At 62.9% G+C, this 55,643-nt stretch carries 54 protein-coding genes and 3 pseudogenes (1 of these 57 running past the window's edge); 28 read left to right on the forward strand and 29 right to left on the reverse strand.

Translation table 11 applies throughout. The annotated features are described in order from the left end of the window. Positions 1-190 (reverse strand): helix-turn-helix domain-containing protein (locus tag GCT13_RS22805; RefSeq protein ID WP_227746955.1); only part of this gene is annotated, 190 nt, incomplete at its 3' end. Positions 191-463: 273 nt separating this feature from the next. Between GCT13_RS22805 and GCT13_RS22810 the strand changes: the two genes are divergently transcribed. Continuing rightward, positions 464-2,053, forward strand: a complete 1,590-nt coding sequence (locus GCT13_RS22810) for an EAL domain-containing protein (protein WP_321574552.1) — start codon at positions 464-466, stop codon at positions 2,051-2,053. A gap of 36 nt (positions 2,054-2,089) precedes the next feature. Here GCT13_RS22810 and GCT13_RS22815 read toward each other — a convergent pair whose 3' ends face one another. The 3 genes from GCT13_RS22815 to GCT13_RS22825 all read right to left on the reverse strand — a co-directional run bounded on the left by GCT13_RS22815 (position 2,090) and on the right by GCT13_RS22825 (position 6,831). Beyond that, complete coding sequence (locus GCT13_RS22815) at positions 2,090-3,463, reverse strand: sigma-54-dependent transcriptional regulator (protein ID WP_152761882.1); 1,374 nt, start codon at positions 3,461-3,463, stop codon at positions 2,090-2,092. Next, a complete protein-coding gene (locus tag GCT13_RS22820; RefSeq protein WP_152761884.1) occupies positions 3,453-5,360 on the reverse strand; it encodes a sensor histidine kinase in 1,908 nt (635 codons plus the stop codon). The genes GCT13_RS22815 and GCT13_RS22820 overlap by 11 nt, the downstream gene beginning before the upstream one ends. Positions 5,361-5,466: 106 nt before the next feature. After that, a complete protein-coding gene (locus tag GCT13_RS22825) occupies positions 5,467-6,831 on the reverse strand; it encodes a 2-hydroxycarboxylate transporter family protein (protein WP_152761886.1) in 1,365 nt (454 codons plus the stop codon). Positions 6,832-7,097: 266 nt separating this feature from the next. On the opposite strand from GCT13_RS22825, the gene GCT13_RS22830 reads away from it, so the two are divergent. Further along, positions 7,098-7,526: a hypothetical protein gene (locus GCT13_RS22830; protein WP_152761888.1), complete on the forward strand. Its 429-nt coding sequence runs from the start codon at positions 7,098-7,100 to the stop codon at positions 7,524-7,526. A 131-nt stretch (positions 7,527-7,657) separates the two neighbouring features. Here the strand turns inward: GCT13_RS22830 and GCT13_RS22835 are convergent, their stop codons facing one another. The 3 genes from GCT13_RS22835 to GCT13_RS22845 all read right to left on the reverse strand — a co-directional run bounded on the left by GCT13_RS22835 (position 7,658) and on the right by GCT13_RS22845 (position 9,154). Continuing rightward, positions 7,658-8,074 (reverse strand): organic hydroperoxide resistance protein, encoded by a 417-nt coding sequence (locus GCT13_RS22835; protein ID WP_152761890.1) that lies wholly within the window; start codon positions 8,072-8,074, stop codon positions 7,658-7,660. A 28-nt stretch (positions 8,075-8,102) separates the two neighbouring features. Continuing rightward, entirely contained in the window at positions 8,103-8,381 is a 279-nt protein-coding gene (locus tag GCT13_RS22840) for a hypothetical protein (protein WP_227746956.1), read from the reverse strand. A 311-nt stretch (positions 8,382-8,692) separates the two neighbouring features. After that, positions 8,693-9,154, reverse strand: a complete 462-nt coding sequence (locus GCT13_RS22845; RefSeq protein WP_152761893.1) for a MarR family winged helix-turn-helix transcriptional regulator — start codon at positions 9,152-9,154, stop codon at positions 8,693-8,695. Positions 9,155-9,333: 179 nt separating this feature from the next. Here GCT13_RS22845 and GCT13_RS22850 point away from each other — a divergent pair, with 179 nt between their 5' ends. Next, a complete protein-coding gene (locus GCT13_RS22850; RefSeq protein WP_152761895.1) occupies positions 9,334-10,197 on the forward strand; it encodes a GNAT family N-acetyltransferase in 864 nt (287 codons plus the stop codon). Between the two features lie 5 nt (positions 10,198-10,202). Here GCT13_RS22850 and GCT13_RS22855 read toward each other — a convergent pair whose 3' ends face one another. Then, a complete protein-coding gene (locus tag GCT13_RS22855; protein WP_152761897.1) occupies positions 10,203-11,069 on the reverse strand; it encodes a 3-hydroxybutyryl-CoA dehydrogenase in 867 nt (288 codons plus the stop codon). 196 nt (positions 11,070-11,265) lie between these two features. Here GCT13_RS22855 and GCT13_RS22860 point away from each other — a divergent pair, with 196 nt between their 5' ends. Beyond that, the gene (locus GCT13_RS22860; protein ID WP_152761899.1) at positions 11,266-11,691 is read left to right on the forward strand and encodes a hypothetical protein; all 426 of its coding nucleotides are present in this window, start codon (positions 11,266-11,268) and stop codon (positions 11,689-11,691) included. A 309-nt stretch (positions 11,692-12,000) separates the two neighbouring features. On the opposite strand, the gene GCT13_RS22865 is transcribed toward GCT13_RS22860, so the two are convergent. Further along, positions 12,001-12,372, reverse strand: a complete 372-nt coding sequence (locus tag GCT13_RS22865) for a YceI family protein (RefSeq protein ID WP_152761901.1) — start codon at positions 12,370-12,372, stop codon at positions 12,001-12,003. A 74-nt stretch (positions 12,373-12,446) separates the two neighbouring features. Next, entirely contained in the window at positions 12,447-12,704 is a 258-nt protein-coding gene (locus GCT13_RS22870) for a hypothetical protein (RefSeq protein WP_152761903.1), read from the reverse strand. Positions 12,705-12,847: 143 nt separating this feature from the next. Between GCT13_RS22870 and GCT13_RS22875 the strand changes: the two genes are divergently transcribed. The 3 genes from GCT13_RS22875 (at position 12,848) to GCT13_RS22885 (ending at position 14,913) form a co-directional block, all read left to right on the forward strand. Beyond that, positions 12,848-13,399 carry an RNA polymerase sigma factor gene (locus tag GCT13_RS22875; RefSeq protein WP_227746970.1) on the forward strand — a complete coding sequence of 184 codons (552 nt, stop codon included), beginning with the start codon at positions 12,848-12,850 and terminating at the stop codon, positions 13,397-13,399. Beyond that, on the forward strand, positions 13,396-14,211 hold the full coding sequence (locus GCT13_RS22880) for an anti-sigma factor family protein (RefSeq protein ID WP_152761907.1): 816 nt from the start codon (positions 13,396-13,398) through the stop codon (positions 14,209-14,211). Before GCT13_RS22875 ends, GCT13_RS22880 begins: the two co-directional genes overlap by 4 nt. 339 nt (positions 14,212-14,550) lie before the next feature. Next, positions 14,551-14,913, forward strand: coding sequence for a hypothetical protein (locus tag GCT13_RS22885; protein ID WP_227746957.1), 363 nt, complete (start codon positions 14,551-14,553; stop codon positions 14,911-14,913). A gap of 93 nt (positions 14,914-15,006) precedes the next feature. Here the strand turns inward: GCT13_RS22885 and GCT13_RS22890 are convergent, their stop codons facing one another. Continuing rightward, positions 15,007-16,326, reverse strand: coding sequence for a chloride channel protein (locus GCT13_RS22890; protein WP_152761911.1), 1,320 nt, complete (start codon positions 16,324-16,326; stop codon positions 15,007-15,009). 91 nt (positions 16,327-16,417) lie between these two features. Further along, on the reverse strand, positions 16,418-16,837 hold the full coding sequence (locus GCT13_RS22895; protein ID WP_152761913.1) for a MarR family winged helix-turn-helix transcriptional regulator: 420 nt from the start codon (positions 16,835-16,837) through the stop codon (positions 16,418-16,420). Positions 16,838-17,068: 231 nt separating this feature from the next. Between GCT13_RS22895 and GCT13_RS22900 the strand changes: the two genes are divergently transcribed. Further along, a complete protein-coding gene (locus tag GCT13_RS22900) occupies positions 17,069-18,130 on the forward strand; it encodes a class I SAM-dependent methyltransferase (RefSeq protein ID WP_152761915.1) in 1,062 nt (353 codons plus the stop codon). Positions 18,131-18,209: 79 nt separating this feature from the next. Here GCT13_RS22900 and GCT13_RS22905 read toward each other — a convergent pair whose 3' ends face one another. From GCT13_RS22905 to GCT13_RS22915, 3 genes are all read right to left on the reverse strand, one after another. Next, a complete protein-coding gene (locus tag GCT13_RS22905) occupies positions 18,210-18,458 on the reverse strand; it encodes a pentapeptide MXKDX repeat protein (RefSeq protein WP_152761917.1) in 249 nt (82 codons plus the stop codon). Between the two features lie 64 nt (positions 18,459-18,522). After that, positions 18,523-19,299 carry a molybdopterin-dependent oxidoreductase gene (locus GCT13_RS22910; RefSeq protein ID WP_152761919.1) on the reverse strand — a complete coding sequence of 259 codons (777 nt, stop codon included), beginning with the start codon at positions 19,297-19,299 and terminating at the stop codon, positions 18,523-18,525. Between the two features lie 20 nt (positions 19,300-19,319). Next, positions 19,320-19,958 carry a cytochrome b/b6 domain-containing protein gene (locus GCT13_RS22915; RefSeq protein WP_152761921.1) on the reverse strand — a complete coding sequence of 213 codons (639 nt, stop codon included), beginning with the start codon at positions 19,956-19,958 and terminating at the stop codon, positions 19,320-19,322. A gap of 329 nt (positions 19,959-20,287) precedes the next feature. Between GCT13_RS22915 and GCT13_RS22920 the strand changes: the two genes are divergently transcribed. Both GCT13_RS22920 and GCT13_RS22925 read left to right on the forward strand, forming a co-directional pair. Beyond that, complete coding sequence (locus tag GCT13_RS22920) at positions 20,288-20,833, forward strand: sigma-70 family RNA polymerase sigma factor (RefSeq protein WP_152762093.1); 546 nt, start codon at positions 20,288-20,290, stop codon at positions 20,831-20,833. Continuing rightward, positions 20,830-21,471: a DUF1109 domain-containing protein gene (locus GCT13_RS22925; RefSeq protein WP_152761923.1), complete on the forward strand. Its 642-nt coding sequence runs from the start codon at positions 20,830-20,832 to the stop codon at positions 21,469-21,471. The genes GCT13_RS22920 and GCT13_RS22925 overlap by 4 nt, the downstream gene beginning before the upstream one ends. A gap of 67 nt (positions 21,472-21,538) precedes the next feature. On the opposite strand, the gene GCT13_RS22930 is transcribed toward GCT13_RS22925, so the two are convergent. Further along, the gene (locus GCT13_RS22930; RefSeq protein ID WP_152761925.1) at positions 21,539-23,074 is read right to left on the reverse strand and encodes an MFS transporter; all 1,536 of its coding nucleotides are present in this window, start codon (positions 23,072-23,074) and stop codon (positions 21,539-21,541) included. Between the two features lie 111 nt (positions 23,075-23,185). On the opposite strand from GCT13_RS22930, the gene GCT13_RS22935 reads away from it, so the two are divergent. Continuing rightward, entirely contained in the window at positions 23,186-24,091 is a 906-nt protein-coding gene (locus GCT13_RS22935) for a LysR family transcriptional regulator (RefSeq protein ID WP_152761927.1), read from the forward strand. 361 nt (positions 24,092-24,452) lie between these two features. Then, a complete protein-coding gene (gene phoU, locus GCT13_RS22940; protein WP_152761929.1) occupies positions 24,453-25,160 on the forward strand; it encodes a phosphate signaling complex protein PhoU in 708 nt (235 codons plus the stop codon). Between the two features lie 324 nt (positions 25,161-25,484). On the opposite strand, the gene glcC is transcribed toward phoU, so the two are convergent. Beyond that, positions 25,485-26,261: a transcriptional regulator GlcC gene (gene glcC, locus GCT13_RS22945; RefSeq protein WP_321574567.1), complete on the reverse strand. Its 777-nt coding sequence runs from the start codon at positions 26,259-26,261 to the stop codon at positions 25,485-25,487. Positions 26,262-26,485: 224 nt separating this feature from the next. Between glcC and glcD the strand changes: the two genes are divergently transcribed. From glcD to glcF, 3 genes are read left to right on the forward strand one after another with little or no spacing between them, the layout of a single operon-like run. After that, positions 26,486-27,985, forward strand: a complete 1,500-nt coding sequence (glcD, locus tag GCT13_RS22950) for a glycolate oxidase subunit GlcD (protein WP_152761931.1) — start codon at positions 26,486-26,488, stop codon at positions 27,983-27,985. Further along, a complete protein-coding gene (glcE, locus tag GCT13_RS22955) occupies positions 27,985-29,109 on the forward strand; it encodes a glycolate oxidase subunit GlcE (protein WP_152761933.1) in 1,125 nt (374 codons plus the stop codon). Before glcD ends, glcE begins: the two co-directional genes overlap by 1 nt. Positions 29,110-29,122: 13 nt before the next feature. After that, positions 29,123-30,406, forward strand: a complete 1,284-nt coding sequence (gene glcF / locus GCT13_RS22960) for a glycolate oxidase subunit GlcF (protein WP_152761935.1) — start codon at positions 29,123-29,125, stop codon at positions 30,404-30,406. Positions 30,407-30,429: 23 nt separating this feature from the next. On the opposite strand, the gene GCT13_RS22965 is transcribed toward glcF, so the two are convergent. From GCT13_RS22965 to gcvA, 3 genes are all read right to left on the reverse strand, one after another. Next, positions 30,430-31,773: a type II toxin-antitoxin system HipA family toxin gene (locus tag GCT13_RS22965; protein WP_152761937.1), complete on the reverse strand. Its 1,344-nt coding sequence runs from the start codon at positions 31,771-31,773 to the stop codon at positions 30,430-30,432. 2 nt (positions 31,774-31,775) lie between these two features. Then, positions 31,776-32,024 carry a helix-turn-helix domain-containing protein gene (locus tag GCT13_RS22970; protein ID WP_152761939.1) on the reverse strand — a complete coding sequence of 83 codons (249 nt, stop codon included), beginning with the start codon at positions 32,022-32,024 and terminating at the stop codon, positions 31,776-31,778. Positions 32,025-32,302: 278 nt separating this feature from the next. Then, positions 32,303-33,211, reverse strand: coding sequence for a transcriptional regulator GcvA (gene gcvA / locus GCT13_RS22975; RefSeq protein ID WP_152761941.1), 909 nt, complete (start codon positions 33,209-33,211; stop codon positions 32,303-32,305). 250 nt (positions 33,212-33,461) lie between these two features. Here gcvA and GCT13_RS22980 point away from each other — a divergent pair, with 250 nt between their 5' ends. After that, positions 33,462-34,253: a hypothetical protein gene (locus GCT13_RS22980; protein WP_152761943.1), complete on the forward strand. Its 792-nt coding sequence runs from the start codon at positions 33,462-33,464 to the stop codon at positions 34,251-34,253. On the opposite strand, the gene GCT13_RS22985 is transcribed toward GCT13_RS22980, so the two are convergent. Further along, positions 34,236-34,394, reverse strand: a complete 159-nt coding sequence (locus GCT13_RS22985; protein ID WP_227746958.1) for a LysR family transcriptional regulator — start codon at positions 34,392-34,394, stop codon at positions 34,236-34,238. The genes GCT13_RS22980 and GCT13_RS22985 overlap by 18 nt on opposite strands. Positions 34,395-34,458: 64 nt before the next feature. Continuing rightward, positions 34,459-35,055 (reverse strand): DJ-1/PfpI family protein, encoded by a 597-nt coding sequence (locus GCT13_RS22990; RefSeq protein WP_152761945.1) that lies wholly within the window; start codon positions 35,053-35,055, stop codon positions 34,459-34,461. A gap of 90 nt (positions 35,056-35,145) precedes the next feature. Between GCT13_RS22990 and GCT13_RS22995 the strand changes: the two genes are divergently transcribed. Both GCT13_RS22995 and GCT13_RS23000 read left to right on the forward strand, forming a co-directional pair. Further along, positions 35,146-36,477, forward strand: a complete 1,332-nt coding sequence (locus GCT13_RS22995; protein WP_152761947.1) for an aminotransferase-like domain-containing protein — start codon at positions 35,146-35,148, stop codon at positions 36,475-36,477. A 662-nt stretch (positions 36,478-37,139) separates the two neighbouring features. Next, complete coding sequence (locus GCT13_RS23000) at positions 37,140-39,872, forward strand: LuxR C-terminal-related transcriptional regulator (RefSeq protein WP_152761949.1); 2,733 nt, start codon at positions 37,140-37,142, stop codon at positions 39,870-39,872. 174 nt (positions 39,873-40,046) lie between these two features. Here the strand turns inward: GCT13_RS23000 and GCT13_RS23010 are convergent, their stop codons facing one another. Further along, positions 40,047-41,690 carry a fatty acid--CoA ligase gene (locus GCT13_RS23010; RefSeq protein ID WP_152761951.1) on the reverse strand — a complete coding sequence of 548 codons (1,644 nt, stop codon included), beginning with the start codon at positions 41,688-41,690 and terminating at the stop codon, positions 40,047-40,049. Between the two features lie 195 nt (positions 41,691-41,885). Between GCT13_RS23010 and GCT13_RS23015 the strand changes: the two are divergent. Next, positions 41,886-42,515: pseudogene (locus GCT13_RS23015) on the forward strand (ketopantoate reductase C-terminal domain-containing protein); the annotation flags it as partial. Between the two features lie 126 nt (positions 42,516-42,641). After that, positions 42,642-43,226: a Crp/Fnr family transcriptional regulator gene (locus tag GCT13_RS23020; RefSeq protein ID WP_227746959.1), complete on the forward strand. Its 585-nt coding sequence runs from the start codon at positions 42,642-42,644 to the stop codon at positions 43,224-43,226. A gap of 31 nt (positions 43,227-43,257) precedes the next feature. On the opposite strand, the gene GCT13_RS23025 is transcribed toward GCT13_RS23020, so the two are convergent. After that, positions 43,258-44,406: a porin gene (locus GCT13_RS23025; protein WP_152761957.1), complete on the reverse strand. Its 1,149-nt coding sequence runs from the start codon at positions 44,404-44,406 to the stop codon at positions 43,258-43,260. A 278-nt stretch (positions 44,407-44,684) separates the two neighbouring features. On the opposite strand from GCT13_RS23025, the gene GCT13_RS48510 reads away from it, so the two are divergent. The 4 genes from GCT13_RS48510 to GCT13_RS23040 all read left to right on the forward strand — a co-directional run bounded on the left by GCT13_RS48510 (position 44,685) and on the right by GCT13_RS23040 (position 49,091). Beyond that, positions 44,685-44,825, forward strand: a complete 141-nt coding sequence (locus tag GCT13_RS48510; protein ID WP_193727737.1) for a hypothetical protein — start codon at positions 44,685-44,687, stop codon at positions 44,823-44,825. Between the two features lie 170 nt (positions 44,826-44,995). Beyond that, on the forward strand, positions 44,996-46,321 hold the full coding sequence (locus GCT13_RS23030) for a c-type cytochrome (protein ID WP_152761966.1): 1,326 nt from the start codon (positions 44,996-44,998) through the stop codon (positions 46,319-46,321). After that, entirely contained in the window at positions 46,318-46,800 is a 483-nt protein-coding gene (locus GCT13_RS23035; RefSeq protein ID WP_152761968.1) for a (2Fe-2S)-binding protein, read from the forward strand. Before GCT13_RS23030 ends, GCT13_RS23035 begins: the two co-directional genes overlap by 4 nt. Beyond that, complete coding sequence (locus GCT13_RS23040) at positions 46,797-49,091, forward strand: xanthine dehydrogenase family protein molybdopterin-binding subunit (RefSeq protein WP_227746960.1); 2,295 nt, start codon at positions 46,797-46,799, stop codon at positions 49,089-49,091. Before GCT13_RS23035 ends, GCT13_RS23040 begins: the two co-directional genes overlap by 4 nt. 15 nt (positions 49,092-49,106) lie before the next feature. Here GCT13_RS23040 and GCT13_RS23045 read toward each other — a convergent pair whose 3' ends face one another. After that, a complete protein-coding gene (locus tag GCT13_RS23045) occupies positions 49,107-49,382 on the reverse strand; it encodes a DUF6566 family protein (RefSeq protein ID WP_152761970.1) in 276 nt (91 codons plus the stop codon). Between the two features lie 231 nt (positions 49,383-49,613). On the opposite strand from GCT13_RS23045, the gene GCT13_RS23050 reads away from it, so the two are divergent. Then, a complete protein-coding gene (locus GCT13_RS23050) occupies positions 49,614-50,369 on the forward strand; it encodes a COG4705 family protein (protein WP_152761972.1) in 756 nt (251 codons plus the stop codon). An 80-nt stretch (positions 50,370-50,449) separates the two neighbouring features. Here GCT13_RS23050 and hmpA read toward each other — a convergent pair whose 3' ends face one another. Further along, complete coding sequence (hmpA, locus tag GCT13_RS23055) at positions 50,450-51,664, reverse strand: NO-inducible flavohemoprotein (RefSeq protein ID WP_152761974.1); 1,215 nt, start codon at positions 51,662-51,664, stop codon at positions 50,450-50,452. Between the two features lie 250 nt (positions 51,665-51,914). Between hmpA and GCT13_RS23060 the strand changes: the two are divergent. Continuing rightward, a pseudogene (locus GCT13_RS23060) lies at positions 51,915-52,172 on the forward strand (Tar ligand binding domain-containing protein); the annotation flags it as partial. 52 nt (positions 52,173-52,224) lie between these two features. Then, positions 52,225-52,626: pseudogene (locus GCT13_RS23065) on the forward strand (TIGR00366 family protein); the annotation flags it as partial. A gap of 48 nt (positions 52,627-52,674) precedes the next feature. On the opposite strand, the gene GCT13_RS23070 reads toward GCT13_RS23065, so the two are convergent. After that, complete coding sequence (locus GCT13_RS23070; protein WP_152761976.1) at positions 52,675-53,787, reverse strand: porin; 1,113 nt, start codon at positions 53,785-53,787, stop codon at positions 52,675-52,677. A 317-nt stretch (positions 53,788-54,104) separates the two neighbouring features. On the opposite strand from GCT13_RS23070, the gene GCT13_RS23075 reads away from it, so the two are divergent. Further along, positions 54,105-54,851, forward strand: a complete 747-nt coding sequence (locus GCT13_RS23075) for an SDR family NAD(P)-dependent oxidoreductase (protein WP_152761978.1) — start codon at positions 54,105-54,107, stop codon at positions 54,849-54,851. A 116-nt stretch (positions 54,852-54,967) separates the two neighbouring features. Here the strand turns inward: GCT13_RS23075 and GCT13_RS23080 are convergent, their stop codons facing one another. Both GCT13_RS23080 and GCT13_RS23085 read right to left on the reverse strand, forming a co-directional pair. Beyond that, positions 54,968-55,444 carry an SRPBCC family protein gene (locus GCT13_RS23080; RefSeq protein ID WP_152761980.1) on the reverse strand — a complete coding sequence of 159 codons (477 nt, stop codon included), beginning with the start codon at positions 55,442-55,444 and terminating at the stop codon, positions 54,968-54,970. Continuing rightward, positions 55,437-55,643: the 3' portion of an ArsR/SmtB family transcription factor gene (locus GCT13_RS23085; protein WP_087732560.1), read on the reverse strand. 126 nt of this gene lie beyond the right edge of the window; only the last 207 of its 333 coding nucleotides appear in the window; the start codon falls outside the window, past its right edge; its stop codon occupies positions 55,437-55,439. Before GCT13_RS23085 ends, GCT13_RS23080 begins: the two co-directional genes overlap by 8 nt.

Genomic DNA, 55,643 nt, shown 5'->3' on the forward strand with positions numbered 1-55,643 from the left:
CGCAGTGACCGCCTGTCAGGCCGCACACCCCGCTGTCGCGCCACGCGTGGGACCAGTTATAAACCGATTGGCCGCTCACGCCGAGCTGCTCTGCGATGGCCTTTGGCTTGATCTTGCGCCCAAGCATCAGCAGGCCCGCCGCTCGCGTGCGTATATCCCGATGCTTGTGATTGATCGACAGCTGTTGCAATGTAATTTTCTCAGCTTCACTCAGCTCTACGACACACTTCATTCACTATCCCGGCATCACGAAGGCGCCAGGATAGCGAAATTCAAATCAGTTGCCCAGGAACACTTACCGACGTATTGCCCGATTATCGGTGTGCCTGGTACAAAACATGCGAATGGTTCGCGTGCTATATTGACCCGACTATCACAACCGCATACGCAATGCGGTGAGCGAGCCACACATGCCTGCAATTCCGTATTACCGCTGGACCCTGATTTACCGCCGGACCCCGATGTGAGAAAGCTTTTCGCTTTCCGCAAACCCGCTTTTGCGGGACGTGGCGTTACCCCGACGCTTGCGCTCATCGTCGCGGTGGCGTGTGGAATGTGCGTCATAGCAACGGCCGTCATCTGGGGAAAGCAGGCAGGCGACGAATCCGTGCGAGAGCGCGAGAGTCTGATCGCGCGCGATATGGTCGTGTCGATCGATCGCATACTCGACAACGTCGTCACGCGGCGACGCGTAGAACTGCGCAGTCTCCCCGGGCAATCATGCGCGCTCGTCGCGTATCGTCTCGCCGAGTTGAAGACCTATGTTCACTATGTCCGCGCGATCGATCTCGTCGGGCATCGGCGTCTATATTGCTCTTCGGCACTTGGGCCGATCGACGTTCCGCTGTTGGACTATCTGCAACCGGCACCGTCGGGTATCACAATCGGGCTGGCTGCCGGCACGTTCAATCAGCCCGATACGCCCGTGATGCCGTTGTATGTCTCGACGGGACCGGACACGGGTTTGCTCTACGTCGTCGAGGCAGCCTATCTCGCCGATGCGCTCGCGCATGGCGTGCGCTACGAAGCAGACCACGTCGTGCTCGTCGTGTCCAACACAGGCGCGCTGAACAACAGTGGCAACATGATTCCTGCCGACAGCGCAGCCGCGCGGCAAGGCACACGCGCATCGTCGACACGCTGGGCCTTCTCGATCGCCGTCGTCGCCGCGCCGGAATTCGTTTCGCACGCGCACTGGAAGTACGGTTTGCTGGCTGGCGCAGCGGCCCTGCTCGTGAATCTGCTGATCGCCGCCGCCTGGCTGATCGCGTTCGCTCCGCGCCGCCTGATGCTCGCCGCCGTACGACGCGGCCTCAAGCAAGGACAACTTCACCTCGCGTATCAACCCATCGTCGAAATCGCCACGCGCCGCATCGCGGGCGTTGAAGCACTGATTCGCTGGACGCATCCGAAATGGGGCCCCGTCAATCCCGGCGTATTCATGGTGGAAGTCGAGCGCAGCAGCCTGCTGCCTCGCATCACGCGTTTCGCGCTCGAGCGCGCGTCGGATGAAATCGCGCACAAGACGAAGGTCCGTCCCTTGCGCCTTGCAGTCAACATCGCGCCGATGGATCTGGAGCGCGACGGCTTCGTCGCGGACGTGCTGGCCGTGAACCAGAAGCTCCCCGACGACATCACGCTCGTGCTCGAACTGACCGAGCGACTGCTGCTCCAGAAACATCCGCGAACGGAAGCGATCTTCCAGCGCCTGAAGGCGCACGGCGTGAAGTTCGCCATCGACGATTTCGGCACGCAGCACAGCAATCTCGATCTGCTCGGCCGCTTCCCGTTCGATTACGTGAAGATTGACGGGCAGTTCGTGCGGCAGATCGACAAGAAAGGATACGAACTGATCCGCGCGATTGCCGGCGTGGCCAAACACTACGGCATGGAAGTGATTGCCGAAGGCGTTGAAACGGCGGCCCAGCACGAAGCGCTGCGCAGCCTCGGCATTCCGTTCGGTCAAGGTTACTTTTATCAGCGCCCGGTGCCCGTCTCCGCGCTCTTCGTCGATGCCGATACGACGGCGCAAGGCGCAAGCGTCGTTCCTTAGAACGGCATCGCCGCCGCGTCATGCTGTCGGCTCGCTTTACGTGTCGATCTCTTCGCCTTGCGCATCACGCGCCGCAATCTTGAGCTGACGCAGCTTGTGATAAAGCGTCTTCTTCGGCATGCCGAGCGCGTCGCTCGCATCGGCGACGTTGCCGTGATGACGGCGCAGCATATCCTCGATCAGCATGCGCTCGAAGTACGCCATCTGTTCCGCGAGCGTGCCGCCTTTCGCCGCGCCTTTGTTCGGATCGCTGCGTTCCGTCAGCAGACTGTCGCCCGCCAGCCCGAGCACGAAGCGGTCCGCGACGTTCTGCAATTCGCGCACATTGCCCGGCCACTGATGCGTCATCAGCTCCGACACCTGCGCCGCCGACACGATGGGCGCAGGCTGTCCGAACCGGCGCGCGGCCGCGAGCACGAAATGCTCGAACAGCAGCGGCACGTCTTCGCGACGCTCGCGCAAAGGCGGCAGTTCGATCTGCGCGACGTTCAATCGATACAGCAGGTCCGAACGAAAGCGTCCGTCGGCGGATAGCTCCGCGAGATCGGCCTTCGATGCCGCGATCACCCGGCAATCGACGGATATCGATTCGTTCGCGCCCAGCCGCTCCAGCGTGCGTTCCTGCAACACGCGCAGCATCTTGATCTGCAGCGCGACGGGCATCGTTTCGATCTCGTCGAGAAAGAGCGTGCCGCCGTTCGCCCATTCGATCTTGCCGACACGCTTCTTGATCGCGCCCGTGAACGCGCCCGCCTCGTGACCGAACAGCTCGCTTTCGAAAATCTGCTCCGGCAGGCCACCGCAATTGAGCGCGACGAAATGGTTGTCGCGCCGCCCTCCGAAATCGTGCAGGCTGCGCGCGATCAGTTCTTTGCCCGTGCCCGTCTCGCCCGTAATCAGCACCGACACCGACGTATCGGCGAGACGCAATATCTTCTTGCGCACGTCGGCCATCGCGGGCGACTTGCCGAGCACCATCGCCTCGATGCCCTGCCAGTTGTGCAGCGCGGCCCGCAGCCCTTGCACTTCGAGCGTGAGCCGCCGCTTCTCGACGGCGCGCGCCACACGGCCCGCGATATGGTCGGAAGAGAACGGCTTCTCGATGAAGTCGTACGCACCGACCTGCATCGCGCCCACGGCCGTCGATATGTCGGCGTGTCCGCTGATCAGCACGACGGGGATCTGCGAATCGATCGCCATCACCTTGTCGAGCAGTTGCAATCCGTCGATGCCCGGCATCCGCACATCCGATACGATCACGAACGGTGCGCCCGGCGCGACTTCACCGAGCGCCTCTTGCGCCGACGCATACGCGCTGACGGGAAAACCCGCCAGCGCAACCGCCTGCTCGACGCCGAAGCGAACGTTCTCGTCATCCTCGACGACGAGCACGCGAATCTCATCTCCCATGGGCCATCCTCTGCGACGTCGCCGCCGCGAATTCGATAGTGAATTGTGCGCCGCCTTCTGCATCGCTGCGTACGCCGCTGTCTGCGCGATTCGAAGCGGTGATCTTCGCGCCGAAGCCTTCGACGATGCGCGACGTGATCGCGAGCCCCAGGCCGAGTCCATGCCCGCGCGGCTTGGTCGTGACAAACGGCTCGAACAGATGCGCGAGCACTTCGGGCGCGATGCCCGCGCCGCTATCGGCGATCGTGAAGAGCACGCGGTCGCATTCGTCAGGCTCGCCGGCGGCGATGGTGATGACACGCTTCTCCTGGTTGCGCACGGCATCGAGCGCATTGCCGAGCAGATTCACAATGACCTGCTGCAACTGGCTCGACTCCGCCCACACCATCGTCCCCGATGCAATCTTCACGTCGAGTCGTACGTCTTCGTCGCGAATGCGCGCATCGTAGATGAGCCGCGCGTGCGCGACCGCTTCGTTGAGCGATACGGCGACGCGCTCGACCTCCGGCTTGCGCGCGAACGTCTTCAGCTCCGCCGTCAACACGGCCATGCTGTCGACGAGTTTTGCAACGCGTTCGAGATTCGCAACGGCCTGCGCCGGCTGGTTGCGCTCGAAGAAGGTGCGTGCGTTATCGCACAGCGTCCGGATGGCGACGAGCGGCTGATTCAGTTCGTGCGTGAGGCCCGCGGCCATCTGCCCGAGCACGGCCAGCTTGCCCGCGTGCACGACTTCCTGCTGCGTATCGCGCAGACGCTGCTCAGTGCGCTTGCGCTCGACGATTTCCTGCTGCATGCGTTCGTTCGTCGCCGTCAATGCCGCCGTGCGCTGCGCGACGGTGATTTCGAGCTGGTCGTTTGCGCGACGCAACGCATCTTGCGCGTTGAGCTTTTCGGCGATCGTCCGGCGGCGCTGGATCGCGTACAGCGCATAGAGGCCGGCGATCAGGAAAGCGCCCGTCACGAACGCGAGCGCAAGCTGCTGCTGATGCCGCGCGCCCACGACGTCGAGCAGCACCATCATCGAATCGCCCGCTTGCGGCGCGGACCGCGACATCACGAGAAAGCGCGTCGTCTTGCCAGGACGACGCCAGTCGGGAAAGCGGCCGATCCACGCATCGCCGTTCCAGTCGCCGACGCGTTGGTACGGCAGCGCATCGACGTTGCGGCCCGCGTATTGACGCGAAGCCTGAATCTCGCGCTGCTGTTGCGCGGTGATGGGCCGCAGCGCGGTGAACTTCCACGCGGGCACTGTCGAGATGACGACCACACCGTTGCCGTCGATGACCATCGCCGCTTCGCCGGGCGCGCGCCATGCGGATTCGAGCGCATCGACGCTCACCTTCACGGCCGCCGCGCCGATCGGCTTGCCCGCATCGCGCACCGCGCTCGCGAAGTACAGCCCGGGCATGCCCGTGTTCGTGCCGATGCCGAAGAAGCGCCCCGAGCCGCGCGCGAGCGCGTCCTTGAAGTACGGCCGATACGAAACGTTGGTGCCGACGAAGCTGAGCGACTGGTTCCAGTTGCTCGCGGCGATCACGGAGCCTTGCAGGTCGATCACGTCGACGGCGAGGCTGCCCGCATCGTTGTTCACCGCTTCGAGGTAAGTGTCGACGTCGTGCAGCAGCTCGGGCGATGCCCCCGAGCCTGCGGCCAGCAACGCGCGCACGCTGTCCTGCCGTGCGACGATGGCGGGCATCATCTCGAAGCGGCCAAGCTCGCTCTTCAGGCTTGCCGTGTACAGGTCCAGCCGGTGCGCGCCGACTTCAGCGAGCGCGTCGATCGCGCGGTCCCATGCGAACTCGACGGCCGCCGCAGCCACGCCGAAATACAGCGCGGCTGCGGCGGCCCATCCCCACAACGGTATCCCTCTTATTCTCACGCGCACGTTCAGCCTCATCGGTACGCAATGCCTGTTGGCGAAAGGCGCGTGAGCCGCGCTCGACACCCAGCGACGCCCGCGCCGCGCGTTGCAGCATGGTCGGGCCGCGTCGGGCAACGGCGCATCAACCGAAATGCGCAAGCAGGATCAGCGTCAGCGTGACCACGATCGCGCCGCCAATACGCGTGGCGATCTGCGCGAACGGCATCAGCGTCATGCGGTTCGCGGCCGTCAGAATCGCGACGTCGCCCGTGCCGCCCTGGCCGCTGTGGCAGGCGTTCACGATCGCCGTGTCGATAGGGTACATCTTCAACAGACGCGCAACCACAAAGCCCGTGCCCATCAGCGTCGCAACCGTCGCGACGATCGTCACGATGTTGGCGAACGTGAACGCGGCGATCAGCTTGTCCCACGGCGTCATCGCGACGCCGATCGCGAACAGCAGCGGATACGTGACGGCCGTCGAGAAGAACTTGTAGACGACGAACGCGCCTTCTTGCAGTTGCGGCGACACGGCGCGCGCGAGCTTCACGAGCACCGCGAGAAACAGCATCGCGACGGGCGCCGGCAAGCCGAACATATCGCGGCACGCCAGGCCGAGCAGATAGAGCGTGATCGCCGTGATACCCGCCGCCGCGATATGCGTCACGTCGATATGGCCGGTGATTTCTTCTTTCACGGGGTCCATTTCATCCGTCTCGCCGACCTGCAGACGCCCTTCGCCCGTCAGATGCGGAAAGCGCTTGCCGAGCATGTCGAGCGCGCCGGAGAGCACGATCGCCGTCAGGCTGCCGAGCATCACGGGCGGCAGCACTTGCGCGAACAGCTCGCCTTGCGGCAGATGCATGATCTCCGAGTAGCCGACCGACAGCGGAATCGCGCCCTCGCCCACGCCGCCCGCCATGATGGGCACGACGATATACAGCAGCGTGTGACGCACGCCGAGCCCGAACGCCGCGCCGACGGCCGTGCCGACGAGCGCAGCCGCAATCGAACCGGCAGCGAGCGGCACGAAGATCTTCAGGAAGCCCTGAATCAGCACGCGCCGGTCCATGCTCAGAATGCTGCCGACGATGATCGACGCGATGAACAGGTACAGGAAGTTCGTCTGCTTGGTGAACTCGGTGGTGAGGTGGAGGATCGGCTTCGGCAGCAGGTGATAGAAGGTCAGCGCGGAAGGCACGAAGGTCGCGCAGATCGCGGCGGCGCCGATGTTGCGAAGAATCGGCAGACGTTTGCCCAGCTCGGCGCACGTGAAGCCGAAAAACGCGAGCACGGCGATCGCCATCGATATCTCGCCGGGCACCTTGCCCGTCACGGCGAAGCCTGCGATCAGCGCGAGCAGGATGAAATAAACGGGCAGCGGAATGATGCCGATCCGGTATTCCATCAGCTTCCACCAGCCTTCCGGCCAGAAGCGGGTTTTGCTGTCGGATTGCTGCGCGGAAATCGGCTGCGAGTGGCTCGGGGCGTGGGAACTCGTTTGCAAAGCATGTCTCCTTGATTTGAGTGCGCGGACTATCGCTGCGTCACGCATCGTGATGGCCTCGTGGCCAGTGGGCGGCTATAGCGCAAGGCCCATGCCAGAATCCGGTCGGCGCGCACCGCTCCATCTCATTGATTTGATTGAATTTTTATCGAACCAGAAAGTGCGGACGGCCGCGTCGTTCTGAGATTTCAGAATTGGGCTGATGAGGAGGCCGAGATTTCAGCCATTCGCTAGAATCTCCGCGATGGACTCAACGCGGAGGAACGATGGAAAGCACGTGGCAATTCCAGATCAGGATCACCGTGGCCGACGAACGGGCCAGCGCGTTGCGCGCGGACCCCGCATCGGACAGCTATCCGCCCCTGCGCGAGATCTTGCGGCGGCACAAGGCGTCGCTGAAATGCCAGTTCGACGCATTCGCCGATTACGTCAAGGAAGCGGAAGCGATGGGCACGTCGGCGTACCGGCTATACGAATGGACCCGGCAAACGATCGAGAATCCCGAGAAGAAGGCGAAGTACTTGCGGTCCTTTACCGTGTATGTAGAAGGCCAAGAGGTGTACGACAAGGCGATCGCCGATTCGCTCGCGGCGGCACTGTCGGCGCTGCCCAGCGATGCGGGCATCGAGCGCGTTTTCAAATACGACACCAATCCGGCGAATAATCCGCAGCCGCCGCAAGCGAATCGCGGTTGAATCGCGGTTGAATCGCGGTTGAATCGCGGTTGAATCGCGGTTGAATCGCGGTTGAATCGCGGTTAAGCGACCGGACAGGCGGTCCGCGCGTCCCATTCACGAAAGAGATCTGGCGGACCGACTCAAGCACATCACACAAGCGCGATTTCAACGTCGATATTGCCGCGCGTCGCCTTCGAGTACGGGCAGGTCTGATGCGCGGTATCGACGATTGCTTGCGCGACGTCGCGTGCCACGCCCGGCAGGCTCACGTTCAGGCGCGCCTGCAGAAAGTAACCGCCCTCGCCCGTGCCGAGGTCAACTTCGGCGTCGACGCTCGCGTCGGCGGGCAACGTCACTTTCAGCTCGCGCGCTGCGAGACCCATCGCGCCGATGAAGCAGGCCGACCAGCCCGCCGCAAAAAGCTGCTCGGGGTTCGTGCCCTTGCCGTTCGTGCCGGGCGTCGAAAGCTGGATATCCAGCCGGCCATCCGAACTGCGCGACGCGCCTTCACGTCCACCCGACGTGTGGGTCTCGCCTGTGTAGATTACGTTTTCGATGCGCGCCATAATTATTTCCTTCGCGTGTTGTGTGTGATTAGTGATGCTTGAAGGTCGAGCCGAAGTCGCTAGCGATCACGCGATGCCCCGACTGAACCGCCGAATCCGTCACACCGCCCAGCGCGCCCATGTTCTCGTTGCCCGTCGCTTCGTGGCCAGCGTCTGCAACGATCGCGGCGGCACCTTGCTGGGAAGCCGGCGCGCCCTGGCTCGGGTTGTAGTGCGGCGCGGGACCGTATCCGCTCGCGAAAGCGGAAGCAGAAGCGGCAACACTCGCTGCAACGAAAACTGCGGCCTTGAAGAACTTGCTCATCATTTCTCTCCGGTAGTTGAAGGCCCTCGGTCGAGGGCACTCTGTCTGTCTACAAATCGCTGATCGATGCGGACTGACGCTTTCGCCTCATCATCGCCGACACAACAACTTACGCGATTAAATCGCATGCGATGCATTCTAGGAGAAAACCGGATACATATCAAGCATGCGATTCAATCGCGTACGATCATTTTTTGAAAAATACTTGTATGAAAAGGAGTGCGCGGGGATCGGCATTGGGCCGGGTGCGCGTAAACGTGCAGGGCGGGCGCGGCAGATATGCCGGGCCCGCCCTGCATCAAGCGGATATACGATTATTGCTGCTCGTTCACCGCTCTGACCAGGTTGTTGCGCAGCGTGACGATCGCTTTCTGCATCTTCGAGAATTCATCGGGCGTGAGGCCCGTGGCCTCGACGAGATCCATGTTGAGCGCCTTCTCGCGCAGGCGCCGGCCGCTCTTCGTGAGACTGACGCGCACCTGGCGCTCGTCTTCGGGATCGCGTTGCCGCTCGAGATAGCCCATGCCTTCGAGTTTCTTCAGGATCGGCGTCAGCGTGTTCGATTCGAGAAACAGCTTTTCGCCGAGGCTGCTGACGGTCTGATCGTCCTCTTCCCACAACGCGATCACCGTGATGTATTGCGTATAGGTCAGCCCAAGTTCCTCGAGAATCGGCTTGTATGCCTTGCCGAACGCAAGATTCGCCGAATAAACGGCGAAGCACAGGAAATCGGCGAGCTTGGGATTCGCGGCGTCTGCCTTGGCGGTGGTCTTCATATGCGTCCTCGTCGGCGTGAGACGAATGTTTCGTCAAAGACGTATTATACATCGCATGCGATTTAATCGCTAAAGCTTGACATTGACGGAGGGTTGCGTGTCGACGGTATCGTCAAAGCGATTTTGGCTGCATGATAGGTGCCGATGGACATGGCCTCGAACCGCATCAAGGACACACCATGGATAAATCGACGAACGCGGCGCGCGACTTCATCGTGCGCACGATGACAGCGGACGAAGTCGATCGCACAATCGAATGGGCCGCGATCGAAGGCTGGAATCCCGGCATGCACGACGCCCGCTGCTTTCGCGCAGCCGATCCCGACGGGTTCTTCGTCGGCGTGTGGCGCGGCGAACCGGTCGGCTCGATTTCCGCCGTCGCGTACAACGCGCATTTCGGCTTTATCGGGCTGTATATCGTCAAGCCGGAGTTTCGCGGCAAGGGGCTCGGGCTGCGCATCTGGCAGCATGGCATCGCGTATCTCGGCGAGCGCAACATCGGGCTCGATGGCGTCGTCGCGCAACAACCGAACTATCGAAAGTCGGGTTTCGCGCTTGCGTACAGAAACATACGCTTTCAGGGCATTGCAAAGGCTGGCGTTGCGAGCAGCGCGGCGTTATCCGATGCGCGCGAATTGCCGTTCGCTCAGCTGAGTGCCTACGACCGTTGGTTCTTCCCCGCGCCGCGCGACGGCTTTCTTCGCGCGTGGATCGATCAGCCCGATGCCGTCGCACTGGCGGACGTCGCCGATAGACATATGCGCGGATACGGCGTGCTGCGCCGATGCCGCGAAGGCCGCAAGATCGGGCCGCTGTTCGCCGACGACGCGCAGATCGCCGAAACGCTGTTCACCGCGCTCGTCGCGCATTGTCCTGGCGAAACCGTGACGCTCGACGTGCCCGAGCCGAATCCGGCAGCCGTGACGCTCGCCGCGCGCCACGGCATGACGAGCGTGTTCGAAACGGCACGCATGTACACGAAAGAGGCGCCGGACATTCCGCGCGCGCAGGTGTTCGGCGTCACCACGTTCGAGTTGGGGTAACAGCTTTACCGCTTCTGATCGTAGCGATAGACGCCGTGTCCCGTCTTGCGGCCCAGTCGCCCCGCCGCGACGAGTTCGCGCAGCAGCGGACACGCGCGATACTTCGAATCGCCGAAGTCCTTGAGGAACACATCCATCACGGACAGGCACACGTCGAGCCCGATGAGATCCGCGAGCGCGAGCGGCCCGATCGGATGATTCGCGCCGAGCCGCATGCCTTCGTCGATTTCCTCCGCCGTCGCGATGCCTTCCGCCAGCGCGAAGAACGCTTCGTTGATCATCGGCACGAGAATCCGGTTAACCACGAAACCCGGCGCATTCTTCACGTTGACGGGCGTCTTGCCGAGCCGCTGCGTCAGTTCGCGCACGGTGGCTGCCGTATCGTCGCCCGTCTGCACACCGCGAATCACTTCGACGAGCGGCAGCAGCGGCACCGGATTGAAGAAGTGCATGCCGACGAAACGCTCGGGCTTCGCGAGCGTCGCGGCGAGCGCGGTGATCGAAATCGACGACGTATTCGACGCGACGATCGTCTCGCCGCTCACGATGGATTCGATCTGCCGCAGGATGCGGATTTTCAACTCGACGTTCTCCGTCGCAGCTTCGACGACGATATCCGCGCTGGAGAGGCGCTGATAGTCGGTCGACGTTTCGATGCGCGTAAGCGCCGCATCGCGCGCCGATGCGTCGATCTTGCCCTTCTCGACCAGCTTCGCGAGACTCGCTGTGAGCGTCGCGACGCCCTTTTCGAGCGCGGCATCCGTGACGTCGATGAGCACCACCTTGAGGCCCGCCACCGCCGACACCTGCGCGATTCCGTTGCCCATCGTGCCTGCGCCAACGATGCCTATCGTTTCGATCTTCGTTGCCATTGTTGCTCCTCTCTCTGCTGACTTGTGCGGATTTCCGCGGATTGCTGTCGATGCCTTGCGGCGTGTCACGGCCGATACGATACCTGTTTCTCATGGGCATTCGCATGAAACCAGGCAATGCGAGAATGGCACCGAAAAGAAATGTTGAAGCGAGCGGCTATATCATCGCGGTAATCGATTCATCGAAGGTCTTGCCATGTTGTCCGCCGATCTGAACCCGAAACGAAAACGCGAGAACCCGCTGCTGTGGATTTTGGAGCCTCTCGAGCGAGACCCCGGCTATTCGCGCGAACGATTCTTCAACATGCAGGCCGCCTGGCTCGACGGCTTGCTCTATCTCGCGGTCGCAAGCGGTGAAGAACCGTGGAATGGGCTCCTCGTGTGCACGTCACATGACCGGCAAGCCGGGTTGCTGCGAGCGTACCCGGCGCTCGTCCCGCATCCCGTGCTCGGCAAGTGGCTGTATGTGTCGCAAAGCCATCCCGAGTTCGAAACCGTCGTGCAAGACATGGTCGCGCTCGCGCGCGAGCGCGACCCGCGCATGGGTGTCGTGCCGGGCAAACCCAAGCGGTCGCCCGATGTGATCGAAATGAAGGCGTCAGCGGCGAGAAAAAAGAAGTAGCTGTCGTGCGTTTGCCCGTACGCTCGGGCCTTTTCGCGCAAGCTGGAAGTTGCCGCCGAAGGCGTATGGGATGGGCGGTGGCGGCAGACCGGTAGTTGCATTTTCGTGCGGCAGCGCGAGTCGCCTGCACTTCCCGGCAATTGCGCCGATGCTGATGCAGGCGGCCCTGTCAAATCCCGTGCAATAAAAACTCTGCGGATGCAGTCAGCGCATCGCGACGTGTGGCGCAGCGGACTGTGAACTTGTGAGTCATGCGAGTCCGCCTGCCGTACCGTTTTCGACAGCGATAGTTTCGTATCGACCCACCGCTCAACGATCCGCGCGCAAGACCACCGAAAACGTCACCAGCGCCGAACCCGACAGCACATTCAGGTTCATCACATTGCGCAGCGCATCGACGCCATCCTGCAAGCCATACTCTTTCAGGCTCACGATAATCGGCACACGCGTTCCGACCAGCAGCGCATTGCGTGAGAGCTTGACGATGCGCAGATCGGCGACAAGCGGATTCGATTGCCCCGCAATCGTCAACGTGCCGTTGAGCTGAACATCGGCCGTGCCGCCGACGGGCAACGCATCGAAACGCCGCGCAACGCGCGCGATTGCGCGGCGTCCGCACTCTCGTTGCAGGCGCAGCGATGTGAAGCGCCGTCGTCGCTCCCCTCGCCCTTTCGGGTCCATGGACCCTCGCTCCGGAAAACGCCGTCACGCTGATTCGCGGCACGGCGCGCTTTCAGATCGACGCGCTGCTCGCATTATCGGGAAGTCGTGTAGTTGCGCGCGTCGAGTACGCTGCGGATCGATTCCCCCACGGAAGCACCCGCGCCCCGTTCGCAGAGGTCCGCCCATCGGCTCAATGTTTCGAGATCCGCGACTCCGCTTTCGCAAAGCGCTGCAAAGCGCGCAAGCGCCGCCTCCGAGCCGACGACGCTATGAAACCGCTCGCTGCCGATACACGCATCGAGCAGCACAGCCATGCCAGCCTCGCGGGCTTTGTCGAGAACGTCTTGCATGATGGTCTCCTGCGCAAATCCTTGTCTGCTGATCTGAGAACAGTGGGTCTCATGCGCTTATTCCCCAAATGCCGGAAAAAAAATTGGCCAAATACGCCCGAATAAATTAGCGGCTCGAGTGTTATGTCGATATATGCGCGGCCCTGGAAGGAGTGGCGTCGATGAACGAAGAAGATTTGCCGACCATCCTGCCGACGCTTCTGCCACGACTATGGCGCTTCGCGCTGCGCCTGACACAGAACCAGCACGATGCGGAGGATCTCGTCCAGCGCGCGTGCGTGCGCGCACTCGAGCGTCGGCGCCAGTTGCAGAACGGCACGGCGGCGCTCAGTTGGCTATTCGCGATCGTCCATACCACGTGGATCAACGAGTTGCGCGCCCGCACCATTCGCACCAGGGGCAGCATCAACTGGCGGGATGACGAGATCGAGAGCCTCGCTGATCCGTCCGGTCACACCCCGGAGATCGACCTCATGCATCGGCAGGTAATCGATGCCGTCGAGGCATTGCCGGATGCGCAACGCGCCGTGATGGTACTCGTCGCGATCGAGGGCCTCAGCTATCGCGAAGCTGCGGAAGTTCTGGACGTGCCCATCGGTACGATCATGAGCCGGCTCTCGCGCGCCCGTCTGACGATCGGGCAGCGGTTCGGCGCGCAGCCGTCGGCGGCTGCGCGCAAGGGAGGATCAATATGAAGAATATCGACGACTCGATGTTGATGATGTACGTTGACGGCGAACTGCCGCCGGAACAGCGGGCCGAAGTCGCAGCCGCCATCGCGCACTCGCACGATCTCGGCGCGCGCGTCGATGCGTTGCGCGCGTCGTGCCTGCCGTATCGCGCGGCATTCGAGCGGCAGAGATTGCCACCCGTGCCGGAAAGTCTGGTGCGGCGTGTCGATGAACTCGTCAGCGTCAGCGCCCCGCGGCAGCGCGGCGATGTGCCCCGCAAGGCGCCCGCAGTCCCGTGGCTTGCCGCCGCCTTCGTTGCGGGCGCGGTCATCTCCGGCGTGCTGACGGGCTACCTGGGACCGCTCACGCCGTTCCACCACGAGGCGGTGTCGCCGTGGGTGCGCAGCGTAGCCGACTATCAGGTGCTGTACGGGCGCGAAACGGTCGCGAGCATTCGTGACGATCCGGCGAATACCGAGCAGATCCTCACGGATATCCGTCAGCGCGATGGCATGCCCGTGCGTGTGCCGGATCTGCAGCAGGCGGGCCTGAAGTTCAAGCGCGTGCAGCGCCTGAATTACGATAACCGTCCGTTGATTCAGATCGTGTACCTGCCGGAACGGGGCGACCCTGTCGCGCTGTGTGTGCTGGAGGTCGCGGATTCGCTGCCCGATGAACCCGTACGCGCGCAGCAGGTTGGTCAAATGAAAACGGTCACATGGCGTTCGAACAAGCTTGCTTACGTATTGCTCGCGAAGAACACGCCCGTCGATCTACAGCAGATGGCGCAGAAGATTGCGAATGGCAAAGTGTCGTATCTGTATGGCGATGCGTAGAAGGCTGTCGTTCCGGGCGCCGTCGTTCGACGAATAGAAAGTCGCTACGATTTGAAAATGAAACTCGCAGCAACGTTGAGCCCGCTTTTGCTCACGCGCGCCGGCTCGCCTTTGTCGCGCCGCAGACCCACCGCGCGTGCGCGTTTATCGCCGTTAGCATGTTTAGCACCTACCGACGCGTGACCGTCTGATTTTCGCTCTTCCGACTCCCTAGCGAGCCGACGATAAACAGCGTATGGTTTGTCGCTTGCTCACCCTTCTTCGCGAAACCCGCCAGGACATGGGTTCGCCTGTTTGATGGACGTCATCTGTTGACGAATACGTATGAGGGAGCCACCCATGGAAATGAGCACTGCAGGCTCGCGCTTCGTTTGTACAGCCGCTCTGGCCGCGACTTTTGCGCTTATCGAGGCGGATGCCGCCGCTCGAGAATGCCCTGATTTTGTCGAATTGCCATCGGGGAGCAGTTTCAACGTCGCTCGTCTGATATACGACAGCGGTTCTCCCGATGCGGCACTCCGAAAAGTGCGCCAGATGTTCGCTCGAGCGTCCGAAAGCGGATGCCCGAGATCGGAGAAGCCTGCTGCGTGCGATGAAACTTTGGCGGTTGCAAGAAAAGCGATAACGGCGTTAGAACTTTGCACAGCCGATACCTCTGCTGATGATCCGATGCACAAGCGCGGAAGTATTAGCCCAAGATAGTCGTCGCATGCTCCATCGGTTCAAAAGCTCAACAACTCAAGAGCCGTGAAGGAAAATGCGCACAGTGCGCGTCGACGCACTTCATGCGCCCTTTCAGCCGACCCGCAAAGTAGCCATGTACCGCTGCGCCAGCGCTTCATAAAGCGGTGGCGCAAACAGCTTTGACACCTGGCTGGAAATCAGCGCCGTCGCCATCAACGAAAGCACCAGCGCGTGTCCATTGATCATCTCGATCACGATCACAAATGCCGTGATCGGACTTTGCGTGACGGCCGCGAGATAACCGACCATGCCGAGGGCGATCAGCATCGGCAGTTGCATCTGCCCGAACACCAGATGCAGCGCGTTGCCGATGCCCGCACCGATCGCAAGCGAAGGCGCAAAAAGTCCACCCGGCGCGCCAGGCAGATACGAGCCGATCATCGACGCCATCTTCAGCAGCGGATAGCTCGCGCCGAGTTGTGTGTTTCCTTCGAGCATGCCGCGTGCTTCTGCATAACCGCTGCCAAACGTATGACCGCCGGCCGCCACGCCGAGCGCAGCAATGAACAGACCGCATGCAGCGCCGAATGCCACCGGATGTCCTTTGCGCCACGCTCCGAATCGCGCCGGCATCCAGCGGTCGGCGTTCAGCAGCAGCCAGCAGAACGCACCGCCCGCAATGCCCGTCACGGCGCCCAGCATGACGACAGCGACGGCAAGCAGATCGGGGAAGTGTCCGTCGACTTCGATCGTGCCGAAATACGTATAGTTGCCCTGCAAACCGAGCGAGACGATGCCCGCAAAAATAATCGCCGTGATCAGGACGCCGCTCGTTCTCTGTTCGAAGCTGCGCGTCAGTTCTTCGATCGCGAAGACGACGCCGGCGAGCGGCGCATTGAACGCGGCCGACAGACCGGCGGAAGCGCCAGCAAGCGCGAGTTTGCGATCGAGCCCCGCGCCGCGAATATTGCGGAAGCGCACTGGATAGAAGCGCCGCAAGCTGAACATGAGCGCAGCGCCGACATGTATCGTCGGCCCTTCGCGGCCGATGGTGAAGCCGCCGAGAATCGACAGAAACGACACGACGATCTTGCCGACGAGAATGCGCATGTTCAACAGACGCGGCCCGAGTTCACCGCCCTCATGCAGCGTCGCGATGACCTGCGGAATGCCGCTGCCTTCAGCGCCTGCAAAGCAGCGCCGCGTAATCCAGACGCCGAACGCGGCAACCGCAGGCGTGAGCAGCAGCGGCAGCCACCAGAACGAAGTCGCATAACGCAGAAACGTGGCGTAGCCGAAATCGATCAGCCGCGCGTACATCACAGCAACGAGCCCGGTAGCGATCGCGCCGAGCCAGAACACGCCGTAGTGCAGCCAAAGCCGCCTGCCGCGCATGATCGTGCGTCGGTCGATAAATCCGGGAATACGCATTGAAGAGATCGTCTGGTCGAAGCAAAGTAAGGCAGATTGTGACATAAATGCGCAACCCGCCGCACCGACCCGCATGATCACTCACGCAAGGCTATGTGCCGCTATCGCCGAACACCCAGCCGAACGATCCGTAGTGCGCCTTGTGCTCGGCGGCAAGTTTGAGCAGGCAACGTTCGCCCTTTCGCGTCAGATGCACCTGCACCTGACGTCGATCGCTCGCGTCGGGCTTGCGCGTCACGAGCCCAGCCGATTCGCAGCGTGACACGAGCGCGGCTGTGCCGTTCGGCGCGGCCTGCAGGCGTTCCGCGAGTTCGCCGACCGTGGCCCACTGCCGCCCCTCGAACCCGCGCACGTGCAGCAGCAACTGATACTGAAGCGTCGTGACGCCTGCCGCGTTGGCGATTTCTTCCGACACGCGCAGAAACCTGCGCAATTCGTAGCGGAATGCCGACATGGCTTCCAGTTCCTCTTTGCCCGGAAGAGCGTTTCCGGGTTGCCTGCCTGAACTCATTCGAGGTCCTCGCGGGTTGATGGGCTGACTAGTCACACAGCGCTTCAGTGAGTTCGCCGGCGATGTTCGCGGATCATACACACGATGGAAACGGCCGTGACTACCTGCAATTTGTCTTTCGTGCATCTTTCTTCTTCCTATACTTTGCATGGGCGAGTGGCCGGCGTATTGCCATAAATGCGGCGGCGCCTGTTTCGTCAGATCAATCTGCCTTCGTCAAGGAGGTGGCACATGCAATACGACGAACAGAAAGTGCAGGACTTCATGGCGCGCATGGTCGAAGAGTTCGGTGCAGTAGCGTCCGCGCCGCTCATTGCGCTGGGCGACAGGCTCGGTCTTTACAAGGCGATGACCGAACAGGGCTGGCTGACCTCGGAGCAGGTTGCAGAACGCGCCGGCCTTGCCGAACGATACGTGCGCGAATGGCTCGCAGCGCAAGCCGCATCGGGCTTCATCAGTTACGACGCGGCGACCGCCCGCTACCAGCTCGAAAACGAAATGGCGATGTGCTTTGCAGAAGACACAAGCCCGACCTTCGTTCCGGGCTTCTGCGACTGCGCCGAAGCCATGTTCCGCGCGATACCCAAACTGGAAGCGGCGTTTCGCACGGGCTTGGGCGTCGGATGGCACCAGCATCATCCGTCGCTGTTCAAGGGCACCGAGCGGTTCTTCCGGCCTGGCTACGCGGTGCATCTCGTCGACGAATGGATTCCCGCGCTCGACGGCGTCGAAGCGGTTCTGAAGGGGCACGGCGCGAAAGTCGCCGACGTCGGATGCGGACATGGCACGTCGACGATCCTGATGGCGCAGGCCTATCCGGACGCCACATTCGTCGGCTTCGATTATCACGAGCCGTCCATCGAAAGAGCGCGCGAACTGGCCGGTGAAGCGGACGTCGCCGATCGCGTCACGTTCGAAGTGGCCAGCGCGCAGCAATACCCGGGAAACGGCTACGACCTCGTCGCATTCTTCGACTGTCTTCACGACATGGGCGACCCGACGGGTGCCGCTGCCCATGTGCTGCAGTCGCTCAAGCCCGATGGCTCGTGGATGATCGTCGAGCCCTTCGCAAACGACCGGCTGGAAGACAATCTGAACCCCGTCGGACGCGTGTTCTACTCGGCGTCGACGATGATCTGCACGGCAGCGTCCTTATCGCAGGAAGGCAGAAAGGCGCTAGGCGCGCAAGCAGGCGAAGCACGGCTTAAGGAAGTCGTAACGGCGGGCGGCTTCACGCGCTTCAGACGCGCAACGCAGACGCCATTCAATCTGGTCTTTCAGGCGCAGGCGTAACGGATACGTTGACACAGAAAACCGCCATGAAAACGAGCCGGGCGCGCATGCACGCCCGGTCTCGCTCGCTGCTTTGTCCTTACTGCGACATCGCGCCCGACGCGGGATGATCCATTCCCGTCGAATCGTGCTTCTTCATCTTGTGACTCTTGCTCATCGAATCGTGAGACTTGCCGTCCTTGCTCATCGTTTCGTGAGACATGTTGCCCTTGCCCATTGCGTCGTTTGACATCGCATCGTTCGACATCGCGCCGCTCGCCTGCGCGAAAGCAGCGGATGTACCCATCGCCAGCGTTGCCGCGATTACTGCCGTCATCAGTCGTTTCATTGCTCATCTCCTTGGGGTTGAAAGTGGCATCCGGCAATACCGGAACCAGAAAAACGGGCGGCGCTCACGAACCGCCGAACCAGTTGTAGCCCTGGTCGACCCAATAGCCGCCGGGGTACGTATTGGTGACGAAGATCTCGACGATATGCTTCGGGTTCTTGTAGCCGAGCTTGGTCGGCATGCGCAGCTTCATCGGGTAGCCGTATTTCGCGGGCAGACGCTCGCCGTCGTAGTCGAACGTGAGCAGGGTCTGCGGATGCAGCGCCGTCGGCATGTCGATGCTTTCGTAGTAGTCGTCCGCACATCGAAAGCCGACGTATTTCGCCGTCGTATCCGCGCCCACGCGGCGCAGGAATTCCCGGAACGGCGTGCCGCCCCAGCGTCCGATCGCGCTCCAGCCTTCCACGCAGATATGCCGCGTGATCTGCTCCGCGTGTGGCAGCGCGTATAGCTCAGGCAGCGTCCACACGCGCTGTCCCGTCACGAGGCCGCTCACTTTCAGTCGATAGTCGCCGCCGTTCACATCGGGCACTTCGTCGATGCCGTAGTACGCGTTGAACGGAAACGGCCGCGTGATCTGCGCTTCGGTATAGGTCGGGGCGAGACGGTTCGGATCGAACAGGAGCGCCTGTGCCCGATCGTTCAGGCGCGAGACCGCCATCAGAAACTTGTTGACCGACTCGTCATCGGTGATCGAGCAGCCTGTCAACAGCGACAGGCCACCCAACGTCAACAACCGCTTGCCGAACAGACGGCGCGACGGCATCTCCAGTTCGCGGCGCGCATCCGCCAGAATCGCGGCGCGGTCGAGCTTGATGATTTTTCTGTCGTTGATGCTCATGGCGTGTTCCTCGACAAAGATCAGCGGCCGCGCAGCATCGTCAGCAGCGAGCGCGGCACGAGCGCGACCATCGCGACGTGCACGACGACGAACGCCGCCATCACCGCCATCGCGCAGAAGTGAACAATGCGTGCGTTGTCGTAGCCGCCCATCAGCTCGCGCAACAGCGGAAATTGCACGGACTTCCAGATCGCGAGCCCCGACAGCACGAGCACGACAAGATCGATGACGATGACGAGATACGCGAGCTTCTGCACCGCGTTGTACTGGCGCAGATCCGCGTGCGAGAGCTTGCCGCTCAATGCGGCAATCAAATCGCGCAGCACGTCGCGTGGCGAGAGCGGAAAGAACTTCGAAACGAAGCGCCCGCTCGCAATGTTGAGCGCGAGATAAACCAGCCCGTTGAACACCAGCAGCCACATCGCCGCGAAGTGCCATTGCAGCGCGCCGCCAAGCCAGCCGCCAAGAGTGACCGACGGCGGAATCACAATGTTATGGAACACCGGCGACGCGTCGTAGATACGCCAGCCGGAAAACATCATGATCAGCGCGGCCAACGCATTGAGCCAATGCGTGATGCGCAACCAGAGCGGATGAATCGGCGGGTTGCGCGGTGACGTCTCGCGCGCTGGCGTGAGTGGCGCTTTCATCGTTTCCATGTTGATCACCATGACGGTCGGATACCTGTCAATTCGTTGCCAATGCGCGATTGGTTACAGCGTCGCGCCGATCACGCGCAGATGCGTTCAGCGTTTTTGACCGGCGTGAAAAGTTTCGCGCGCGGTGTAACCGGCAGCCGCGAAAACGCGAACTAGCGTGATAAAGGAAGCGGGTGACGACGATGAACCACGACCGCGCTATAGTGGCGCATCACGGCTTCGGCTGTTCCGAAACGATCGATCTGAGACTGGGCGCCGCGCTCGCGTCTGCGGACGCGGGCTATTCGCATGGATCGTCGACTCGTCGTCTCGCCAATAGGGGAACCATGTTGCAAGACGCGGAAAGCCGCCTGAAAGCGCTATTCGTCAGCGGTCTCGACGGCGATGCCGACGCTTACCGCAGCTTTCTGCAAGCGCTTACCCGGCATTTACGCGGCTACTTGCGCAAGCGCATTCCGAACCATCGCGACGACGTCGAAGACCTCGTCCAGGAGATTCTGCTTGCCGTGCACAATGCGCGTCACACGTATCGCGCGGACGAACCGCTGACCGCCTGGCTGCACGCGATCGCCCGCTACAAGCTGATGGACTTCTTCCGCTCGCGCGCGCGCCGCGAATCGTTAAACGATCCGCTCGACGATCACGCCGACCTGCTCGCCGATACCGACGACGAACCCGCGCACGCGCGTCACGACATCGGCAAGCTGCTCGCACATCTGCCGGACAAGCAGCGGCTGCCCATTGTCCATATGAAACTCGAAGGCTTGTCGGTGACGGAGACGGCACGCATCACGGGCCTTTCCGAATCGGCCGTCAAGGTGGGCGTGCATCGTGGCCTCAAGGCACTGGCTGCACTCATTCGGGGGCTGCGATGAAGACCGACGATCTCATTAGCCTCCTGTCGAACCAGGTGACGCGCGTCGATCGCGAGGCCGTCGCACACCGTTTCATCAAGGCGTTGCTGCTCGGCGCATTGGGCTCGCTGATCCTGATGACCATCGTGTTCGGCGTGCGGCACGATCTCAGCAGTGTCGCGCGCACGAGCATCTTCTGGGCGAAGCTCGCGTATCCGCTCGCGATCGCCGTGGGCGCGATGCTCGCCGTGATGCGGCTCGGCCGTCCGGGCGCCAGGGCAGGTTATACGTGGGCGCTTGTCGCGCTGCCGTTCGTCGCGGTGTGGGTCGCGGGCGCGCTCGTGCTCGATGGCGTGGCGCCCACGGGACGCTGGCCGCTTGTGCTCGGTCAAACGTGGCGCACGTGTCCGTTCAACATCCTGCTGCTTTCCGTGCCGACGTTTCCTGCCGTGTTCTGGGCCGTCAAGGCGCTCGCGCCGACGCATCTGCGGCTCGCGGGCGCCGCCGCCGGCCTGCTCGCGAGTTCGACTGCAACGATCGTGTACTGCCTGCATTGCCCCGAGATGAGCCCGGCATTCTGGAGCGTGTGGTACGCAATCGGGATGTTGATGCCCGCAGGCATCGGCGCGTGGCTGGGGCCGAAGCTGTTGCGATGGTAAGACGCGCCCCATTGCCGGTTCGCACGCTCAAAAGCCCGGGGCGTCTTTCTGGCGCTGACGCGTCCGTTCAATCTGCGCATTGCGCGCGTGTGGTCACGTGTGCTTCACATTGTTGCCGACGGCTGGTCGCTGCGCCGAAGATCAGAAAGCTCGCCGCCGCGAGTATCCACACGCCCGCGCCTCCATACAGCATCACCCAGCCGAAGCCGCGTACGAGCGCGTCATGCGCGGTCTTCTGATCGAGCGCGACACTGTGGCCTGCTGCAATCGCGACGCTCAGCGCATGAATCTGCGCGGCGTCGTGCGCACCCGCAAGCGCGTGTGACAGCGATGCATCGACGCCCGCCACCAATACGAACCCCATCAATGCGATGTTGATCGCGAGCGCGATCATGCGCGCGCTCATGTCGATGCCCGAAGCCATGCCGGCGCGCGCGCTCGGCACGGCGCCCGTCGTCGTGTTCGTCACCGTCGTATTCGTGAGGCCGAGCCCGACGCCCGCGACGACGCAACCGGGCAGCATCGTGATCCAGCTCGCGTGTTCAGCGACGCTGCCGATGCGCATCAGAAAGAAGCCTACGCCGATCGTGAACAGTCCGCCTGGAATCACATAGACCGGGCGATAGCGGTAAGCGAGGCGTTCCGCGACGGGCGGCACCACCAGCGTCGGCAGCGTATAGGCGAGCAGCGCGAGTCCCGCGCGAAGATCGTCGTAGCCGAGTGCATTGTGAAAGTACACGGGCAGATAGATCATGAAAGGCCAGAAGCTGAAATTCATCGCCGCTGAGCCGATCAGCGCGCCCGAGAACTCGCGGATGCGAAAGACGGAGAAGTCGAACATCGGATGCGCACTCATGTTCTCGGCGACGAAGAATGCGATCAGGCAGAGCGCGCTCATCGCGACAATGCCGAGCGCAGGCAGGCTCGTGAACCCGAGGTCCGCGCCCTGCGTGATATAGAAAGCCAGCCCGAACACGGCAAGCGACAGCGTCGCGGCGCCCCATGCATCGAGCGTTTGCGCATGCGGGTCACGCGATTCGCTGACACCGCTCGCCGCGAGTGCGATCGTCGCGAGCGCCAGTGGCGCGTGAACCAGAAAGACCCATTGCCAGCCGGCGAGCGCGGCCGTCGCGCTGCCGACGATCGGCCCGAATCCCAGTCCGATGCCGAAAATGATGCCCCATGCAGCGAACGCGTTGACGCGCTCGCGCCCCTGCTGGAACTGATGCGAAAGCACAGCCACCTGGCAGATGAGCATCGCGCCGCCGCTTGCGCCTTGCAGGAAGCGCCCCGCGATCAGCACGGCCATGTTGGACGCGAGCCCGCATAGCAACGACGTAACGCCGAACAGCGCGATGCTGACGACGAATACACGCTTGCGTCCGAAGCGATCCGCGAGCGTACCCGTCGCCATCAAGACGGTCGTGCAGGCAATCGTGTAGGCGTTCATCATCCATTGGATGTCCTTGAAGTCGCCGTGCAGAAGGTGTTCGAGCGTCGGCAGAATCGCGGGGACACTGGAAATCTCCAGACCGAACATCAATGACGAAAGGCAGGCAGCAAGCAGCGCAAGCGTGTTCTTGCGAAAGCGGAGTGGCGGCATAACGTGAACCCGATGCTGTGAATGAACGGTTAATATATCGGGAACTTCAGTCCCTATTGGCGAGCCAGTTTCCGATGAATGCGGCCATCATGGAACCAATGAGGTGGCGTGATGACTGATCGGCTCGATGGCGTGACCACCTTCGTGCAGGTCGTCGAGGCTGGCAGTTTCGCGCTCGCGGCCGAACGGCTGAACCTGACGCGCTCGGCCGTCGGCAAGGTGATTGCGCGGCTGGAAATGCGGCTCGGCGCGCGACTGATTCATCGCACGACGCGCAGCCAGAGCCTCACCGAAGACGGCCAGGCGTACTACGAGCGCTGCGTGCGCGCGCTCGCGGAACTCGAGGCCGCCGAGGCCGAGCTCGAAGGCGGCCGTCGCGTGCCGCGTGGACGGCTGCGCGTCAGTCTGCCGCTCGCATTCGGCCAACTGTGCGTCGCGCCTGTTTTGATGAATCTCGCGCGCCGGCATCCGAAGTTGCAGATCGACATGTCGTTCAGCGATCGCATGGTCGATCTCGTCGAAGAAGGCTTCGATCTCTCCGTGCGAATCGGCGAACTGCGCGACAGTGCGAGTCTCGCGGCACGGCGGCTCGACGTTCAATACACGAGCATCGGCGCCGCGCCGTCGTATCTCGCGCAGCACGGCACGCCCGTCTCGCTCGACGACATGGATGGACGCGACGGCGTCGTCTATGCACGCGCCGGCGCGCTGGTACCGTGGGATCTGCGCGACGACTCAGGTCAGGTGAAACGCGTGAAGATTCACCCGCAGCTGAGCATGGACGACGTGCAGGCGATCGCGTCCGCGGCCGTTGCGGGCTTCGGGCTTGCGCGCATTCCGTACTGGCTGCTCGCGCGATACGTGAAGACGGGAGAACTGGTGCTGGTCAAGGGACGTTGCAGCCTGCCGCCGCAGGAGATAAACGTCGTATGGCCGCGAACCCGCTATATGCCGTCTAAAACACGTTGCGCGATCGATGCGCTCGTCGAGGACATTCCGGCGATGATCGACGAATGAACGCGGCCGCTTCGCGTGTACGTTGCGAAGCGGCCGCGCTGTTTGCTGCTGCATTTCCACACGGACACACCGGTGTGCTCAAGCACCGACGATCGCGCCATCAAACTCTTCATCGGTTATAAGAGGCTTCAGCGCAATTATTTCCTCTGCTTTGGATAACGATTGTACTTTTTACGGGTCGCGAGCACTGGACCGTTCGCAAAGGGTCCGTTGCCGTTATTCATCAGCAACCTCTGGCCGCTTGCAACAAGGATATAAAACGGTATATATAGTTTTTAACCGCTCGTGACAGACAGGCAACACGACGTCCATTTCGACTTGTCCGTATTCGTTGCAGAGCTTTAAAGCAAAGGAGTTCACCATGCCCGACAAGCATCTTTCCAGTCAGTTCGACGCTGCGCTCGACATGCTTTCGACTGATCTCCTGAAGATGGGCGGCCTTGTCGAACGGCAGATTGCTCGCTGCCTCGAACTGCTGAACACATACGACCCTGCGCTCGTTATCGAGGTTCGCGAGAGCGAGCGACAGGTGAACGCGCTCGAACTCGACATTGACGAAGAAATTCATCGCGTCATTGCGCGTCGACAACCCGCCGCACGCGACCTGCGCCTGCTGATGGCGACATCGAAATGCGTGACGAACCTCGAACGCATCGGCGATGAAGCGCGCAAGATCTCGAAGCGCGCGCGCCGCATCGACGAGACGGGCGCCGCGCCTGCGGCTCGCATCATCGGACTCGAAAAATGCGGTTCAATGGCCGCGTCCGTCCTGCATCAGGCACTCGATGCGTTCGCGCGGATGGATGCCGTCGCTGCTGCACAGGTCGTTCGGGACGATAGGGCCGTCGACGAAACATTCCGCGACCTTGTCCGCACGCTCGTTACGCGGATGCAGGAAGCGCCCGGGACGGTTTCAGTCGCGCTGGATTATCTGTTCATCGCCAAGGCGTTCGAACGCATAGGCGACCATGCGAAAAATATCGCTGAATTCATCGTCTATGCCGTTCGGGGCCGCGACGTGCGTCACGTCCCGCTAGTCGAACTCGAACGCGAGGCATCTGAGACTTGAGGCGGTGACTTCCACGCATGCATGGGCATGCTGGCACTGTTCCGCGAGAGGGCCAGAAAGAAGTCTTGCAATATCTGGTATATCCGCCACTACAGCGTTTTTCGCGCCGATTCATCGAAGCCTTCCCTGGCGGTAGCCGGGAGTCCGATGCAACCATGCAGCAGCCCCCTCGGGATACGCGACCCCGATGTGCAAGCACGATGTATCGGCCAATCAGGACAACCGGCTCGGCGCAGACCAGGCCGTCCAACGTCACCGCTGCACCCGCTCGCGCCTCGAAGCGCAGGACGCCGACAGCGCATGCGTGTTGATCGACAGCTCAACTCACTTCCACCCTTCGAGCCTGAGCGTCGCCCGTATCAGCCGCTGTTCTTCCTGTTCGATTTCCTGAAGGCTTTCGCGCACGCCGTTGATGTGATCCGCGGCGGCCCGATACGCCTGCTCGGGCAACTTGCCCGTCACTGCGTTGTAGAGACGCGCATGCTGCCGGTCGATGCGCTTGCGATGCGGCTGCCGGTGATAAAGATTGTTCACCGACGCGAACACCGAACTCAGCAGCAGTTCCGTCAACGACCGCAACGTGTGCACGAGCACAGGGTTGTGCGATGCCTCGCAGATCGCGAGATGAAACGCGTGATCCAAGCGCGCATGTGTCGCCGGATCGGTTTCGGTGTTGTGCGCGGCGAGCATTTCTTCATAGCGCCGCGTGATCATCATGTAGTCGGCGGGTGTGCCGCGCAATGCGGCGAGCCGCGCCGACTCCGCCTCCAGCATGCCGCGCACTTCGAACAGATCGTAGAGCGTGCGCGGTTGCGACGCGAGCAGATGCATCAGCGGCGATTGCGGCGGCTGCGCAGTCAGATTCGCAACGAACGAGCCCTTGCCGTGCGCCGTCTCGATGATGCCGCGCGCGCGCAGCAGCTTGAGCCCTTCGCGCAGTGCGGTTCTCGATACGCCGAGCTTGTCCGTCAGCCGCCGCTCCGATGGCAGCGCCTGCCCCGACCTCAGTACGCCGTCCACGATCAGGCGTTCGATGCGCTCGGCGACCACATCGGCAATCTTGCGATCGGGTTCGTTGACGTCGTTTTGCGTGCTTGAAATCACTGGTATGACCACTTGATAAGCGAATTTCGCATGTCGACATAATACCGCCGATTCCTTCGTAACGCCGGATCGAACGGCTTCGTCACGGCAATGTCGAGGCAAAAAAACTGGTACGACCACTCGCGGCGTCCATCGACAGCGGAAGGCGAAACGGGAACAATCGGCGGCTACATGGATAAGCGGCGCGTGGAAGCCAGTCCCCGCGCTCATGGAGACACCCGATGAGCTATGCCTACGACGAACGGATCGACGGCACGCTTCCCTCGCATGACAAGGCCACGCTGGTCGCCGAGCTTCAACGCCTCGTGCCCGGCATGCAGCTGCTGCACGACAAGGAAGACCTGCGCCCGTTCGAATGCGATGGCCTCTCTGCCTATCGCACGACACCGATGATGGTCGCGCTGCCCGACTCGATCGAGCAGGTGCAAGCGCTGTTGAAATTCGCGGCCGCGCGCAAGGTGCCCGTGGTCGCGCGCGGCGCGGGCACGGGTCTGTCGGGCGGCGCGCTGCCGCTCGAAAAAGGCATCCTGCTCGTGATGGCGCGCTTCAACCGCATCCTGCACATCGACCCTGAAGCGTCGATTGCGCGCGTGCAGCCAGGCGTGCGCAATCTTGCGATCTCGCAGGCGGCCGCGATTCATGGCCTCTACTACGCGCCCGATCCGTCGTCGCAAATCGCCTGCTCGATCGGCGGCAATGTCGCCGAGAATGCGGGCGGCGTGCATTGCCTGAAATACGGCCTGACGGTGCACAACATCCTGAAGCTCGAAGTGCTGACCATCGACGGCGAGCGTCTGACGATCGGCTCCGAAGCGCTCGACTCGCCCGGCTTCGATCTGCTCGCACTGTTGACGGGTTCCGAAGGCATGCTCGGCATCGTCACGGAAGTCACGGTGAAGCTGTTGACCAAGCCGCAGAGCGCGAAGGTGCTGCTCGCGAGCTTCGACGACGTGGAGAAAGCGGGCGACGCCGTCGCGCAGATCATCGGCGCGGGCGTGATTCCGGGCGGCCTCGAAATGATGGACAACCTCGCGATTCGTGCCGCAGAAGACTTCATTCATGCGGACTATCCCGTCGACGCCGAAGCGATACTGCTGTGCGAACTGGATGGCGCGGAATCCGATGTGCAGGAAGACTGCAATCGCGTCGGTGCGCTGCTGCGCGAAGCGGGCGCCACCGACATCCGCATCGCGAAGGACGAAGCCGAGCGTCAGCGCTTCTGGGCGGGCCGCAAGAACGCGTTCCCTGCCGTGGGCCGCGTCTCGCCCGACTACTACTGCATGGACGGCACGATCCCGCGCCGCGAGCTGGCGCGCGTGCTGCGCGGCATCGCTGAGCTGTCGAACGAATATGGCCTGCGCGTCGCGAACGTCTTTCATGCGGGCGACGGCAACATGCATCCGCTGATCCTGTTCGATGCGAATGCACCCGGCGAAATGGAGCGCGCCGAAACGCTCGGCGCGAAGATCCTCGAACTGTGCGTCGAAGTGGGCGGAAGCATCACGGGCGAACACGGCGTCGGACGCGAAAAGATCAACCAGATGTGCGTGCAGTTCAGCAGCGAAGAACTCACGCTGTTCCATTCGCTAAAGGCCGCGTTCGATCCCGACGGTCTGCTCAATCCCGGCAAGAACATTCCGACGCTGCATCGTTGCGCCGAATTCGGCGCGATGCACATCCATCACGGCAAGCTGCCGTTTCCCGAGCTGGAGCGCTTCTGATGCGACGCGAATTCGATTCAACCGACGACAGCGCGCGCCTCATCGCACAAGTCCAGCGCGCGATCGCGGAGCACACGCCGTTGCGCATTCGCGGCAGCGACAGCAAGCGTTTTCTCGGGCGCGACGTGCAAGGCGAGGAACTCGACACGCGCACGCATCGCGGCATCATCGCGTATGACCCGACGGAACTCGTCATCACGGCGCGCGCGGGCACGCCGCTCACCGAACTGAACACCGTGCTCGACGACGCGAACCAGATGCTGCCGTGCGAGCCGCCGCTCTTCAACGGCTCGGGGACGGGGTTGGGGACGGGGTTGGGAACCGGGTCGGGAACCGGGTCGGGAACGATAGGCGGCGCGGTTGCGAGCGGCCTGTCGGGGCCGCGCCGTCCGTGGGCGGGCTCGATGCGCGACTTCGTGCTCGGCTGCCGCGTGATCACGGGCGATGGAGATCATCTGCGCTTCGGCGGCCAGGTGATGAAGAACGTCGCGGGCTACGACATGTCGCGTCTGCTCGCGGGGAGTTTCGGTTCGCTCGGCGTGCTGACGGAAGTGTCGCTGAAAGTGCTGCCGAAGCCGCGCGAGCGGCGCACGTTCGCGCTCACGCTCGGCGCTGACGAAGCGATGCAGGAACTGTCGGCATGGCGCAAGGCCGCGCTGCCCGTGACGGGCGCGAGCTATCTCGACGGCAAGCTGCATGTGCGGCTCGAAGGCGGAAGCGGATCGGTGAAGTCGGCAGTGGACCGGATCGGCGGCGAAGAAATCGACTGCGCGTTCTGGGATGCGCTGCGCGATCATCGTCTGCCGTTTTTCGACAACGGTACCGACGCGAGGCCGCTGTGGCGTCTGTCGCTGCCGAATGCGACGCCGTTAATGCCGCTGCCCGGCGACGTGCTGATCGACTGGGCAGGCGCGCAACGCTGGCTCAGGAGCGACGCGCAAGCCGCCGACATTCGCCAGCTCGCGCATGCGGCAGGCGGACACGCGACGTGCTTCACGCCATCGCCGGAGCGCGAGCCGTTTCACCCGCTCGCCGCGCCGCTGCTGCGCTATCAGCATCAACTGAAACGCCGTCTCGATCCGAGCGGTGTGCTGAACCCCGGCCGCCTGTACGCCGACCTCTGAAGCGGACGCAATCATGCAAACGAATCTCGACTCTCACGCGAAAGCGCTGCCCGACGCCGCGGAAGCGGAAAGCATCTTGCGTTCGTGCGTGCATTGCGGCTTCTGCAATGCGACGTGCCCGACGTATCAACTGCTCGGCAACGAACTCGACGGGCCGCGCGGGCGCATCTATCTGATCAAGCAACTGCTCGAAGGCGAGCCCGTCAGCGATAAGACGCAACTGCATCTCGACCGTTGCCTCACGTGCCGCAATTGCGAAACGACATGTCCATCGGGCGTCACGTATCACCGGCTGCTCGACATCGGACGCGCCGAGCTGGAGCGCCGCGTCGAACGGCCTGTCGGCGAACGGTTGACGCGCAAAGGCCTGCGCGCGGTGATTCCGCGGCCCGCCGTGTTCGATGCGCTGCTCAAGACGGGGCGCGCAGTGCGGCCGCTCTTGCCCGCTACCGTGCAGGCGAAGATTCCGACGCGCGCCGCCGTGCCCGCGAAGCCGCGCCCGGCGCCGCGTCACGCGCGGCGCGTGCTGATGCTCGAAGGCTGCGTGCAGCCGTCGCTTTCGCCAAATACGAATGCGGCGGCGGCGCGCGTGCTCGACCGGCTGGGCATCAGCGTGACGCCCGTCAGCGAAGCGGGCTGCTGCGGCGCGACCGACTATCACCTGAACGCGCAGGACGCGGGACTCGATCGCGCGCGCCGCAACATCGACGCATGGTGGCGCGCGATCGAAGCAGGCGCCGAAGCGATCGTGCAGACGGCGAGCGGCTGCGGCGCGTTCGTGAAGGAATACGGACACCTGTTGCGCAACGATCCCGTCTACGCCGCGAAGGCCGCGCGCGTGAGCGCGCTCGCGCGCGATCTTGTCGAAGTGCTGGCGGCCGAGCCGCTCGACGCTTTGCAGCCCGCCGACGATGCCGTGGCGGCGCGCATCGCATTCCACTGCCCTTGCACGCTGCAGCACGCGCAGAAGCTCGGCGGCGCGGTGGAAAGCGTGCTCACGCGGCTCGGCTTCGATCTTTCATCCGTGCCCGACGCACATCTGTGCTGCGGATCGGCGGGCACGTATTCGATCACGCAGCCCGAGCTCGCGCAGAAGCTGCGCGACAACAAGATGGCCGCGCTCGAAAGCGGACAGCCGGACGTCATCGCGACGGCGAACATCGGCTGCCAGATGCATCTGGATGGCGCGGGCAGAACGCGCGTGCGTCACTGGATCGAACTGGTGGAGGAAGCGCTCGACGCGTCGAATGGGCAGGCGCGTTCGATGCGCAAAAGCGCGGCCGCCGAGCCTGCGTGAAAACCGCTTAACGCGCAGGCCGCTCAGATGCCCGGCGGCATCTCGGCGAGCCGGTCGGCCGAAGCGCGCAGTCCGCCGAAGATGCGCTCCGCGACACGCGCAGGAAAACCGTCGGGCAACGTGGCGGCGACCTTGTCGATGGCGGCGGGCACGTCCTCGATCAGTCTGCCGATCAGCGTTTCGGCGTCGGGGCCGTAGAAGCAGCGCGATGCCATCGCGTTGAAATTGCGACGCTGGATGTCCTTCATCAGGTAGTGCCGGTTCTTGCCCGCGACGGCCATCGCGAGCTTCGCCTTGTGCCAGGACCACTGGTTGCCGGCGTCGCCTTCGACGGGCCAGATCGACATGATGTCGTATAGCGGCGTGAGCGCGTAGCGCCCGCCCGGCAACAGGTGCACGCTGAAGTTCTTCGCGTGGCCGTCCGGCGCGGCGAGCATCCAGAACAGAATCTGCGTGGTGAGGAACGTCGCGAGGTCGGCGTCGGGCCGCTCCGACTGGCGCAGCACGGCGGCGATGTCGACCATGCCGGGGCCGCCGTCCGCTTCGTACCGCTGATGCGACGGCTTGCCGAGCACCTGGCAAAAGTCCTCTTGCGGCAGCCGCAAGATCCATTGTCCCGAAGGATGCAACCGGCGATCGAAGCGCTCGACGGCCAGCACCTTCTGCTCGCCGAACGTCAGGATGTCGGCGTTCGGCACGGGCAAACCGAACGCCCTGAAGAGCGCGAGACACAGCCATTCGTTTTCGACGGACGTCGTCCAGTCCGCCTTCTTGTTGCCGACGAGTCCCAGCGGCAGCTTGAAGATGTGCGTGGTAGGCGTTGCGCCATGCGGGCGCATCCACTTTCCGTCGTGCCGGAGAAACGCCGTCTTTTCCTGCGCGCCCGCGAGCGAGATACGAAAGTCGTCGTGGTCGCCGCCCGCGCCCGGGCCGCCCGACGCGACGGTGCGCGCCAGCGTCTGTTCGACCTCTTCGTCCGACATCGGCGTGCCGTCGATGCGGTCGTACCCTTCCGGCTGCGCGTCTTCCGGCAGCAGTTGCGCCGCGCCCACGCAGTCGCGTCCGATGGCTTCGAGCAGATCGAAGGCGTCGGTGGTGGCCGTCCTGAAGCGAGTGGCGAGGCGCCGCCGGATCGGCTCGCTGTCGGGCAGCAGGTTGTCGAAGTAGTTGCGAACGCGCTCGCCGCGCAACGGCGCATCGTCGATGCCGAACGACAGCGACAGCGACAGCGGCCGTCCGGCGGATGAAGTCATCCAGCCGCGATCGTACTGAAGCTCCATATCGCCACGCGACGGAATGCGCCACGTGCCGACCCGCAGCCCGTTGGTCCACACCGACAGCGCGCGCGCGTGAGACGGCCGGCCCATGGCTACCAGTCCTCCTTCGACGGCTCCGCGCGCGTGGGCCGCGTCTGCACGGCCAGTTCGAGGCCGTACATTGCCAGCAATGTGAAGAGTTGCGCTGTTGTGATCGAGTCGGGATTGAGCTCCATCGCCGACAGCCGGCTCTGGCTCAGGCCCACCCGCGACGCCGCCTGGGCCTGCGAAAGCCCTTTCGTGCGCCGGGCGGTGCGAAGGATCTGGCCAAGCTGGTGCGGAGTGATCAGCGTGCGTTTCATCGAGGCGGCTTGCGGAATACCTGTATGGCAGGTAAGTGCATTTTACTCGCAAAACGGGTAATTGCAAGATAACTGCTATACGGGTAAATGACGATTAACTGTTTTACAGGTAATGCGTAGTCGTCGCGATTCACCCCTTGCGCGCGGGCGTCCAGGCACCCTCATCATCCCGGAATGTCTGGCGATACCAATCCGGCGGCGAGGCGCAAGAGCCTTCAGATTTCGACTGGTTCGAGGCGCAGGCCGCGCCCAGTCACGTGCTGGCGAGCGCTCGACAATCAACCCGCGCGCGAGAGAAACAGCCGGATTTCGTCAGCGAGCCAGTCGCGCAACGCGCACACCTTGGGGTCGTGCCGGCTCCCGATGCGATAGACGAGGTCATGGCCGCGCTCGGCCTTGAGACGAAACTGCGGGAACGGGGCAACCAGACGTCCGGCTGCAATATCGTCCGCCACGATCACGCTGCGCCCCAATGCGACGCCTTCGCCGCGAATCGCCGCCTCAATGGCCAGGCTCCCGTGGCTGTACGCCGAACCGCGATCGCTACGCACGCTGCTTACTCCCGTCAGCGCGAACCATTGCTCCCAGTTGGCCAGCATGCCGTCCTCGTGCAACAAGGTACAACCGGCAAGACTCGCCACAGACGACAATCCCCCCTTTTTCTCCCGATAGGCAGGACTGCAAACGGGCGTCACGGTCTCTTCCAGAATCCGCTCGGCGAGGACGCGTGGATAGCGACCGCTCCCGTAACGTATCGCCACATCCACCTCTCTGTCATTCAGATCGACATAGGTGTCGGTCACATCGAGATGAACGTCGAGTTCCGGGTGCAGCGCCTTCAGCCAATGCAGCCGTGGCGCGAGCCACTTGTTCGCGAACGAAACGCTGGCGTTGATCTTCAGGCGCGCGACATTGTCATGGGCACGAAGGCGTTCCGCCTCTCTTGTCAGCTCTCCCAGCGCGCGAGTCACGATCAGCAGAAACTCCGCGCCGGCTTCCGTCAGGATGATCCGCCGCGTCAGGCGTTGAAACAGCGCGACGCCGAGATGACCTTCGAGCGTCTTGATATGCCGGCTCACTGCGCCGTGCGTGACGTGCAGTTCCTCCGCCGCCAGCGTCATGCTCAATAACCGCCCCGTTGCTTCAAAGGCGCGCAGCGTTTGCAGAGGAGGAAGCCGGTCGAACATAGATAGATATGCGTGAGTCTCACTCACGTATTATATGACGACAAATGGTTTGTCAGCCGGAGCCGCGGCCCCCAATATCTACACACAGCAGCGGTGGACGCGCCCTTGGCCTGGATGTACCGGCTGGCGCTTCGATCGCGTCCGGGTGGGTGATTTCGTTGTCGTCGGAACCACGCTCGCTTAATCTCTGTCGCGGATTCGCCCCGCGCGCGGCCTCCAAAGCCGGCATCCTTTTCATTGTTCGCAAATCATGAATCTTCTTGCTTTCAAGCTCATCGTTACGCCGCTGTTGCTGTTGGCTGCATCTATGGCCGTTCGCCGCTGGGGCGAGGCGATCGGCGGCCTTCTGGTCGCACTGCCGCTCACATCGGGGCCGATCTCAGTTTTCCTGACGCTCGAGCATGGATCTGCCTTTGCCGCGCAGGCTACGGCGGGGTCGCTGGTCGCGACCGCTGCGCAAGCGGCGTTTTGCCTTGTCTATTGCAGACTGGCGGCCCAGGGATGGCCCGTGGCCCTCGCTGGCGCTTGCGCGACGTTCTCTATCGTCGCCGGTCTTTTACAGCACATCGCGCTACCGGAAACGGGCCTCTTTCTTGTCGCCGTCCTGGCCGCCATGCTTGCGCTCAGCGTCATCCCCAACACGACAGCAAAAGCGGGCAGGCTCGATGCGCCGTGGTGGGATTTGCCGACACGTATGGCGCTCATTGCCGGCCTCGTCGTCAGCGTGACGTTGACCGCGCCTTACGTCGGACCGGAAGCGAGCGGCGTGCTCGCGTCGTTCCCGTTCATGGGGATCATTCTTGCCGTTTTCAGTCATCGCATGATCGGCCACGCAGCCGCGCAGCAAGTGTTGCGCGGCATGGTGGCGGGACTTCTCGCCTTTGCCGCGTTTTTCTATGTGCTAGGCCTGACGTTGACGCGGTTCAATCTGCTTGCCGCTTACGGTGGAGCGATTGTCTGCACGCTCGCGATACAAGCCGTCTCGTTGTACCGGATGCGCGTTCCCGCCACCGTGTCCGCGGAGTCAGCGCGAGTGCGATGAATTAGCAATGTCCGTTTCGCGTTCGAGCAGCTTGACCCGCTGGCTGATGTTGGCGCGCGTCATGCCGGGCTTGCACGCGGCGGCGCTGAGGCTGCGCGACTCGACGATCTCGACGAGCAAGCCGATCAGGCTGAGGTCCATGGCGCGTCACATGACGCGTCAAGCAATCCATCAATCGATCCGGACTGGACAGGCGCGACCCATCTCAGAGGAACGGCGAAATGTTCGCGATCGCGCGCGTTACGTATGTCTCCTTCTCTCCCACTGGCGCAACGTAGTGAATCGCGCTGCGTGCAGCCTCGACGCTCTCCAGACGCGCGATGAACCACGCCGCCAGATACTGCGACGACAGACAGCCGCCCGCCGTCGCGACGTTTCCCCTCGCCACGAACGGCTGGTTCAGCACCGCTACACCCGCTTCTTCGACCCACGGTCTGGTGGTCAGATCCGTGCAGGCCGGCACGCCGTTCAACAGGCCCAGCTTCGCGAGTATTAATGTGCCCGAGCATTGCGCGCCTAGTAGCTGGCGCGTCGGATCGAGCTTCAATTGCGACATCAACGCGGCATCGCCGACAACGTCACGGGTCTGTATTCCGCTGCCGACCAGCACCGCGTCGGCCTCGCATGCGTCCTTCAGCGACGCTTGCGCCTCCAGCACCACGCCGTTCATCGAACGCACCTTCGCGGACGGAGTCGCGATCGACACCCGCCATCCCGGCGTCCTGACCCGGTTGAGGATGCCGAATGCGATCAGCGAGTCGAGTTCATTGAAGCCTTCAAACGTCAGTATGGCGATGTGCATGGCGTCCTCGTGTGGGTGGAGACGTTGTATCACTTCATGGTAAGGACGATAACCAATACAATCAAATAATTGTCATGGATACATTGCGGCATGCCTCAGCCTCGCTACAAAGAACTGGTCGACCGCCTCGCGGCCGACATCCGTGCAGGCCGCCTGCGTCCGGGGACACGTCTGCCGACGCACCGCGACCTCGCTGCTCGCGAAGGTCTGGCGCTGGTCACGGCCACGCGTGTCTACGCGGAGCTGCAAGCAATGGGTCTGGCGAGCGGCGAAGCTGGGCGCGGCACATTCGTCAAGGAGCCTCTTCCACGCGGCGAAGGCATTGACCTGCCTGCGTGGAGCGCGGACGTAGTCGACCTGAGCTTCAACTATCCGTCTGCGCCGGGCCAGACCGATCTTCTCAGGGCAGCGCTGCGTCAGCTTGCGGCCTCGGGCGATCTGGAGTCCCTGCTTCGATATCAGCCGCACGGCGGGCGCGAGCACGAGCGGACGACGGTCGCGCGTCACCTGGACAGCCGGGGAGTGCCAGCAACCGTCGACACCACGTTGCTCGTGAGCGGCGCGCAGCACGGGCTGACGACGACTGCCATGGCGCTACTCGAACCCGGCGACGTGGTGGCCGTCGATGCGCTGACTTATCCGGGATTCAAGCTGGCCGCCGAGGCCAATCGTCTGGAACTCGCGTCAATCCCGGCCGCCGGGCGCGGACCCGATCTGGACGCACTGGCGGCCCTGTGCAAGCGACGGCGAGTACGCGCCGTCTACGCGATGCCGACGCTGCACAATCCGCTCGGCTGGGTGATGAGCGCAACGCGACGTCGGGAGCTTGTCGCTCTCGTTCGACACCACGGACTGATCCTCATCGAAGACGCCGCCTACGCGTTCCTGGCCGAAGGCGCGCCGCCTCCGTTGGCATCGCTTGCTCCGGAGACGACGGTGTATGTGTCGAGTCTGTCGAAGAGTGTCGCGACGGGTCTGCGTGTCGGTTTCGTCTGTGCACCGCGCGAATGGATTGCCAGGCTCGAACGGACGATCAGGGCGACGACCTGGAACACGCCGGCGACCATGACGGCCATTGCGTGCGGCTGGATGGAGGACGGCACGGTGGACCGGCTCGAAGCCGGGAAGCGGCAGGATGCCACGATACGTCAAAGCCTCGCCGCCGAAGTTCTGAACCGGCTCAAGCGGATCAGTCATCCCGCGTCGTACTTCGTCTGGCTTCCTCTGCCGCAGGAGGTTCGCGCGGACACGATTGCGATGGCGTTGATGCGCGAGCGCGTTTCGGTGTCGACGGCCCAGCCGTTTTCGACGTCGGCTCACGTGCCTCACGCCATCCGGTTGGCGCTCGGCTCCGTCGACCTCGACACACTCAGGCGGTCTCTGGAAACCGTGGCGCGGGTCATCGCGGACCATACCTATTGATCGCGACTCGCGACGCCGCGCTCCAGTTCGCCGACGAAGCGACCAATGTCAGCTGTTGCCGTCGTGCCGCGCGATGGAATTGACGATCCGGACCGTGTATCCGAGCGTGCGTCATGTGCCGCTCAAACACAATTGATCGAGCGGTCGAATACCACATACCTCGCCTGCAAGGCCGCAATGAATTCCTTCACCGCATCTTCACAGCCGACTCGCTCGTTGTCGCTCCCCGTTCATGTGAAGCCTTGAATCTTCCAGTTTGTCCCGCAGGACCACTGGGCATCATCGACTATCGCCACTACCCGGCAGTTCGCGCATCTGACTTTGGTTCGGAGAAAGTTGTTGATGATTCTCAGCAACTCGCTTCGACCGATGGCAAATTGCACCATGCGTCTTCCCCGGTGATTGTCGCAAGAATGCTAGCACGGCCACCGAGGTGCTTCGCCGGAAGGGAGAGGCGACAATCAATGGCCATTGACTTCCGATGCAGCGGACACGTCCCCTGATTCGAAAGCGTTGGGCGTATCATTTCGCAGGAGACATCGAACGCCACACGGTATGCGTGGCGTCTCAACGTGGCGCCGCGCAATCTTCCCTGACAGGAGAACGCGATCGCAAGAACAGAAAATGGCAGTCAGGTTCAACGGGAACGCCAGGAGCAGCCGATGCACGTGATAGAACGGGTGCCCACCACGTGCCCACCACTCTTCCTCGCGACGAAGGTCCGTCCGCCGCGCCTGCCCGCCGGCTTGATCGACCGGCCGCGGCTCGTCGCGCTGGCCGACAAGGCAGAATGCAAGCGGCTCACGGTCATCAAGGCGCCTGCGGGGTTCGGCAAGACATCGCTGGCGCTCACGTGGCTCAACCGGCTGACGGCGAGCGGCGCTTTCATCGCCTGGCTTTCGCTCGATATCGACGACGACGAGCCCGCGCGCTTCTTCCATCATCTCGCGCAGTCATTGCGCAACGCGTGTAGCGGCGTCGGCGCATCCGCGATCAGTCTGACGACCGAGGCGTCGCTGCTGCCCACACAGTCGATCGTATCGACGCTGATCAATGAACTGGTCGAGGTCGACGACGAGGTGTATCTCTTCATCGACGACTATCACGCGATCAGCCTGCCCACGATTCACGATGCGATGTCGTACTTCATCGCGAATATCCCGTCGAACACACATGTCGTGCTCTGCACGCGCACCGATCCTCCGCTGCCGCTCGCGCAACTGCGCGCGAAGAACGATCTGCTCGAAGTCGATGCCGCCGCCTTGCGCTTCAACTTCGACGAAACGCGCAGCTTTGTCGAACGCGAATGCCCCGGCGGCCTGCACGCGGCCAGCGTCAAGTCGCTGTTCGCGCGCACGGGAGGCTGGGCGGCCGCACTGCGCATTTCCGCCTCGGTACTTTCGCGTGACGAAGGCAGGTTCGCTCAGGACGTGAGCCCGCTATCCGGCGCTTCGCGGCCGTTCGCGGCATATCTCGAAGACATGCTCAAGCGCCTGCCGGCCGACATGGTCGGCTTCATGCTGCGCACGTCGATACTCGATCGCCTGTGCGCGCCGCTGTGCGAAGCCGTCACGGGCATTGCCGCCGAGCACGGCATGCTGGACACGATCTCCGCACGCCAGTTGCTGCTCGAACCGCTCGACATCGAAGGACATTGGTTTCGCTATCACCATCTGATGAGCGAGTACCTGCTGCGTCGGCTCGAAATCCAGCATCGCGAAGAACTGGCCGACCTGCACCGCCGCGCATGCCAGTGGTACGCCGAACAGAAGCAATGGACGGACGCGGTCAAGCATGCGATAGCCGCGGGCGACATGGAACACGCCGTCTCCCTCGTGGGCCACTGCGCACGGACGCTCGTCGCGAAGGGCGACCTGCTCACGCTGCTCGGCTGGCAGCGCCAGTTCCCGGCGCATCTGATGCGCGGGCAGATCAAGGTCACGCTCGCGATTGCATGGGGCATGGCGCTCGCGATGCGTTTCGACGAAGCGCTGACGATGCTCGACGACATCGAGCGCGACGCAAGCGCAGTCACGGACGAGACCGCAGAAAAGATCGGCTGGGAATGCCGGGCGATCCGCTCGGTGATCGCCGGTTTGCAGGATGATGCGCCGCGCGCACTCGGGATCGCGCAACGCTGTCTCGAGCATCCGCCCATTGACAGCTGGACCACCAACGTCGCATCCAACGTCGTGCGCTTCGGGCACTGGAAAGCTGGCAACCTCGGCGCGCTGTATGCAACGCCGTGGATTCCCAGTTCCATCGACGAAGACCACCGCAACGTGTTCGCGTCCGTCTACCGGCTGTGCCTGCTCGGTCACGCGGAGATGCAGCAGATGCACTTCGTGCTCGCGGAACGCTACTTCACCGAGTCGATCCAGCTCGCCGAGCGACATTCGGGCCCGAAGTCCATTGCTGCCGCGCTATGCACGCCGATGATCGCGCAGATCTGGTATGAGCAGGGGCGGCTCGACGAAGCCGAAGCAATGCTCGTCGACCTGATGCCCGTCATCGACCTGGCCGTTCTGCTCGACAGCACGTTCTTCGCGTATCGGGTGCTGGTGCGCGTCGCCATCTCGCGCGCCGACTTCGAGCAGGCTTATGCGCTGCTCGATCACGCGCAGGCACTCGGCTATACACGGCGTTGGGACCGGATGATCGCGGGCGTCCACGCAGAGCGTGCACGGCTCTATCTCAGGGAAGGCAGGGTCACGGAAGCGTCGGCATGTGTCGCCCAGCTGGATCAGCTGGTGGACACGCGCGCCGCCGCTTCGAAACCGGCGTCACCGGAGATCGAAACATTCCGCGCGGTTGCGGTGGCGTCGCTGGCAATGGCGCAGCACCGGACAGACGAAGCCGTCGAGTCGCTCAAGTCCGCGTTGCGAAGCGTCGAAAGCCGGCACAACGACTATCTCGCGTTGCGCCTGCGCACTGTGCTCGCGCTCGTCTGGCAGCGTGCGAACGAAGAGGCGCGCGCAGTCGAGATCTTTCGCGACGTGCTGAATGCCAATCACGAAATCTATCGCTCGATTCTCGACCAGGGGCCGGAAATCGGGCTGCTGCTGCGAGCAGCGCGCGACGACACGCGCGCCGCATCAATGACGAAGGACACCATCGCCTATATCGACCGTCTGCTGGATGGCTCGCGGACGCTGTACGAGCCCGGCGCGACGCCGGACCGCGACACCGGACGCGAGCCGTTGAGCACGCGGGAACGCAGCATCGTCGAGCTGATCGCGCGAGGGCAATCGAACAAGGAAATCGCGCGCACGCTCGGGATCGCGCCTGAGACTGTCAAGACGCACGTGAAGAACATCTTCGTGAAGCTCGATGTCGACAAGCGGGCGCAAGCCGTTGCGCGCGCGCAGGCATTGGGACTGGTTGCGGCTGGCTGAAACAACGCGATGAAACAACGCGTCTCATCGCGCGACGCCGGGTGTGGCCGCGTGAATCAGCACACCCATCATGCCGCCGACAAACGCCGTTGATCCGCACGTACTGCAAGTCGCGACCGATTTCGGCTTCGATCTTCCGGCTCACTTCACCTGCGTTCCAGCTTTTGCGACGTGTCAGGCGAACTGCTCGCGCAACCACTTCTTGTTCGTCTTGCCCACACTCGTCTTCTGCAGCACGTCGACGAACTTGACGATCTGCGGAACCGCGTACTTCGAGATCTGCCCTGTCTTGCTGAAGCCCATCACGTGCTGCCGGATGTCGTCTTCGGTGACCACCGCGTCCTGCCTGAGCACCACGAGCGCAACGGGACGCTCGCCCCATTTGTCGTCCTTGATGCCGATCACCGCGACTTCCGAGACGTCCGGATGCAGTGAAATCAGGCTCTCGATTTCGAGCGAAGAAATCCACTCGCCGCCCGACTTGATGACGTCCTTGATGCGATCGGTGATCTGGACGTTGCCGGAGGTGTCGATGTTCGCGATGTCCTGCGTATGCAGATAGCCGCCCGCCCACAGTTGCGCAGACGCTTCCGGATTGTTCAGATAGCCCTGCGTCAGCCACGGCGCGCGCACGACGATTTCGCCGTATGCGTTGCCGTCATGCGCGACATCTTCCATCTGTTCGTTGACGATGCGCAGCTCGACGAGCGGCACGGGATAACCGGTCTTGCAGCGCAGGCGCACTTCTTCATCGAGATCGAGCGGTTCCGTGTGCGGCTGGAGTTGTGCAAGGCTCAGCACGGGGCATGTCTCCGACATGCCATAGCCCGTGAATACATCGATGCCGCGATCGAGCGCGGCGCGCGCGAGACCGTGCGGCAGCGCGCCGCCACCGATCACGACCTTCCATTTGCTCAGGTCCACATGCTTCGCTTCGTCACACGAAAGCAGCATGTGCAGGATCGTGCTGACGCAGTGCGAAAACGTGACGCCTTCGTCGCGCACCAGTTGCACGAGACGCTCGGGCACGTAACGGCCCGGATAGACCTGCTTCACGCCCAGCACTGTCGCGATATAGGGCATGCCCCACGCGTGCACATGGAACATCGGCGTGAGCGGCATGTAGACATCGCCGCGATGAAAGCGCTGACCCGATACCGGGCTCGACAGCGCGGCCATCAGCGTGATCGTGTGCAGGACCAGTTGACGATGCGAGAAGTAAACACCCTTCGGCAAGCCCGTCGTTCCCGTCGTGTAGAACGTCGTCGCGCGGGTGTTCTCGTCGAAGTCGGGAAAGTCGTAGCTCGTTGCGCCCGCCGCGAGCATCGCCTCGTATTCCGTCGCGAACGGGATGGCGTGCGCGCACGCGTCGCTGCCCGGTTCGTCGATCCATACGAACGTGCGGACCGTGTGAAGCTGATCCTTGATTGCTTCGACGACAGGCAGGAAATCGCTGTGAACGAACAGCACTTCTGCGCCCGCGTGGTTGATCGTATAGGCGATCTCCGCTTGCGACAGCCGCACATTGACCGTCTGAAGCACGGCGCCCATCATCGGAACCGCGAAGTATGACTCCAGATAGCGATGACTGTCCCAGTCCATCACGGCCACCGTCGTGCCGTGGCGCACGCCCAGTTGATGCAGACCGTTGGCGAGCCGTGCGATGCGTTCGCGCATCGTCGTGTAGGTCATCCGCAAATCGCCGCGGTAGACGATTTCCTGGTCGGGCGCCTGAACGAACGGCGTGTGCAACAGATGCTTGATCAGCAGCGGATAGGCGTAAGGGGATGGCGTCGAATCGCGCCCGGCGTCCTGCATCGATGTCTCCTGAAATCGGGTGATGAGTCGGGTAGGCACAGGTCCGTCGATGCGTGTCGCGCCTGGTGCATCCCGAGTGAGACCATCATCGAATTGTCCGGAGGGAAGCAACATCCCCTGAACGGGGGAGCCACAGGACGAGGCAGCCTGGGGAAAATGCGGCTTGAGAATGCATGCAGCGGGGTCTTGCCGGATCGCGAGACGGGGCGGCGCAGCAGCAGGCAGGCCGGCGCCCGCTGCGATGGCGCTGCAAACGCGGTGTCAGGAGCGAAGGCGGGACTGCCGCTCGTCATGCACGCCGACATGCTGCCCGTGCAGTGGGTGAAACTGCTGCTGAATCTGAACAATTCAATCAACGCATTGGCAAACCGGCCGTTGAAGGAAGAGCTTGCGCAACCCGCGTATCGCCGCTGCCTCGGGATGGCGCAGTCAGAAGCGCTCGCACTGCTCGCGCGGGCCGGCATTCGTCCGGCCCGCTCGACGCCCGTCCCGCCCGCGTGGATGCCGCATTTCCTCGGCCTGCCCGATGCACGGTTCGCGCGTCTCGGTCGCGCGATGCTGACCATCGATCCGCTGGCGCGCTCGTCGATGTCCGACGACCTCGAGGCGGGACGCGCAACGGAAGTCGACTGGATCAACGGTGAAGTCGTGAAGCTCGCGCGCCGTCTCGGGCTCAATGCGCCCGTCAACAAACTGCTTTGCGAACTCGCGCACGACGCCGAGCGAAGCAAAGTGCGTCCTTCGTGGACGGGCGACCCGCTGTTGTCCGAACTGCGCGCTGCATCGAGCGGCGCTTTGACAAAAACCCAGCTCTTGCCTGCGTAGCGGGTAGCGCTTTCATCGACTCACATGGCGCTCATGACGGACACGTCCGAAGCAATGCGGACAAACCTGTGGTTCAGCTCTTTGCCGCTTGCAATGCAAGAGGCGCTCATGCGCCGGTGCGAGCCGATGACGCTACACGCCGGCGAGTATGCGTTCCGCTGCGGCGATGCGCCCAACGGATTCTTCGGCCTCGAACGCGGCAGGCTGAAGGCCTGCACGCTTCGCGAAGACGGCAAGGAAGCGATCCTCGCCGTCATCGAGGCCGGCAACTGGTTTGGGCAAACCAGCATGGCCGCCCGACACCCGCGCCTGCGCGATGTCGTCGCGCTCGAGCGATCCAGCGTATTCGTCGTCCGGACACGGGCCTTCGACGAGTTGATGAAGAATCAGGCCTTCTTCCACGCGATCGCCGGGTTGCAGTCGATCCATATGAACTGGCTTTATCGCATGGTCGAAGATGCGACGCTGCATTCGACGCGTGCGCGCATTGCCCGCCGGCTGCTACTGCTCGCGTCGGGCGACGTGACCATGCTGTCGCAGAGTCGCCCGGATGTCGAGGTCTCGCAGGACACGCTTGCGATGATGCTCGGCATCACGCGCCAGACACTCTCGCTGGAACTCAAGGCGATGGCCGAGAAAGGAGCGATCGCTCTCCGGTATGGTCGAATCGAAATTTGCTCGAAAGACGTGCTGTCCTCTTTTCAGGAATGACAACGATCGCTCCCGCCCGCGTTCCACTAGCCTAGAACATATGACGCAACCCGGCCATGATGCCCAGTTGCGTCGTACCGAACGCGGAGCTCAAGCCATTGATGCCCTGGAACTGCGCACCGACCATTCCGCCGCGATAAAGCGAGTAGTCGACTTCGAGATAAGTATCCGTGCGTTTCGACCAGTTGTAGTCCGCAAGCAACTGGAATTGCGTCGAGTTCCCATCGGCGGACTGTGTCTTTCCGGTCTGGATCGTGCGCCACACGTTAGCCGAAAGATGCGTTGCATCGCCTACCTGCTGCGTGACTCCGCCAAAGAACATTTTGCGGGAACTGAACGTGTTGAACTTCAGCGCGGTCAGTTCCGGCTGGCTAAATGGTCCATTGGGGAAATTGCCGACGAAGCCATTGTCCTGCCGGTTCACCGCCCAGCCGGCCATCAGCGTGGTATTGCCGAATGAATATGAACCGCCCGCCGTCCACGATTTGAGGTGCGCCGACGAGTTGACCGCGTCGCGCGAATCAAGGTATGCAGCACCAAGGCGCAACGGCTCGCCAGGCAAATAGAGAAGCGACGCGCCAATCTGACTACCCGCACCGAACGCGCCTGCATTGCCGCCAAACGCATACGACACCTCGGCTGTCAGGTATTGCCATCGCGCGGCGTACTTGACCATGTTGCTGGTCCATACGCCCTGCGCCATCATGACTTCCGGACGAAACTGATAGAAGGTCGGCAACCATGGATTAGTCACGAAGGCGCTCAGTACCGCATCAGAAAGCGGATTGAGCTGACGACCCATCGTCAACTTGCCATAGCTGCTGGATTGCAGGCCAACGAGAGCCGTATTGAAGAAGGGATAGGCCGGATCGATTACACCGGAGTTCGGGAAGAAGCGATCCTCGAGCTGGAACACGACCTTCGTGCCGCCGCCAAGATCTTCCGTTCCCTTGAATCCGAAAGTACTCTCTGTCGCTCCGCCGTTAGCGAGTCGAATGGCTGAATCGCCATTCAGGTTGGCGTGAGTCGTGTAGCGAATGCCAGTATCGACAACGCCATAGAAAGTCACCAGTGATTGCGCACTCGCTGGGACGGCGTAAAGCGTGGCTGTCGATATGACGCCCGCCAATATGCCGCCTCTCCGGGCGGTTTTGCAGAACACTCTCCTTACCTTCATCATGCTGCGTCTCCAACCATTATGATTATGTTGTACTGCGTAATATATGTTCGAATTCGACGGCAATTTCATCGCAATCGGGACTGGCTGCAATCAGGGCTTCGCGCCACACCCATACGTTGCCCGGAAAAAATCGCGGCAACTGCCAGAAAATTTACAATTGGCGGCGGGCGCTTCCTGAGACGCCGAATGAGATCGGGTGATCACCGGCTTTAGGCCGTCACTTGGCCGCAATGGAGAATCTTGCGGGCCGCTTCTAAAATCGGTGTAAAGACAAGGCAATGCTGTCTCTCGAAGGCCGCATCTCCGATGAAGTGCGGATGGCGCTCACGCCAGCCTCAGCCGAACCGGTCGGGCAACTGAGAGAAACGTTCGCGGTGCTGCAGGACCTGCGAGCCGAGCTCGCAGTCGCCGTGCAGTAGCGTCGATCGACATCGCGCTGCGCGCGCCGGAACACGATGCGCAAGTTGCGCAAACCGCTAGCTGACACACATCGGCGCAACGAACTTCCACGTCCGCAGATACTTTTTCTCGCCTCAGGCATCATAGGTAGCGTTTCCTCGAACGCAGCATGCTGCGCACTGGAGGCCGGATGAAAGGTAGACGCATATTCGTTGCAGGCGCGACCATCGTCGTTCTTGCGCTCGTGACTGCATACGGTGGCCGCGCCGCGCATGCGTGGCAATCCCGCCTGGAACCCGTGTCGATGCCCTCGGCGCCCGCCGGCGATGCGGCGGCCGTCGCGAGCGGCGCGAAGCTCGCGGCAATCGGCGACTGCATCGGCTGCCACACCGCGCCCGATGGTCAACCGTTCGCAGGCGGACTGCCATTGCAAACGCCGTATGGCGTCATCTATTCGACCAACATCACACCCGACAAGGACACGGGCATCGGCCTCTGGTCACTCGACGCATTTACGCGCGCGATGCGGCACGGCATTTCGCGCGATGGCCATCTGCTCTATCCCGCGTTTCCGTATCCGCACTTCACGCGCATGAGCGACCCGGACATCGCATCGCTCTATGCGTGGTTGATGAGCCGCGAACCCGTCAACGCACGCACGCCGAAAAACGAGTTGCAGTTTCCGCTCGGATTCAGGCCGATCATGGCCGCGTGGAACCTGCTGTATCTGCATCCCGGTCCCGACGAACCATCGTCCGGCACTGCCGATCCGGAAGTCGCGCGCGGGCGCTATCTCGTCGACAGTGTCGGCCACTGCGGCGCATGCCACACGCCCCTCAACGGCCTGGGCGCGGAGCAGCGCGACAGCGCATTGCAAGGCGGCACGATAGAGGGCTGGGATGCGCCTGCGCTGACGAATCTCTCGACGCGCCCCAGGGCCTGGACCCAAGCGCAGCTCGTCGGCTACTTGCGCACGGGCTTCGCCAGCGAACACGGCGCGTCGGCCGGTCCGATGCGCCCCGTCACGCGCCTGCTCGCCGACGCTTCCGCAGAGGACGTTCAGGCGATCGCCGCTTATCTGATCGCGTTGCAGCCGAATGCGCGCGCTGCGCCAGGCGATGCGCCCGCTTCTTCGATGAATTCCCCTTCTTCCATCTCGCACGTCAGCGTTGCGGCCCAGCCTGGAAACGGCGCGAGCCTGTTCGTCGCGGCCTGCGCATCGTGCCACGGCGACAGCGCGCCGATATCGGGCGGTTCGGGTCATCCGTCGCTGTCGCTGGGCACGGCCGTCAATGCCGACAGCCCGCGCAATATGGTCCGTATCATCCTCGATGGGATCGACTGGGACGACACCGCCTCAGCGCAGTTCATGCCGCCGTTCGCAAGCACCTTCACCGATGCGCAAATCGCCGATCTCGCGAACTACACGCGCACGCGCTTCACCGCACGCGGCCAATGGCCCTCGCTCGATGCCGACGCGGTCGCCCGTCTTCGAAAGGAAAGCCCACAACGATGATCACGCTCAACGTCAATGGAGTCAGTCACACACTCGATGTCGATCCGTCCACGCCGCTGCTCTATGTGCTGCGCAACCAGTTGCAGCTGAACGGCGCGAAGTTCGGCTGCGGACTCGGCCAATGCGGCGCGTGCACGGTCAGCGTCGGCGGCGCAGCCGTATTCTCGTGCCTGATGCCCGTCGTGGCCGTCGGCGAACGGCCGGTGCGCACCGTCGAAGGGCTCGGCACGGCGGAGCATCCAGGACGGCTGCAACAAGCCTTCATCGATCAGCAAGCCGCCCAATGCGGCTACTGCATCGCGGGCATGATCATGCGCGCGCAGACGCTGCTCGACCGAACGCCGCATCCGACCGACGAACAGATTCGCCGCCACATGCAGCCCAATCTGTGCCGCTGCGGCACGCATATGCGGATACTCGCCGCGATCCGCGAAGTGGCGGCGCCTCCATCGCAGGCGGACGACGGAGCGAAGTCATGAGCAACGATCACCGCTATTCGACCGCTTCCGATGGCGCGCCAAGCGATGCGGGACGGCGCCGCTTCCTCGTCGGTGGCTCGCTGATGGTGAGTTTCGCGATCGTGCCCGGCGCGGCCGCGCTCGCGCAGACCACGACGGAAGCGGGAACCTTCAACGCAAGTGCCCCGAAGCTGCCCGGCAGCCTCAAGACCACGCCGTTGCTCGATGCGTGGATCAAGATCGATCCCGACGGCCGCGTGAGCGCATGCACGGGCAAGGCGGAGCTCGGTACGGGCGTTCGCACGGCCCTGTTGCAGCTCGCCGCGGAAGAACTGGACCTGTCGCCGGATGCGATCGACCTGATCACCGCCGATACCGGCGCGACGCCGAACGAGGGCTATACGGCAGGCAGCCACACCATGGCGGACAGCGGCACCGCGATCCTCAACGCGGCGGCTCAAGTGCGCGCGCTGCTCGTCGCGAGCGCGGCCTCGCAGCTGGGTGTCGACGCATCGATACTCACGACGCGCGATGGCGCGATCGTCGCGGCGGATGGGCGCCGCATCACGTATGGCGAAGCCGTCCGCCATGCGAACCTGCATCGGAACGCGCAGCCCGATGCGCCGAAGAAAGCGCCCGCGCATTACGCGGTGATCGGCCGCACGCTGCCGCGCGTGGATATTCCCGGCAAGGTGTCGGGTGGATCGAGCTATGTGCAGGACCTGCGTCTGCCCGGGATGCTGCATGCACGTGTCGTCAGGCCGCCGGCTTATGGCGCGACGCTCGCTTCCGTCGATACCGCGCGCGTCGAAGCGCTGCCCGGCGTCGTCAAGGTCGTGCGCAACGGCAGCTATCTCGCCGTGGCCGCCGATGACGAATGGCGCGCGATCGTCGCGATGCGCGAGCTGATGCTCGCCGCGCAATGGCAAGCCGGGCCGCCTCTGCCCGATCCCGCGAAGATTCACGACGTGCTGATGAGCCTGCCGGCGCAAGAGATCGCCGTGGCCGAACAACACGCTTCCGCCGCCGCGCCGGCGACGACGCTGCGAGCCCGCTATTCGAAGCCCTATCTGACGCACGGCTCGATCGGGCCATCGTGTGCCGTCGCCCATCTGGACAACGGCATGATGACGGTGTGGACCCACACGCAGGGCGTCTATCCGCTGCGCGCGGGCCTCGCCGAACTGCTCTCGATGCCGCGCGACAAGGTGCGCTGCGTGCATGTCGAAGGCTCGGGTTGTTATGGCCATAACGGCGCCGACGACGTCGCCGCGGACGCAGCGCTGATCGCGCGCGAGCTGCCCGGACGTCCCGTTCGCGTTCAGTTGATGCGCGAGCAGGAACACACGTGGGAGCCTTTCGGCCCCGCGATGATCGTCGATGCGAGCGCATCGCTCGACGCCGGTGGCTCGATCGTCGACTGGCGTTACGAGCTGTGGAGCAACACGCACAACAACCGCATCGAGAATGCGGGTCGTCTGCTGGCTGCGCAACTGCTCGAACATCCGTTCACACCCGCGCCGCCCAAGCCGATTCCGATGCCCGAAGGCGGCGGCGATCGCAACAGCATTCCGCTTTACCGTGCGCCGAACCTGCATGTGCAGCATCACTTTCTGCCCGACATGCCGATACGCGTGTCCGCGATGCGCTCGCTCGGCGCGCACATGAACGTATTCGCGATCGAGAGTTTCATCGACGAACTCGCCAGCGCGGCGCACGCCGATCCCGTCGCGTTTCGCGTCAGGCATCTCGACGATCCGCGCGCACTCGATGTCATTCGGGCGACGGCCAAACAATTCGACTGGCAACCGCGCGCGGCACGCATCGAGAAAACGGGCACGAGTCCGCGCGGCACCGGCTTCGCGTTCGCTCAATACAAGAACCTGATGGCATACCTTGCGATCGCGATGGAAGTGACCGTCATGCGCGATACCGGCGAGGTTCGCATCGAGCGCGTGGTAACAGCTGTCGATTGCGGACAGATCGTCAATCCGGATGGCGTGCGCAATCAGATCGAAGGCGGCATCCTGCAGACGAGCAGCTGGACACTGTTCGAAGAGACGCGTTTCGACAACCAGCGCATCACGAGCGCCGACTGGAGCACGTATCCGATCATGCGATTTTTATCGGTGCCGAAGCGCGTCGAGGTCGTGTTGATCGATCGTCCGGGCTTGCCTTTTCTCGGCGTGGGAGAAGCGGCGCAAGGTCCGGCCGCTGCGGCGCTTGCGAATGCGATCTGCGATGCGACGGGCGTGAGAATGCGCGAGTTGCCGTTGCTTGCAGCGCAATCGAAGAACGCACTGAAAGCGTAGCATGTGGGTTTGCAATCAGCCCCGGCGTCCCGGATTGCGCTCGTCGAGCAGGCCATCGCGCCGGTCGAGCAGATAGCGCGCACGTTCGATGCCCGCGCGAAGTGCTTCGGCGCGAGTCGCCCAAAACGGGACCGCGCTTTCTGGCGCGTCGAGTTCCACTTGTTGTCCGTCGCGTTCGACATCGATCGCAGGTAGCCAGTTCTCACCGTCCTGGCTCGTCGCGCCGACCGTCACCGTATAGCCGTGGTACTCATAGCATGCGCCGTCGGCCGAGGTCATGGATGGGTTCATGAGTCGTCACCTCATTTGAAACGGGAGCCTGCTTTCGGCGAGCAAGCGGTGTGCCCCTCGCAAAAGTGTCGCGACACTAAGGGTTTGTTAAGAAAACATCGCGTAGCCTGTCGCCTTGCGCTGCTGGCAGCTCGCCGATTTGCGCATTGGTTCGACAAGCAGTCGACGATAGCAACCGGCGAATCCTGTAATTTCAACCACCGTGCCCTAACTGAATTTCACGCTAAAGCCATGGAAAAAACGAACAACGCGATAGTCAAGGTTCCCGAAGTCACACTAGCGTTCTGGATCATCAAGATCGCCGCAACCACGCTCGGCGAAACGGGCGGAGATGCCGTCTCGATGTCGATGAACCTGGGTTATCTGATCGGCACGATCATCTTCGCCGCGATATTTCTCGTAGCGGTCGTTGCACAAATGAAAGCGGAGCGCTTCAGCCCCGCGCTGTACTGGGTCACGATCATCGCGACCACGACGGTCGGCACGACACTCGCGGATTTTGTCGATCGATCGCTCGGCATCGGATATGCGGGCGGCAGCACGCTGCTCGTGTTCCTGCTGCTCGCCTCGCTCTTCATCTGGTACCGCACGATGGGTTCGGTATCCGTTACGACAGTGTCGTCGAGCAAGGCCGAAGTGTTCTACTGGGTCACGATCATGTTCTCGCAGACGCTCGGCACCGCGCTGGGTGACTGGACGGCCGACACGGCAGGCGTCGGCTATTCCGGTGCCGCGCTGATCTTCGGCGGATTGCTGCTCGTGCTCGTCATCGCCTATTACGCAACGGAGATTCCGCGGACGCTGCTCTTCTGGGCCGCGTTCATCCTGACCCGGCCGCTCGGCGCCGTGGTCGGCGACTTCCTCGACAAGCCGATCGCCAACGGCGGTCTTGCAATGAGCCGGTATAACGCGTCGATTGCGCTCGTGCTGTTCATTCTGGTCTGCGGGTCGGTGTTCAGGCAGCGGCCCGCTGAGGCATCGCACTAGCGGCCAATCCATCGCGCGACGCGACGTTCATCACGCCGCGCGGCGTGTAACGCGTTATCGCAGCCGATGGCCGATGCGATTCATTCGGCAAACAGATCCGGCCCGAACACCTCGTAGTGAATCTTCGATTCGTGGATGTCCATGCTCTTCAGCTTGTCGTGCTGCATGCGCATGAACGGAATGGGCCCGCAGATGTAGTAATCGGCGTCGGGTAGCATGACCTCGCTCGCAATCCGGTCGAGCTCGATGAAGCCGGAATGGTCGTAGTCCTGTCCCTCCACGTCGGCGGGCAGCGGCGAATCGTAGAAGATGATCGCGCGGAAGTTCGAATGCGTCGCGGCCGTCTGCTTGAGCTTGTCACGCATCGCGTGGACGGCGCTGTTGCGCGCGCCGTGCACGAACACGACCCGGCGCCCCGGGTCCTGGATCGCGCGCTTGAGCATGCTGATCATCGGCGTGAGGCCGACGCCGCCGCTGATCAGCACGATCGGCGTCTTCGCATCGACGTCGATATGAAAGCTGCCGTAGGGCGCCGCGAGTTGCAGTTCGTCGCCGACCTTCACCTGTTCGTGCAGCAGCGACGACACGTAGCCCTCGCGCCGTTGCGCGTCACCCGCTTCGCGCTTGACGGTGATCCGGTACGTCCTGCCGTTGGGCATATCGGACAGGCTGTACTGGCGAATCTGCTGCAGGCCCAGCGCGGGCACGCGCACCGCGACGCTCGTGTACTGGCCCGGCTCGAAGTTGACGACAGGCTTGCCGTCCGTGGGCTCGAGCACGAATGACGTGATGACGCTGCTTTCAGGGCGCTTCTCCTTCACGACGAACGTGCGCCAGCCCGTCCAGCCGCCCAGCTGCGCGGCTGTCTCTTCGCGCAGTTCGCTTTCCATTCCCATCAGCACATCCGCGAGATTGCCGTAGGCCTGCGCCCACGCCGAAACGATCTCGTCGGTGGCCGCGTCGCCGAGCACGTCCTTGATCGCGCCGAGCAGATGCTCGCCGACGATCGGATAGTGCTCGGCACGCACATCGAGGCTCGCGTGCTTGTTCGCAATGTTCCTCAGCACGGCCGACAGGCTGCCCGGGTCTTCGATATTTTCCGCATACGCATAGACGGCGCGCGCGAGCGCCTGCTGCTGTTGCCCCTGCTCCTGATGCGCCATGTTGAACACGTTCTCCAACTCGGGATGCGCGTCGAACAGCCTCCTATAGAAGCGCTGGATGATCGGGTAGCCATGTTCGGCGAGCACGGGAGCCGTCGCCTTGACAATGTCCTTCGTCCGCTGTGTGAGCATCGTTCCCTCCATCTGTGGTGGTCACATTGCATCGCGGGTTCGCCGCATACGGGATGCCGCGCCCGCGCTGGTCCTGCTGCGTTCCCGATGATCGAAACAGGCTGACGTGGGCCGATTTTCCATCGCCACACGCATCGGCCGCCTATCAAGTTTTCAATTAAGCGCCCGCCAACAAAGCCGCGGCACTACGTTGCTGCCTCTCGCGCTCGTGACGAGCCGGACTCACGGCTCATTTTCGAAAATGACAATCATGAAATTGAAAGATCTGCCCGTGCGAACGGGTTTTATCACAGTGCTCGCGCTGTTCGGGACGCTGGTTCTGGCGACCGCGTTGTTCGGTATCTATTCTCTGACGAGGACCAATGCGTTGTCCGAGCAGATCAATACCCTCAACGCCGAAACCGTCCACCTCAAGGATGTATATATCAACAATCTGAAGACCCGTCGCGCATTGAGCCGGGCCTACATCGCGCTCTCTGCGAATCCCGCGGACAAGGATACCGCCGTCGCGGCGGCGCAAGGCTACTACGACGTGGCGAAGAAGGCTTTCAGCGCCTTCGGGGCTGCTGCAATATCCCGTCTATGGCGGCATCATGAAGAGCACCGGGCTCGCTTCGATGATCGCGAAATCGTTCGTGACGATCGCCTCGCCTGCGATGCTGCCGATGTGGAGTTTTCTGAGCTCGCTGATCATCACGCTGCTGGTGCCGAGCGCGGGTGGTCACTGGGCCGTGCAGGGGCCGTTCGTGCTGCCTGCGGCGATGAGCCTGCATGCGTCGGTGTCGCGCACCGCGATGGGCGTCGCGATGGCGGAGAACGTCTCGAACATGCTGCAGCCGTTCTGGGCCGTGCCGATCGTCGCGATTGCCGGTATCCGGATTCAGCGCGTGATGGGCTATACGGCCGTCACGTTTGCTGTCTCGCTCGTGATCTATGCGGTTGCGCTGTGGCTCGTGCTGTAAGCCTTCCAACGTCCAGATGACGACCGTTCGCGGCGCGCGTCTGATTCGCTAAAAGCGCGTCGATACCCCGATGCGCGCGAGCGTCTGCGAACGGTTGCTTGCTGCGGCGCCCGGTTGCAGCAGTGCGTTGATCCATGCCTGTGTCACCGCGTTGTCGCCGCTCGCCCGCTGATAGATCGCCTGCCCATAGACGAACGTGCGCTTCGACAGGTGATACTGGAGCGCGCCGCTGATCTGATGCGCGCGATTGTGATCGAGCGTCTCGTTGCCGTGCATGAACGTGTAGTCGAGACCCGCCGACCACGGCCCGCCGATCTCCCACTGCGCGCCCGTCTTGTACACGTCGATCTGCGCGCCCGTCGCCGTGTTCTTCGTGTTCGTGTACAGCAGCATCCCGAGCACGCTGCCGAACTGATAGTGCGCGCCGAAGCCGAAGTTGCGGATACCGTCGTGGCCGTTGCGGAGCTGCGGATACTTGACCTCGACATACGCGGCCCCCAAGCCGAGCGGACCGTTCGCGTAGTTGAGGCCGAAGCTCATCGTCGAATCCGCCGAGAACGAGCCCGGCACGCCGCCGAATCCATACAACGCGCCGAACCGCAATCCGGAGATGACGGGGCTGCGGTACTTGACCGAGTTCGGCACGCGCGTCGCGCCCGCCATCCGGTCGAAATCGAATGAGCCCGTGGGGTTGTTCGGCACGCCGAGCGCCGTGAACGGCCCTTGCCGGAAGTCGTAAATGCCACCCGCAAGAAACGCGCCGTCGAAGAGCCCGAGCGTCAGCGAATCGAACATGAAGTCGTACTGGCTGCCGAACGTCAACGTGCCGAAGCGATCGTTCGACAGGCCGACGAATGCAGTGCGATTGAAGAGCTGATTTGCGCCCGGAATCGTCGAGCCGTTGCCGAGATCGAATTGCGACGTCAGCTCGAACACCGCCTTGTTGCCGCCGCCGAGGTCTTCGGCGCCCTTGAAGGTCAACAGGTTCGGCGCGTACACACCGCTGTCGAACAGCGTCACCGCGCCGCCGTGCTGGTTGTTCACGTAGGTGACGCCCGCGTCGATCATGCCCGTCAGCGTCACGCTGCTTTGCGCCGACGCGGCCGCCGGAGATGACAAAGCGATCGCGCCGACCCATAGCGAAATTTTTATTTGTTTCATCCGACTTTCTCCGGTGTCTTGCGATGCCCTGCGATGCCCCGCGTTGCCCTGGTAACTGGCGGCATAGCGTGCCAGAGCCGGAGCATTACCGCCGACGAGGGTCCCGATTCGACGTCGATCGCGAGACGGGTGCGGCGTTAGTTGTCGCCGTCGCCTTCCTGGCGAAAGGTCGGCGCGGAACTTGATGGCGAGAGCGATATCGCGTTGATCACACGACAGCCGAAAGCTCGATGAATGCATCCGTGCGACTCGCCGGCGAAATCGCTACGAAAGGGGCAAACTAGGAATGGCCATCCCGCAAGAAAGAGGAGTTCCTCATGCCCGCTCATTCGCCCAGCCTGAACGAGCGCGTCGCCCTCGTCACAGGCGGCTCGCGCGGAATCGGACGCGCCATTTCGATCGCGCTTGCCTCAGCTGGGGCCGCCGTCGCCGTCAACTACCGGCAACGTGAAAACGAAGCCGCTGACGTCGTCGCGGAAATCGAGCGCGCCGGAGGCCGCGCGATCGCGGTACGCGCCGACGTATCGGTCGCGGATGAAGTCAAAGCGATGATTCAGGAAGTGGAAAGCCGCCTCGGCGCCGTCGATGTGCTCGTGAACAACGCGGGCACCGCGACGATCGTCGACATCGACGCTCTCACAGAAGCGGAATTCGATCGAACGCTCGCCGTCAATCTGAAGTCGGCGTTTCTCTGCACGCAAGCCGTGTTGCACGGCATGCGGGCGAAACGCTGGGGCCGCATCGTCAACCTGTCGTCGGCTGCCGCGCGCGGCGCGGGCCTGATCGGCATTCACTACAACACGTCGAAAGCCGGCCTCGAAGGCCTCACGCGCGGCTATGCGGCACGCCTCGCGCGCGAAGGGATCACCGTCAACGCCGTTGCGCCAGGACCCATCGACACCGAAATGGCCGGGCCGCTCAAGGCGTCCAATGTCGCGGAGCGGCTGCCCGTCGGGCGCCTCGGCGAAGCGAGCGAGGTCGCGGATGTCGTGCTCATGCTCGTCGGCAACGCGTTCGTCACGGGCCAAACGATTCCTGTCAACGGCGGGATAAGTTTCATATAGCCGCTTCGCATCGTCACTTCGTATTGCCGCTACGTATAACCGTCGTGGCCGCAACGCTCGCGCGCAAGTGCTGATGCGCGAGCGGGCGTCGCGCCCACTTTCGTGCAGCAATGTGCTTACGCCTTTCTCTCGCACGCGCTTGCAGCAGGATAGGGTTCCTGCAGAGCGATGGAGCCCGTCTCCAGCAGCGACTTGAGATTGGAAATGACCTTCGGCCATCCGCCGGACACCGCGTCGATGAGCTTCGACGCTTCGCGCTCGATCGTGTGCGTGATCGAGAGCTTGACGGCCGATCCGCTGGGTTCCAGTTCCATCGTGCACAGCGACGCGCCTTCGGCTTTCAGCTCGGGCTTGTTCTCGTGTTGCCAGCGGATCACGAGACGCCGAGGCGGCTCGGCCTCGACGATCTCGCCGGCATCGAAGAGCTGCCCCTCGCTGGACACCAGCTTCCACGCCGATCCCGCCTTCCACTCGCTTTCGCAGTGCATGCCGAACCAGTACTGCTTCATGAACTCCGCATCGGTCAGCGCCGACCACAGCTTTTCCGGCGTGGTGCGGATGTAGGTCACGTAGACAAAGGTCGATCTAGTCATTGCCTTTCTCCAGACGTCGCTTCAGTTTCGAAAGCGCCTTGAGGCGCGGCTTCTCAAACTTGGCAATCCAGCGCTCGTAGATTTCCTGTAGCGGCACCGGATTGAGGAAGTGCAGCTTTTCGCGCCCGCGCCGCACGGTGGCGACCAGGTTCGCCGCCTCCAGCAAATCCAGATGCTGCGTGACGCCCTGCCGCGTCAT

The sequence above is a fragment of the Paraburkholderia franconis genome (genome assembly GCF_009362735.1).
Classification (GTDB): Bacteria; Pseudomonadota; Gammaproteobacteria; order Burkholderiales; family Burkholderiaceae; genus Paraburkholderia; species Paraburkholderia franconis.

Excerpts from the sequence above, each read along its gene's own strand:
- GCT13_RS22815 (WP_152761882.1), bottom strand. The coding sequence starts at position 3,463 with ATGGGAGATGAGATTCGCGTGCTCGTCGTCGAGGATGACGAGAACGTT.
- GCT13_RS22820 (WP_152761884.1), bottom strand. The coding sequence starts at position 5,360 with ATGAGGCTGAACGTGCGCGTGAGAATAAGAGGGATACCGTTGTGGGGA.
- GCT13_RS22830 (WP_152761888.1), top strand. The coding sequence starts at position 7,098 with ATGGAAAGCACGTGGCAATTCCAGATCAGGATCACCGTGGCCGACGAA.
- GCT13_RS22835 (WP_152761890.1), bottom strand. The coding sequence starts at position 8,074 with ATGGCGCGCATCGAAAACGTAATCTACACAGGCGAGACCCACACGTCG.
- GCT13_RS22840 (WP_227746956.1), bottom strand. The coding sequence starts at position 8,381 with ATGATGAGCAAGTTCTTCAAGGCCGCAGTTTTCGTTGCAGCGAGTGTT.
- GCT13_RS22845 (WP_152761893.1), bottom strand. The coding sequence starts at position 9,154 with ATGAAGACCACCGCCAAGGCAGACGCCGCGAATCCCAAGCTCGCCGAT.
- GCT13_RS22850 (WP_152761895.1), top strand. The coding sequence starts at position 9,334 with ATGGATAAATCGACGAACGCGGCGCGCGACTTCATCGTGCGCACGATG.
- GCT13_RS22855 (WP_152761897.1), bottom strand. The coding sequence starts at position 11,069 with ATGGCAACGAAGATCGAAACGATAGGCATCGTTGGCGCAGGCACGATG.
- GCT13_RS22860 (WP_152761899.1), top strand. The coding sequence starts at position 11,266 with ATGTTGTCCGCCGATCTGAACCCGAAACGAAAACGCGAGAACCCGCTG.
- GCT13_RS22865 (WP_152761901.1), bottom strand. The coding sequence starts at position 12,372 with ATGGACCCGAAAGGGCGAGGGGAGCGACGACGGCGCTTCACATCGCTG.
- GCT13_RS22870 (WP_152761903.1), bottom strand. The coding sequence starts at position 12,704 with ATGCAAGACGTTCTCGACAAAGCCCGCGAGGCTGGCATGGCTGTGCTG.
- GCT13_RS22880 (WP_152761907.1), top strand. The coding sequence starts at position 13,396 with ATGAAGAATATCGACGACTCGATGTTGATGATGTACGTTGACGGCGAA.
- GCT13_RS22885 (WP_227746957.1), top strand. The coding sequence starts at position 14,551 with ATGGAAATGAGCACTGCAGGCTCGCGCTTCGTTTGTACAGCCGCTCTG.
- GCT13_RS22890 (WP_152761911.1), bottom strand. The coding sequence starts at position 16,326 with ATGCGTATTCCCGGATTTATCGACCGACGCACGATCATGCGCGGCAGG.
- GCT13_RS22895 (WP_152761913.1), bottom strand. The coding sequence starts at position 16,837 with ATGAGTTCAGGCAGGCAACCCGGAAACGCTCTTCCGGGCAAAGAGGAA.
- GCT13_RS22900 (WP_152761915.1), top strand. The coding sequence starts at position 17,069 with ATGCAATACGACGAACAGAAAGTGCAGGACTTCATGGCGCGCATGGTC.
- GCT13_RS22905 (WP_152761917.1), bottom strand. The coding sequence starts at position 18,458 with ATGAAACGACTGATGACGGCAGTAATCGCGGCAACGCTGGCGATGGGT.
- GCT13_RS22910 (WP_152761919.1), bottom strand. The coding sequence starts at position 19,299 with ATGAGCATCAACGACAGAAAAATCATCAAGCTCGACCGCGCCGCGATT.
- GCT13_RS22915 (WP_152761921.1), bottom strand. The coding sequence starts at position 19,958 with ATGGAAACGATGAAAGCGCCACTCACGCCAGCGCGCGAGACGTCACCG.
- GCT13_RS22925 (WP_152761923.1), top strand. The coding sequence starts at position 20,830 with ATGAAGACCGACGATCTCATTAGCCTCCTGTCGAACCAGGTGACGCGC.
- GCT13_RS22930 (WP_152761925.1), bottom strand. The coding sequence starts at position 23,074 with ATGCCGCCACTCCGCTTTCGCAAGAACACGCTTGCGCTGCTTGCTGCC.
- GCT13_RS22935 (WP_152761927.1), top strand. The coding sequence starts at position 23,186 with ATGACTGATCGGCTCGATGGCGTGACCACCTTCGTGCAGGTCGTCGAG.
- phoU (WP_152761929.1), top strand. The coding sequence starts at position 24,453 with ATGCCCGACAAGCATCTTTCCAGTCAGTTCGACGCTGCGCTCGACATG.
- glcD (WP_152761931.1), top strand. The coding sequence starts at position 26,486 with ATGAGCTATGCCTACGACGAACGGATCGACGGCACGCTTCCCTCGCAT.
- glcE (WP_152761933.1), top strand. The coding sequence starts at position 27,985 with ATGCGACGCGAATTCGATTCAACCGACGACAGCGCGCGCCTCATCGCA.
- glcF (WP_152761935.1), top strand. The coding sequence starts at position 29,123 with ATGCAAACGAATCTCGACTCTCACGCGAAAGCGCTGCCCGACGCCGCG.
- GCT13_RS22965 (WP_152761937.1), bottom strand. The coding sequence starts at position 31,773 with ATGGGCCGGCCGTCTCACGCGCGCGCGCTGTCGGTGTGGACCAACGGG.
- GCT13_RS22970 (WP_152761939.1), bottom strand. The coding sequence starts at position 32,024 with ATGAAACGCACGCTGATCACTCCGCACCAGCTTGGCCAGATCCTTCGC.
- gcvA (WP_152761941.1), bottom strand. The coding sequence starts at position 33,211 with ATGTTCGACCGGCTTCCTCCTCTGCAAACGCTGCGCGCCTTTGAAGCA.
- GCT13_RS22980 (WP_152761943.1), top strand. The coding sequence starts at position 33,462 with ATGAATCTTCTTGCTTTCAAGCTCATCGTTACGCCGCTGTTGCTGTTG.
- GCT13_RS22985 (WP_227746958.1), bottom strand. The coding sequence starts at position 34,394 with ATGGACCTCAGCCTGATCGGCTTGCTCGTCGAGATCGTCGAGTCGCGC.
- GCT13_RS22990 (WP_152761945.1), bottom strand. The coding sequence starts at position 35,055 with ATGCACATCGCCATACTGACGTTTGAAGGCTTCAATGAACTCGACTCG.
- GCT13_RS22995 (WP_152761947.1), top strand. The coding sequence starts at position 35,146 with ATGCCTCAGCCTCGCTACAAAGAACTGGTCGACCGCCTCGCGGCCGAC.
- GCT13_RS23000 (WP_152761949.1), top strand. The coding sequence starts at position 37,140 with ATGCACGTGATAGAACGGGTGCCCACCACGTGCCCACCACTCTTCCTC.
- GCT13_RS23010 (WP_152761951.1), bottom strand. The coding sequence starts at position 41,690 with ATGCAGGACGCCGGGCGCGATTCGACGCCATCCCCTTACGCCTATCCG.
- GCT13_RS23020 (WP_227746959.1), top strand. The coding sequence starts at position 42,642 with ATGACGCTACACGCCGGCGAGTATGCGTTCCGCTGCGGCGATGCGCCC.
- GCT13_RS23025 (WP_152761957.1), bottom strand. The coding sequence starts at position 44,406 with ATGATGAAGGTAAGGAGAGTGTTCTGCAAAACCGCCCGGAGAGGCGGC.
- GCT13_RS48510 (WP_193727737.1), top strand. The coding sequence starts at position 44,685 with ATGCTGTCTCTCGAAGGCCGCATCTCCGATGAAGTGCGGATGGCGCTC.
- GCT13_RS23030 (WP_152761966.1), top strand. The coding sequence starts at position 44,996 with ATGAAAGGTAGACGCATATTCGTTGCAGGCGCGACCATCGTCGTTCTT.
- GCT13_RS23035 (WP_152761968.1), top strand. The coding sequence starts at position 46,318 with ATGATCACGCTCAACGTCAATGGAGTCAGTCACACACTCGATGTCGAT.
- GCT13_RS23040 (WP_227746960.1), top strand. The coding sequence starts at position 46,797 with ATGAGCAACGATCACCGCTATTCGACCGCTTCCGATGGCGCGCCAAGC.
- GCT13_RS23045 (WP_152761970.1), bottom strand. The coding sequence starts at position 49,382 with ATGAACCCATCCATGACCTCGGCCGACGGCGCATGCTATGAGTACCAC.
- GCT13_RS23050 (WP_152761972.1), top strand. The coding sequence starts at position 49,614 with ATGGAAAAAACGAACAACGCGATAGTCAAGGTTCCCGAAGTCACACTA.
- hmpA (WP_152761974.1), bottom strand. The coding sequence starts at position 51,664 with ATGCTCACACAGCGGACGAAGGACATTGTCAAGGCGACGGCTCCCGTG.
- GCT13_RS23070 (WP_152761976.1), bottom strand. The coding sequence starts at position 53,787 with ATGAAACAAATAAAAATTTCGCTATGGGTCGGCGCGATCGCTTTGTCA.
- GCT13_RS23075 (WP_152761978.1), top strand. The coding sequence starts at position 54,105 with ATGCCCGCTCATTCGCCCAGCCTGAACGAGCGCGTCGCCCTCGTCACA.
- GCT13_RS23080 (WP_152761980.1), bottom strand. The coding sequence starts at position 55,444 with ATGACTAGATCGACCTTTGTCTACGTGACCTACATCCGCACCACGCCG.